Raw genomic sequence first — 57671 nt, forward strand, 5'->3', positions numbered from 1 at the left:
ATTGAATGCAGTCGAAAAATTGCAAAAAGAATTAATGAAGACGCGCGAAGCGATCGATATCGTCAAGATCATCTTAGCGAAGAAAAACGACCCTCATCTCGAAGAACAGTTGAAAAGATTAATCACCGAACACAACGAAATTGTGACACAAATCAAGAGCATCCAGTAAGGATGCTTTTTTATCTTATCGCCCTCTACTCGTAACTACCCGGACGCTATCCATTAGGTCAACCAGTCCATCCATATTTTATGTCATGACTTTTTCATTTTTGAATGGTAACATTTTTACACATTCAACCAAACTAAAATGATATCTTTCCTTTTTTACACAAACCAGAAATGACCGATCGATTATCGTTCGAATCGAATCGAAAGGATGAAGTCAAAATGAATGATGAATCAACGCAAGCTGTTTTGGTGAAAACAGTCTTTTTTAGTACGCAAAAATCAACATTTTAGTTTAACAGAGCCTAAAAGAAAAAAGACAGTTATAACTGTCCTTAAATTTAATAGTAATTTATATAATTTGATATTGATTTTAACTTTTCTTCAAGAGAGGTAATATCTTCTGCTTTCAATTCCTCTAAATAATTTACGTCTCCATCTTCACTATCAAAATGTAATTTATTATCATTTTTATTAAATGTAATAGATTTTCCAATCGGAACCCTATATTCATTTTCATTTTGAATTAACTCAAGAATTTCCGTTTTAGGATACGTTTTAAAATCCTCATTCGTTATTAAAGAATTCATTTGATTAACTACCACAGTGATTATCTCTAATTTTTCATCGTCATGCATCATTAATTCACCTCATTTTATATTTCCCAACTTAAATTTTCTCGATTTCGATGAATCTTCAACTGTTTATTAACTACTCCAAATGGCATTTGTATATTTCACTCCTAAATTATATTATGGAGAAAAACGAATGGATTTAACCAGATTCTATAGTAATAATAACTCGTATATACGATAGGATGTGGCTTAAATGGAAAACTTTATTTATGTTTTAAAACCAGTTCGATCTACTTTTTTACATGATTCAACGGAAGAAGAACAAAATATTGTATCAGAGCATTTTCATTATCTACAGAACTTAAATAAAGAAAAGACAGTATCTTTAGCAGGAAGAACCGAACAAGCTGAGTTTGGTATTGTCATCTTAAAAACAGAAAGCTTACAGCATGCAAAAGAAATTATGCAAAATGATCCGGCTGTTAAAAAAAATGTAATGACTGCTGAACTATATCCATTTTTAATAGCATTAAATTAAATACAAAAGTGCATCGAAAATGACTAATTCAAGCCATTCCCGATGCACATTTTATTGTTAATTACTTAAAATTAAAAAATATATTTTCTAATTCTTGTAACGAAGTAGCTTTCTTAGCTACTTCGGACTTTTCTTGATAGAAATTAATATTACTAAAGCGATGTAGTAATAAATACGTCATTAATTCTTTTTGTAAGCTCTCATTTAATTCATTATTCGTATAACCATAGCTTTCTAGAAAAATTTTATTTAGTCCTTCAAAAGGATAAAACATAAACGCAATTGGGCCAAGTAAATCATATTTTGAGTTTCCTACAAAGCAATCAGCAAAATCAATTAAACCAGTAAATTTCCACATACCATCAACTTTATTCATGATTAAATTAAATGGCGTGTATTCTCCGGTTAATAACACTATCTCCACATTTCCTTGCAATGTTCTATCATCTACATAGCTTGTTAATTGTGTATATAACTCATCATTCATTCTGTTGTTTTTATGATGATTCTTTACTTGCTCCAATTGATTCTTAATAAATTGCTTCCATTGATCATAATCATCTTGTTTTGTTGAGATCGTTGCGTCATGGATTTCTCTTATTATTTTTCCTAAATCAAACGCAATTTGCTTTTTCTCCTCGAAAGTGAGGTCATCAAAGATATCAATTAAAAGAGTCCCTTTTAGTTCACTCATTATTAAATAGCTCCAGCCTTCGAACTGACCAGTTGAAATTAATTTAGGAACATCTACGGACAAAGTTCTCCTGTTTAAAAACTCAAGAACTTGCTTCTCTTTTATGAACTCGTCATTTACATAAGAAGGATATAATTTAATTACAATATCACCATCTATACTAAAAACAATATTTCCACCGTACGAAAATCGAGTAAGCTTCTCATAATCGATTTTTTCTAACTCACAAATTTTACGAATCTTACCTTCCCAAAAACAATTTTTCTTGCGCATTATTTTATATTTTTCTTTTGTTATTTTATAAAGATAGGTCATCTATTCTACCTCAATTATTAAATATTTTGTTTATTAATTTTCCTTCTACGCAGAAAAATTTTGATTTAATACCGCTCTTTTTTTAATATTAAGCACAAATAATGTTGCGACTAAACAAAAGATACCTGCTGCAATAAAAATCGATTGGTAGGCATTTAACCAAGAATAAATTAAACCTCCACCATATGCTGCGGCTCCAGCACCTAATTGATGGGCGGTATAAATCCATCCATAGATTACCCCTACCTTCTCTTTACCAAAATGATCCGTCGCTAGTTTAATAGTTGGAGGAACTGTAGCAATCCAATCCATCCCATAGAAAATGGCAAAAGCACTTAAATAAATGATTGAATTAGTAGATAAAGCAAAAGGTAGAATAAGTAGTGACAATCCTCTTAAACCATAATACCAAAATAATAACCAACGATTATCAAAGCGATCAGAAATATATCCGGATAAAGTCGTACCTATAATATTAAATATTCCCATGAACGCTAAAATACTAGCAGCCGTCACCTCTTTATATCCATAATCGATGCAAAGTGAGATAAAATGAGTACCGATTAAACCACTAGTTGAAAAGCCACAAACGAAGAAACTCCCTGCTAATAACCAAAAAACTTTCGATTTAGCACCTAATTTGAACCCATCAAAAGCTGCCTTAACTGGATTAACATTGTTCGCTTGCTTCTGATTACTTTTTTCAGCCCCTAAAGGTAAAACACCAACATCTGCTGGATCATTCTTCATAAAAATCCAAAGTAAAACATAAATGAAAACACCAAAAGAGAATATTGTTAAAACGGCATTTCTCCATGAATAATTTTCAACGATATAGGCCATAAGCGGCAAGAATACAAGTTGACCGGCTGCTGAACTAGAGGTTAAAAGACCTAGTGCTAAACCACGCTTTTTTTCAAACCAAGTAGTAGCAACATACGCATTTAACACCGTCAAAAATGCCCCCGCACTTAAACCAATAATGATTCCCCAAATGATAAATAAATGCCAAATTTGCGACATAATCGTTGTTAGTAAAATAGCCGTTAATAACGTTCCCATACCTACTAACAATACTTTTCTAACACTAAACTTTTGGTATAATCCAGCTATAAATGGACCAGAGAATCCAACAAGAGTTATACAAATCGCAAACGCACCAGAAATTGATGCTCTACTCCAACCAAATTCCTTTTCAAATGGAATCATCATCACTCCAGACATCGTATTTGTTACTGCGGCAATAATGACGGATAAAAAAGTAACAATTAAAATAATCCAAGCATAATGTATTTTTCCACTCTTCAATCAAACTCCTCCTTCATTATTAGACCATTATCTTACTCTCATTTAATAACATTTTTTTTAGTTGATCTACACTACTAACAATTGCATTCGCTCCTGCATCAGTTAATTCCAATTCACTTCCATAACCATAAGTTACTCCAATTGCATCAATATTAGCGATTTTGGCACCCTTTATATCGTGAAGTCGGTCTCCAACCATTACTGAATCTTCCTTAGAAAGATTATTATTCATTTCAAAAATATGCTCAATGATCTCGCCTTTATCGATTCTTGTGCCATCTAGTTCACTTCCAACAATATCAACAAAAAACTCATCGAGTTGGAAATGACTCAATATTTTCTTTGCGAAAATAGTTGGTTTTGAAGTCGCTACATATAGCCTTTTTTTCTCCTTTTGCAAATCGCTTAGAAGGTCACGTATCCCGTCATATACATTATTTTCAATCATACCACTCTGAGAAAAGTATTCGCGATAAAAACGAACTGCATTTAATATATCTTTTTCATTTAATTGAAAAATTTCAGAAAAAGATTGTTGAATCGGAGGCCCAATAAATTTTAAAAGCTCTGCTTCTAATGGAATAGCTATATTCATTTTCTGTAATGCATACTTTACCGAGTTCAAAATCCCTACTTTTGGATCCGTTAATGTACCATCTAAATCGAACAAGATTGTATTATAAGTCATCTTTTTTTCCTCCATCATTATTACTCCACAAAAAAGCGTTAGCATTTTTAGCTAACGCAAATATATTAATTTACTTTTTCCATTCATTTTTCAACATACTATAAACAGCAATATCATAAAACTTTTCTCTAATTTGTTGTGCTTCTCTTTGGACACCTTCTTGTTTAAAATCTAAACGTTCAGGAATTGCCCTACTCTTCCCATTTTCAACAGCTGCTCTAATCACAACTCGATTAAGATTAAGCTCATCATAACAATATGAAACTAAACCATCTACAGCACGAGTCATTATCCCTTTACCCTGTACATGTTCACTTAACCAGTAGCCTATTTCAGTTGTTTGATTCGACCAGTCTATATAATGTAATCCTAACATACCTACTAGTTCATTTTTATAAAAAATGCCCGCTTCAAAACCATTATTATCTGCAAACTTTTGTAACCACATAGGTATAATCGATTTTTGATAATCCTCGATCAATGGAATATTTTCAGCCCAAATCAACCATTCTTTTAAGGAGTTTTGATTTTCCTTCAGTGCCTCTACTAATGTTGCTGCATATTTGGGTGTTAATAGATTGAATGATAAATCCTCACTTATTTGAACCTTAAACATGTCCATCCTCCTTTTTTTACTAAGACATTATCCCTAATTAACTAATTACATTTCTTTAGATTTAGGAGAAGTGTTTTAACCAAATCTAATTTCTGTTTTTAGATTAATCTACTTTAATTCTCTATAAACGGATCTAAATCCTTTCACTTTCAAAAAAAATATTTTAATTCATTGTTCAACAGACATAAAATCTACACCTTATTAGTTGTTTATTTAATATATTTTGGAACTAGTTTTACAATTACTTGCCTAAATCACTAGTTACATAGTATATTTTTTCACAAGGAATATTAAAAACTTCTAATTATTTCTTGAAAATAAAAATCAAACCTGAGGTAATTTCATGCAAAACTGGATTATTGAAACAATGGATACATTTGGTTATTTAGGTATCTTTTTATTAATTGCATTAGAAAACATATTCCCTCCAATTCCTTCTGAAGTAATTTTAACGTTTGGTGGGTTTATGACCACAGAATCTTCACTTTCTAAACTAGGTGTTATTTTCTTTTCAACTTTAGGATCAGTTATTGGAGCAATCATACTTTTTTGGATTGGTACATTACTAGATATAAAAACGTTAGAAAAAATCGTAGAACGCTGGGGCCATTTTTTACGCTTAACTAAAAAAGATGTACATAAAGCGGACGAATGGTTTTCAAAATACGGTGTTTGGACTGTCTTTTTCTGTAGACTGATTCCATTAATACGCAGTTTAATTTCTATACCAGCTGGAATGGCAAGAATGAATTTTTGGATCTTTTTGTTATTTACAACTTTAGGCTCATTAATATGGAATACAATTTTAGTTTTAGTTGGTGCATCAGTCGGTGCATCCTGGGAAAAGATTGTTGAGTATATGGATTTGTATTCAAGTATTATTTATGGAATATTAGCAATTGGATTGGTCGTTTTGATCTTCCTTTTTATCAAAAAAAGAAAACGCTCTGTTTAAATAAAGCTAAAAAACTCAGACTAATTTCATTTAGTCTGAGTTTTTTAGCTTTATTTATATTTAACTACTCTCATCGAATTCAACACTGCCAAAACAGTAACTCCCACATCTGAAATTACTGCTTCCCACATTGTAGCGATCCCGATTACACCTAGTAATAAGAAAAATCCTTTCACTGCTAAAGCAAAAAAGATGTTTTGCCATACAATTTGTCTTGTACGTTTAGCGATTTTAATTGCATCTACAATTTTTGAAGGTTCATCCGACATTAATACAACATCAGCAGCTTCGATCGCTGCATCGGAACCAATTCCTCCCATTGCAATACCTATTTCTGCTTGTGCTAATACTGGTGCATCATTAATACCGTCCCCAACAAATGCAATTTTTTCTTTTGATGATTTTATTTTTTCAATCATTTCAAGCTTTTCTACTTTTTGATGTGGAAGAAGCTCTGAATATATATCATCTATTGCTAATTCCTTACCAATACTTTTAGCAACTGAGTTAGCATCACCGGTTAACATGACAGTCTTTTTAATTCCTACTTTTTTAAGCTCAAGTATCGCTTTTTTCGCATCATCTTTTAGTTGATCTGCAATAACAATTGATCCTATATAATGATTATTTTTTGCTAAATAAACTGTTGTGCCTACTTCTCTAGTTGGTTCATATAAAATTGAATGACTTTCCATTAGTCTTGAATTCCCTACTAACAGAGCATCTCCATTAATCTTAACGCTAATTCCATGTCCGGCAATTTCTGTATAGTTAGATAGCTTTGCTTCATCTATATCTTTTCCATACTTTTGACGAATTGATAATGCGATTGGGTGAGTAGAATAAAACTCTCCGTAAGCAGCTAATTCCAGTAATTCCTCTTTTGAATGACCGCGAGTAGGTATAATCGAACTTACTTGGAATTGCCCTTTCGTCAACGTTCCAGTTTTATCAAACACAATATATTTCAAATCATTTAATGCTTCTAAATAATTACTTCCCTTTACTAATACACCTGATTTTGATGCTGCTCCGATTCCTCCAAAAAATCCTAAAGGAATTGAAACAACTAGAGCACAAGGACATGAAATAACTAGGAAAATTAATGCTCGATATACCCAATCATAAAGTGTTTCACCTGGAATAAAAATTGGTGGAATGATTGCAATAATAGCTGCTGTGATCACAACTATAGGTGTATAAACTTTTGCAAATTTTGTAATGAAATTTTCAGTAGGAGCCTTTTTATTTGTTGCATTTTGAACAAGTTCTAATATTTTTGATACTGTCGATTCATTAAATTCCTTTGTGACTTCAATTTCGAGTAAACCTTGAACATTTATAAATCCACTTAATACTTCATCACCTTCAAATATTTCTCTTGGTAATGACTCACCTGTTAATGCAGAAGTATCAACACTTGAAAATCCACTTTTTACAATTCCATCTAACGGAACCCTTTCCCCAGGTTTAACGATGATCTTATCACCAATTTGAATCTTTTCAGGAGATACTTGTTCAGTTTTGTCTCCATTTTTTAAATTAGCATAATCGGGACGTATATCCATTAATTTTGAAATCGAATTCCGTGATCGATTTACTGCAATACTTTGGAACAATTCACCTAGCTGATAAAATAGCATTACAGCAACAGCTTCAGGATATTCACCAATAATAAATGCACCAATTGTAGCTACTCCCATTAAGAAATTCTCATCAAATACTTGCCCCCTAAAAATATTTCGGATCGCTTTTAAAACAACATCAGCACCTGCTATTAAATAGGCAGCTATAAAAATAATCAATTGAAAGAGCGTTGGTACATTAAGTAATTGAGCTAAAATTAATAAAGCAGTACCAATTCCTAATTTAACAATAAGTTTTTTTGTTTCAGCATTCATTCCCTGTTTCTTTTCTTGCCCAAGTTTTGTATCCATTTTTGAAACAGGATTAATATGCGGTTCTAATACACGAATTTTATCTTTAGCGCTCTCGATAATTGATTCTTTTTGTTCCTCACTCGTCGTAATTGTCATCGTTAAAGTTGCAAAATTTACTGAACATGCATCAACGCCTTCAAGTGTGGAAACTCCTTTTTCAATCTTCATCGCACAATTAGCACAATCAAGACCTTCTAATTTTAATTCACTATTTACTTGCCTTTGCCCCCTACTCAATAAACTCAACTCCTCTCTTTAAGAAACACCTATATTAATCCTCTAAAATATGTTCTAGTGCTTGATTAAAAATTTGTGTAACATGACTATCTGCTAACGAATAATAAACTACTTTACCTTCTTTACGATTTTTTACTAAATGCGCCTGTTTTAATACACGTAACTGATGTGATATGGATGATTGAGTCATTTCTAATAAATAAGCTAGATCACATACACACATCTCAGATTGACTAAGTGCATGTAATATTCTCGTTCTCGTCTTATCTCCAAGAACTTTAAAAAGTTCTGCTACTTCTGTTAGTGTTTCAATATTTAACATGCTTCCTTTTACTGAAAGAATTATATCCTCATGCATAACCGTTTGTTGACAAGCCTCATCACAAACTTCGTCAACTTTCTTTTTTTCTTCAATCATAAACTGTCCTCCTATGAATACATGAACAATCACTCATATGTTTTCTATATATATATTATATGAATAATTGTTCATATGTGTCAAAATATTATTTGTAAAATTTAAAGGAATATTACATATGATAAAGAAATGATTAGTAATGCATACAAAAGGAGAAAAATTAATGACTCTAATCGGATATCTTTTTTGGGGAATTTGCTTAGTAGCCGTAATATTTATCTTTTTAATCGAAAAAAAATTAGGAACCACTCCTCCTTACAAAACAGAGCATCAAGCATTATTTGAAGAAATTACAAAGATTGATCGATCCATTGTGCAGGAATAAGCGTATAAATAAAAAAGTCAGACAGTTACCGGAATTTCTCAGTAACTGTCTGACTTTTAATTTTGTCTTATATCCTTATCCCTGTTCTTTTGGCATAGGGGTATTTGTTGGCTTGGCATATCCATCTTTATATTTATTATCAATGACTTTTCGAATTTCTAACGGCGTTTTTCCTTCTTGCTGTAATTTCGCTGATTCAACGGCAATTTCCATACAGTTGACACATGAAGTTGCATGGCTATCCCACACGATTGAACCATCATCTTTTACTTCATGAATAAAGCAATCTAAATTACTTTTATGACCTACACTTTCACCACAACCACAATAACACGGAATATTTTTAAGTAAATCAACATGCTGAGCTGCCACCATATAAATTTGTTGAATCTGTTGTTCTTGATCTCCTAAAAACTTCGGCAAAGTTTCTTTATTGATTGTTTGTTCTCTAATATCACTTGTTTGAATATGCTCAGCATGATTTTCGTGATTCTTCGTATTATTCGTTTCAGCTTGTTGGTTACTGCATCCTGTAAATAAAATGGAAATCATAAAAGCTGAAAGTACATTATGATTTGTTTTTTGTTTCATCCTTTTCCTCCAATAAATATACGTTAATCTAATTTTAATAATTATTGGAGTGGAAAACAAATTCTTTTAATTATGAATAAATAACTGAATCGATCATCATTTGCAATAAACTTGTGAATAAAAAGAAAAACCTAATCAAAAAACCGGCCCATGCAAAACGTCTATATTTTTCCCATCGTTCCTGATTATCATTACGTTTACAAATCCACATCAAAATCCAAAATCCAAGTGGTAAAATTGGTATTTCAATTCGGTATTGATTAAAATTCAAATTAATACTAAAGACAAATAAACCGATAAGCATTGCAATAATAGACTTCCATACTTCTGGTTTCAAATCATTTGTTCTATAAATCCGAAATAGTAAAATGCCAAGAGTAATATAATTTACTAGCGTAATTATAATGGTAGAAACAAAATGATCTTGATCAAAATGGATATTAACGTCCATTAGATTCTCCTTTTAGATAATTTGATGGTTTCTAATAATTATGACGGTCTTTACGATAATATTTAGTTAATTCACCATTTTCATCATCAATTGATTCTAAAATTAAATTAAAACCCTTTTTCTCAAGGATCTTTACTGAATAGATGTTTTTTGCTTCAACGGAAGCTACTATAAAATTTAACTTTCTAATTCCAAAACAATAGTCTTCTATTAAACTAGCAATTTCAGAACCAAAACCTTTTCCCCATTCTTCTTCAGCTAATCGATAGCCTATTTCAAACTCATCTGCTTCATTTTTTATGACCGCACATGTTCCAATCAATTGATTAGTCTCATTTTTACAAACAGCCATTACTTCAAAATCAGCGTTTTTTTCCTTATACATTTGAAGAATCCTAAATAATTCATTTTCAGTTTCTTCTAATGTTTTGGGACGATTTGTAATATATCTCATTACATTCACATTAGATTGAAGTTTGTGTAATGAACCTAGGTCGTCCATTTTAAGCTCTCTTAAATATAATCTATTTGATTTCATATTCATGGATATCTCCCATTTCTTTCTAATAAAAAGTCACCTATAAAAATAGGTGACATATCAAATTAACAAATACATGTTTTTTTCTTAACCCCAAGCTTTCCTTTCGCTTCGACCTTTTCAATATAGTCGCTTGCTAGAGGTACTTTACAAGCCGTATCTCCTACGTCCACGTGGACTTTTCCAATCTTTTGACCAACCATCATTGCTTCAACTGTAAGGCTTGGAACAAAACTACCTACTGAAATTACAAACCCATTCATTGTATAACGAACTCTATTTTTTGAAGTATGTATATTATTTTCAACATAATTAAGTAATTCACGAACTTCTTCCTTATCAATCTCTTCATCAGGTGCAATTGATAAATAATGACTATAAGTGCTCCATCCACAATCTTCAATTAATTCATCATCTGACTTCAACCATTCTCTAGCTAATTCGATTGCATACTGGCTTTCTGCTGCAACAGCACCTACAATACTTTCAGCAATCATATACCAGTGAGCTTCTTTCGCCCAACTTTGAAGCTGTTCCTTTGTCATTAATTTTGGATTAATTGATAAACCCGCTAAATACATCGCATCTGAATTTCCTGTATGAAAAAGTGATCGTGCTAATTCCTGATCTTTTTTAACATATTTAACAAGCTTTTTCATATCACCAATTTTAACCCCAAAGAATGGCTCCTTTGCACCATGACGTAAAAAAGTTTTTTTCGTTTGCTCAGTTCCCATTTCCTCTAATGATTTCATAACTTCTTCTAATGTCATCATCTTCTCCCCCTTAATAAAGGTTTGTTCCGTTACATCGTTGTCTAAAATGTATCCTATCATACATATCAAGGAAGGACAGTATATAATGAACTATTTTTTTCTATTCATCATACTATACAGTTTTACACTCTCATCCTTTTCAAATAATCAGATTGCGCATGAGGTTCATCAAAATAAATCAGCAATTGCAACTGCAAGAAATGAAGACTGGTCTTACACTGGAAAAACTGGACCAAATTATTGGAGTTCAATCAATAAAAAATACGCACTTTGTTCAACTGGGAAACAGCAATCTCCAGTAAATATTGATCAAGCTATAAAAAAATCACTACCTTTAGGGATAAACTACCATAATGATCTTTTTAAAATAGAAAAGTCGCAGTACACGGTAAAATTCATTCCGGTTAATCACTCCAACTCAATTAATTTAAATGGATCACACTATACATTACTACAGTTTCATTTCCATACTCCAAGTGAGCACACAATCAATGGGAAACAAAGTGATTTAGAGATACATTTTATAAATGAAAATAATAAAAAATCGATTATTACCATCGGGGTACTTGTTGATAGTGGAAGATTGAATAAAGAATTCCAAAAAATCCTAAATGCAAATCCTGTGGATGAAGATTTCGAGAGAAAGGTTGTAAAAATCAATTTGCAGTCCTTTATTCCATATACTAGTAAAAAATTTTCGTACACTGGCTCTTTTACAACTCCTCCATGTACTGAAGGGATTAAATGGATAGTCTTTAACAAACCTATACAATTTTCCGAAGAACAAATCCATTCTTATCAAAATTATTTCGAACCAAATAGCCGTCCCGTTCAGCCATTAAATGATAGAGACTTATTTGAATCTTGGTAAACATAGTGGCGGCATGAAAAATGACATTAAATGAAATTATCATTTTTTGGATGATCTATTAATGGTTTTAAAGGTTAATATGTTCTAGCAATTTCATGAATCCAATAACACTAGTAATGACTTTTTTCAGAGGTTAAAAATATTATGATCTAATTTTAGAAAAACAAATTCAATTTAATAGTTTAATTAATGTTCGAAATTAATTGACCTACAAGCTAATTAATATGCAACAGCTAGGTTACTCTAAGTAAAAGCTATTTGATTAGAATTTATTGTAAACTTTTTTTAATGAACAAGTTGATTGGAACGGAAGGGTGCTCGACTCCTATGGGATAAGCGGGAAGGCTGAGACCCCACAGGCGTAGCCGAGGAGGCTCAGGTCTCGCCCCATGGAAAGCGAGCATCTTGTAGTGGAAATCAACATCACTACTCCTTTTACGAAAATTTGGTAATTTAATTGACAAGCTTCTTTTTCAACAACACAAAAAAAGTTATCCTACTTAAAGGATAACTTTTTTGTTTATCTTATATCGTTATTCAGCAGTTTTTTCATCTCGATGAACTACTTCTAACTTCCCTGTATGTGGGTCAATTACTAGACCATGAATTTCAACCTCTTTTGGAACAAGTGGATGGTTTTTAATAATTGAAACACTGTGGTTAACACTGTCGTATACATTCGAAAAACCAGTTAACCATTTATCTAAATCTAGACCTGAAAACCCTAAAATTTCAAGGTTTTCTTCTTTAATTCCTCGTTCAACCATTTTTTCTTTTATTCGTGTAGGATTTGTATTCCCCATTCCACACTCATGGTGACCGATTACTAATACTTCTTTAGCCCCAAGTTCATAGATTGAAACTAGAATACTTCTCATAACTGAACCAAACGGATGGGCAATAACTGCACCAGCTGTTTTAATCATTTTCACGTCACCGTTTCTAATATCAAGAGCCTTTGGTAAAAGTTCAACTAGACGTGTATCCATACAAGTAACAACTACTACCTCTTTATTCGGAAACTTTGAAGCTGTGTATTGCTCATATTCCTTATTTTCAACAAACTTCTTATTAAAATCTAAAATCTGATCTAACATCTAAATTTCCCCTCCAAACAAAAATAAAGAGCATTTTTCCTATACTTATATTGAAGGAAAAGCTCAAAATATACAACCATTTTGCACTCATTTATAGTATTATTCTAAAATTATGTTTTCATTTATACCGTTTTATTTTTATTTTTTAATATGGAAAATACACACCTAATCGAATTGCTTTATTATTATTTCCCTATTAATTTAGATCAATTTTTTTTATTTTTAAAGTTTATATTGTACACTAGATTTAGTCTTTAATAAGGAGGGAATTAAAATGAAGTTTGAACATTCTATTGCATTACATAATGGAGTTAAAATGCCTCAATTAGGTTTAGGTGTGTGGCGTGTGTCACCAGAAGATGGTGTAGATGCTGTCCGAACAGCTATCGAAATAGGTTATCGTCATATTGATACTGCAGCTGTCTATCAAAACGAAGAGCAAGTAGGTGAAGCAATTCGCCAATCTGGTGTTGCTCGTGATGAACTTTTTATTACAACAAAAGTTTGGAATGCTGATCAAGGGTATGATTCAACTTTAAAAGCACATGAAGAAAGTCTTAAAAAATTAGGCTTGGACTATGTTGATCTTTATTTAATTCACTGGCCAGTAAAAGAAAAATATTTAGATACATATAAAGCATTAGAAAGACTTTACGATGAAAAGCTTGTGCCAGCAATTGGTGTTTCCAATTTTCATGTCCATCACTTAGAAGATATTGCAGCTCATCGTAATATTAAACCAATGGTCGATCAAGTCGAATTACACCCAATGTTTCAACAAAACGAATTACATGAATATTGTCATAAAAACGGCATTGCATTAGAAGCATGGAGCCCATTAATGCAAGGTGGCGAAGCTTTAACAAATCCTGTTATAAAAGAGATTGCGGATCAATATGGTAAAACAACTGCCCAAGTTATCATCCGTTGGCATTTGCAACGCAATGTAATCGTAATTCCTAAATCAATTACACCTTCACGAATTCAAGAAAACTTTGAAGTATTCAACTTCGAGCTTTCATCAAATGATATGCAACAAATTGCTACACTTGATGCAAATAAACGTGTAGGTCCAGACCCTGATAATTTTGATTTTTAAGAAGCTGGATTAAATAATTAGAAATTCAGATGATTTTTTAAAAATGGCTACCTCATTGAAAGGTAGCCATTTCCATTATTTAAATTCCAAGTTCTCCTTTAATTGTATCTATTGTTTGCGTTTTGTATTTCTTCTTCGGAATTGGTGCATTTTGGTTCGATGGATTTTGTTTTAAGTAATTTTTTTCTACGAATTGGAAATCTGTCGCGTTTACTGTTCCATCATTATTTATATCTGCACTTCTTTTATTTGTTCCCCAATATGTTTGAATATAAAGCGCGTCATAAACATCGATTACGTCATCCCCATTTACGTCTCCTGCAGTTGCTTTGTCGCTAAAGTATTGTAATGTCTGTCCCCAAATCGTACCATTCTTATCTAATCCGATCGGGATTTCACGCTTCACCGTAAAATGACCTGGTACTTTTAATTCCCAAGTAAACGATTTAGTCGTTAATGGTAGATTAGAAATTTTGTAATCGCCATAACTTACTAGAGAAGATGAGCCATCGTATACTTTACCATTTCCATCAATCACTCGAACAGTTGCACCAGAAGTTGTCCAATTCCAATTTCGATTATAAATTGAAGCCTCTGCACCTAATGTACCAAATACTTCAGAGAATGTTGGTTGGATCAACCATTCCATACCAGCTGAAGAAAGTGTAATTCGATTACCTTGATCATTCGTATAAGCAATTATTGGATTTACAGGTGCACTCACCGCAAATGTTGTACTCTTCACCTTTAATTTTAGATTTATAGCAGGTATTTTTCCACTAACTGTTTTCGCTTCATCTAAAGCAAGCTTTACTTTTGAATTATTTCCAGACGTTTCAACAGTTACTGTTGCGCCTAAATCCTTCAATGCTTCATTTGCTTTCGCATCTAAAACCTCGAAGTTTTGACCTATATTATTAAGCGTCCATTCAGCTGATTTCAGATTTTGAACATTATTTAAAACAAACGTAGCATTAACCGTATCTCCCATTTTCACATTTACATTGTCAGTCTTCACATATCCGTAAGGCGACCCAGCTTTAACAAAGTAATAGTTTTTCTTTTGTGTCGTGTTATTTGCTCCATCTAATCCATTTAAAGTATAGGTTAAGAGTGTACTTGATTCGTTTATTGGTACACTTAAGTCGATTTTCCCATCTACTCCTACAGGAAGTACAGGATTGAAGTTACCATTAACTGAATAATTTACTTTGTTAATTGATTGATCAACTTTCATTCCGAATTCAATCATATTTGCAACTTCTTGATCAGTTACATTCACTTGAACAGGAATTGTTTTCTGACCTGGTTGATATTCTATAACAGGTGACTCATTTCCATCAAATGATGTCGACATTGTCGGGATATTATTGTCTATATATAAATCATTATAGTTAACGAATACTTTATCTCTAGCGCTCGTACCAATTATTTTAATTCGATATGGCCCTGGTTTTACATAACTTAATGTCGGCGAAATTGGCTGTGTTGTATTATCAGTATAAGCATGGTAAGTACCATTAAAGAAAGCACTTAGTAAATAATTTGTCCCATCGTATGACGAACTTAGATCAATTGTACCAATAACCCCTAAATCATTTCCTGTCTTTCCATCTTGTAATACGATGTCCATTCGTTTCATAGGTGATTTAAAATTAAAAATCATATCAATAAATTGATTTGCACTAAAGCTACGTTTCACATGTAAAAATGAAGGTGACATTGATTTATAAGATAATGTCGTTGAATTGAATCCTTCCTCTGTCGTGCGAACACTAAAAGGAATTCGATATTGTTCATTCTTGTCATCTTTATTTGTTACAACAATATACCCTTCATAAATTCCTGCCTTAGCGCTTGCTGGAACGGAAATAGATACAGGTATTTTCTTCGTATCTAACGATTGAACTTTAATTTCTGAAGGAATATTTACAATAACTCCGTTTTCGCTAGCACTCAGGGAGCCATTAATACCTGTTTGAAAGTTAACATCTACATTAAATTTCTTTAGTTTATCCTCCACATTTGTAAAGTTTACTTTCTTTTCTACTAAAATATCTTCATCTGCATAGTGACTACCAAAGCTAAGTCCACCTGTTATTTCTTTTACTTTTAAGTTCTCGCCATTGAGTGGAAAAACTGTTTCGTCTTGAACTTGTATTTTCATTCCCGTATGAACAGCACGATAAGGATCTACACGACCTGCACCTACATCAAAGACACTATAGCTATCTGCTAAAGGCTTAGCAGTATTCATTAAAATCGTTTTTATGTCACCAGGTTCAAGCGATGGATTTGCTTGAAGTAATAAAGCAGAAATACCTGTAACATGAGGTGCTGCCATAGATGTACCTGACATACGAGAATAAGCGTACTTATAATTTGTTTGGTCGTTTTTATAAATCGAATAAGCAGGCACGCTTGATAACACACTTACACCAGGAGCTGTAATTTCTGGCTTCATATCGTAATTACTTCTAGAAGGTCCACGTGAACTGAAGCTAGCAAGTTTATCTGCATCTGTATTAACTTCTTCCAAATCTTTAAAAGTCAGTTTAGTATGGCCGGCTGCTAATTGTGCTTTAAAATCTAAACCTTGTTCATAACTCATTGAAAATGCAGGGATAAAGTTTTGCTCCTCTTTTACGAATTGTGATGGGCCAGCATTTGGAATATTACTATAAGCAATGATTGCACGTGCTCCGTGATTTTTTGCATAGACAGTCTTGGATTGCGTACCAATTACACCTGTACTTACAAAAACAACTTTTCCAGCTACGTCTTTATTTAAATAATCAGAGTCATTTCCAACCCCTAAGTCTACTACATCTAAAGTTTGACCGTTAAAAACTTTTAAGTCTGAAACAAAATCATTATAGAGAGTACTTAATTGAAATGGTGTTTCTATTCCGTTAAGAACACCTGTATATTTAGTAACTGGAATAGGTGCACTACTTGCTCCTACCGTTAATGCAAGTGCTGCAGCCCCTGGTGAACCTAGTGTATAAGAGTTCGGTCCGCTATTCCCCGCTGAAACTGATGCCGTCACACCGTTAAGTACAGCATAATTTATCGCTGTGCTAGTCGGATACATTGGATCATTAATGTTTGCTCCTAGAGAAAGATTAATAACATCCATTTTATCTTCAACTGCTTTTTCAATTCCAGCTAAAATATCTTCCAATTCTCCAGTTCCATAAGGTCCTAAAACACGATAAACAAAAAGGTCAGCATCAGGTGCAATTCCCTTAACAGCCACACCACCAGTATTTTTGGCTCTACCTGCAATCGTTCCCGAAACATGCGTACCATGACTTGTATAGTAAGGTGAAAGATTTTGATCAGTCTCAGGACGACCAGATTTTTTCCAATCGTCATATGTAGTTTCCATCGGGTCTGGATCATTATCTACTAAGTCATATCCTCCTTTAAATGCATCCTTCAAATCAGGGTGATTATAATCAACTCCTGTATCAATTACGCCGACTTTTACCCCTTTGCCTGTAATCCCTTCTTCATGTAGCTTATCTACACCTAAAAATGGTATACTCTCTATTCTTTTAATTGAATCTTGTTCTTCTGTAGAATCCGGAGTTTCTGGTGGATCTATAGAAAATTCAACACTTTTATAAACAGCTTGAACTGAATCAGATTTTAATAGTTTTTCAACTTCATTCGCTGGTAGTTTCATAGAAACCCCATTGTAAACAGTATCAAATGAACGAGTAATTTTATATTGATCCCTGCCGCTTTTCTCCTTAGAAGCTGGTAAGATTTTCGCTAAATCTTCTTCAAAGGCAGTATGATCATGTTTAACCCTATTCTTCGCCTCAGTGGAAGTTAAAGATTTCCCTTCTAATGCAGATTCAAGAATAGCAACCTTTTCAGGCTTGGATTTAAATTCAACAATAACAGATATATCAGAACTACTCTTTAAGTCCTTTTTATCAAATCCTTGTAATCCATAGCCCTCAATCGATTTTAGCTTCGTTAAAGCATCCCTTTGTTCTTGGGTCAATGAGGCTAATATTTGTTCAGATGATTTGCCATGTATAGTTGTTGCAGATACATAGTCTTTTTGACTTGTTGGTAATAACATTCCCAAAAATATGGCTGCTGCTGCAGAGCCTTTTAACACTCTACTAAACTTTTCAATTTTTGATTTCTCCACCTAATCCCTCTTTTCTAGTGAATAACGTTTGTTCTCGTCCCTACTAAAACTACATTTACTAAGTAATGGCATACCAGAATATTGATTTACCTTACTCTGACTCATTAAATTTAATTATAATTTTTTCTAATATTCGGTCAATTGGGACATTTTTATCTATATTTTTCAAGGTTTCCGCCGTTTTCAAGTTATTTTCGACATATTTCTACCAAATAATTGTGCTTATTTATTAAATTTCTGGATTTTATAAAAAATTACAAAAAAAAAACGATCCTAACAGTTTTCACACTAGCCTTTAGGTTCGTTTTTTAGATTCAAATATTCTATTTAGATCATCAAATAAATTTCTATCCGTTCTTTCCCACCTCCTATATTGTTTCGTTTTAACTTTATTCCTTTAATTTCTCCTGTTCGCTTAATATGTGTCCCACCACACGGAACTTTACCAAAGTCTTTAATTTCCCAATATCTTCTTTGATTTTCTGGGTCATCAAACTCACTAAATATTTCTAAATCTGCTTCAATGAGCTCCTTTGCTTTTGTCTCTAAAAGTGGGAATGTTTCAGAGATTTTTCCATCCCAATAGAAATCAATTCTAGCTTTATCACTAGTAATATTTGCACCAATTTTTTCAGGATTATGATAGTTTTGATACATTAGCTCCAAGATGATTTCTGCAGCAAAATGTAGCTTCATAATTCGATATCGTTTCTCCCAATCGATTTCAATCACTACTTCTTGTCCTTTTTGAAGGTCATGATTTTCTGGTAAAGTGTAGATAATGTCTAATCCGTCCTTCTTAGCTTCAATCACCTCATAATGACCAATTCTCCCTGAATCCGATTGTTGCCCTCCCGAAAAAGCATAAATAATGGTTTCGTTTAAAGTAACATTCCTGCCATCTACTTCCGTAACAATTGCAGTAGTTTTTGAAAGATAAGGATCTTCCCAAAATAGTTTTTTTACTCCCATTGCTTTACTCCTTTTTCATTTTTGATTATGAATTTTGTTTCCACTAGTTGATCCCTTTTATAGTTAGTAAAAAAGGAACAATTTCTATAAATTGTCCCTCTACTAAATTAATCCATATAATTTACTTTGTTACAGCTTCACTACCTTTTACTAATTCTATACGTATTTTTTTCAGCCCATCTTTTTCATCAACATATGTACTTAAACTCCAGTTTGCTGCAAGTGTATGTTTAATTAGATTAATTGCTTCTTCAGATAAATAAAAGCCTTGAATTGCAGTTCCCATTTCTTCATAATCTTTTTCAACTTCAATGCCAAATTTATATCTTAGTAAAGTCATTAATGATCCTTTTGTTAAAAATTTGATTTGATAGCCATCATTAACAATTTTATTAAAATTTTCTTCATTGTTTTTGTACAGTTTTATTAATGTTTCCCAGTCAGGAAAACCATTACCATATTGATTTAAAAACTCGAAATTCTCTTCTTTCACAGCGTTAATTAACTGAATGTTTTCTACACCAGCACTACGTAAACTTTCAATCATAATTGCATTATTTATAGCAATGCTTACAAAGCTCATCTTTCTTCTCCCTCCGAATTAAAAGAATTTTCATTTTATTCAACTTTACCATAAAATAAGGCACTAAACTATTAAATTGATGAGACACCAAGTTAGAGAATAGGGAATGTTTAGTGAACTTTATTGAAAAAAAAAACCACAAGATTTTGTAACACATCTTGTGATTTTCTTCTTTTGGAGAATTTAGATACACATTTTATCTAAATAGTATTTAATGTGATGAAAGCAGTTGTGCCTTCTCCATTTTTACTTGTAATTTGTAGATTGCCACCATAGTTTTCAATTAGATCTTTTGCGATTGATAAGCCTAAACCATTACCGCCGTTAGCTCGACTTCTCGCTTTATCAGCTCGATAAAATCGGTCAAATATATGATTAATATCTTCTTCTTTAATACCGATTCCGTTATCTATCACTTTGATTTCAATCTTGTTTGCAACTTGTGCTGTAGTTATATCGATAATGGTATGTTCTTTACTGTACTTAACTGCATTATCAAACAAAATAATTAATATTTGCATTAAATGTTCTCTTGCAATATTTGCTTTATCGACAATTTGATTAGGAGTGTGGAAGTGAATTTCCAAATCTTCATGTAAGAGCTGATAATTGTTTATTATCTCATTTAACACTTCATTAATATTTGTTGGAGCATACTGTTCAATCTTTTCGCTATTTTTCTCTAGCTTTGTTAACTGTAGAAGCTCATTCGTTAAAATAATCATTCTGTTTGTTTCATTAATACATGTATTTAATGAGTTTTCTAAAACAGTTTCGTCTTTTTTCCCCCAGCGATTAACAAGTGATAAGTGACCATGAATGATTGCTAAAGGTGTCCTTAATTCATGAGAAGCATCTTCAACAAAACGCTTTTGTCTTGTAATTGAAGCCTCTAACTCATCCATCATTTTATTAAAAAGAAGACCGAGTTCAGATAGCTCATCTTTTGTTTCTCCTACAAAAACTCGCTCTTTTAATTGATTATTTTTTATTTTAATCATTGTTTGATTTAAATTTTTAATAGGATTTAATATTTTTTTAGATAAGAAATAACCGCTTAAAATACTTAAAATTAACGAAATGGTTGTTCCTAGAATGAGAATCATGAATGATTCTTTAATTAATTTCGAAAAGATTTCTACATTCATTGCAACTTCTAAAACACCATCAAAATTCTTATAATGTAACAGCTTACTATTAATTAAAATTTCTTGATTGTGTAGTCTATATTTTTGGATTTTACCGAAGTCTTTTTTATTAATATGAATTTTAGGCATCGTTCTTGAAACTGTAAATATTTCTTTTCCATCTTTATCGATTAATCGAATCATCTCATTATTTTGTATAATTTTTTCAAAATATGATTTGTTTTCTGCAAAAGAAGCCGCAGTAGGTCGTTTCGTTTTATATTCTTCATCTAAATAAGCTGACGTATCATATAATCTCTTTTCAATACGATGTTGCTGCTGATTCATGACTGACATTTGAATCAAAGCACTTTGAATAAGATTACATAATGTAAATATGACAAACATAAGCACAGCGATTGTAATTGTTATTTTCCATCTAATCGAAAGCTTATTTAACAAGGTAAGATCCACCTCTACATCCTCATTACATACCCAGTACCCCTTACAGTGTGAATATAGGTATTATTTTTATCATCTAGTTTTGTTCTTAAGTAGCTAATATAAACATCCACTACGTTTGTTTCAATTGTAGAGCCATAGCCCCATACAGTTTCTAATAAAATTTCTCTAGTTAATACACGATTTACATTGCTCATTAATAAATACAATAAATCGAATTCTTTTTTCGTTAAATCAATGATCGCTTCATCTTTTTTAACAACTCGAGCTGCAGAATCTAATGACAAATCTTTAAATTTTAAGCAGTGTAAATTTGTTGAACGATCGATGCGTCTAAAGATTGCTCGCATATGAGCTAAAAGTTCTTCAATAACAAATGGTTTTGAAATATAATCATCTGCACCACTATCTAATCCAGAAATTCGATCAAAAACACTATCTCTAGCTGTAATCATAATAATTGGTGTATCTTTATGCGCTCTAATTCGTCTACAAACTTCAATACCACTTAAATTAGGAAGCATTAAATCAAGCAAGATTAAGTCAAATTCTTGGTCGATTGCTAGGTTTAAACCGTCTCTTCCATCATTTGAAATATGAACTTCATTTCCTTCATACTCTAACTCTAATCGTATAAAATTTGCTAATTCTTTCTCATCTTCTATAATTAATATTTTTTTCATATATTTTATCCCTCATTTTTTTTTATAATAACATCTATAAAATTATTATTTGTATTGTATAAGGATATCTGTTTAAGATGAAAATGGCTTTATGAATATTTTAAAATTTAATTAGAGTTTTATTAGAAATTTTTAATAGTTTATCTTAATAATCTTGATATTACTACCTATTGTGTACATTTTCTAATAATTTCACTTAAAAACGATTAAAATTTATTTAAGAAAAGTCCAAAAGCTTTCCAAAAAATATTGTATAAGCTTTTTTATTTTAGGCTATTTTATGTAATTTTTGAAGTTATTTTCTCAATGTTAAAAAAAAATGACTTTAGTATTTACTAAAGTCATTTCACACTGTTGAAAAACTTCCTTGTCAATTAATTTACCAAATTTTCGTAAAAGGAGTAGAGTGATGTTGATTTCCACTACAGGATGCTCGCTTTCCATGGGGCGAGATTCTTTAGCCTCCTCGGCAAGCCTGCGGGGTCTCAGCCTTCCCGCTTATCCCATAGGAGTCGAGCACCCCTTTAGTTCCAATCAACTTATTCATCAAAAAAAGTCTGTAATAAACCCTAATCAAAAAGCCTTTACTTAGAGTAACCTAACCGTGGTGTATTAATAAGCTATAGGTCAACTAATATTGAACTTTAATTAAACCAATCAACTGAATTTGTTTTCTAATAATTTGATCATAATATTTTTAACTTCAGAAAAAAATCATTACTAGTGATTTTGAATCATAAAATTGCTTAAAATATTAACAGTTAAAACCAATGATATATCATCCAAAAAATGATTATATATAAATAAGTTCAATTTAATGTCATATTCCCTATTGACTATTTTATATTCGACTTTATGTTAAACAATTTGCAAGCTAAAATTGGTTGGACCAACGGCTTCGTGCATCTTAAAAATCTTCATTAAATACTTATTTATAATTTGGAAACTGAATCGGTATATTTAATATATGTTCTGGTTGGCCGTCTTTTGCACTTGCTACATATAGTGTAAGTACTCCATTTGGACTTGTTGGTTGATTATAATTAATTACTAGTTTAAAGTTCCCCCATTCGGGAGCACCCATATCAGCCATTGTGTGACCTTCGGCCAATACATTATGACCATCTTCTATTCGATAAAGAAATGTTGCTTCAAAAACACTAGCTTTCCCTTCAACAATTAACACATTCTTACCTGTTGTGTCATTTACGACTGAAGTGACTTTAAATGCATCGTTTTCAACTGGTGTAAAGGCTTTAACTGGTGGCTTAGTTTCATCCTTTTTTGGCGGATTATTATTTCCCTTATCTGGTGTATTTCCTTTATCAGTATTTTTGTCTTTATCTGGTGTATTGCCCTTATCAGTGGTTTTCCCCTTATCAACTTGTGATGACTGATCATCCTTTTTGCCATTACCGTAGTCACTTGACTGACAGCTTGTTAAACAGAATATGCTTAAAATGATAAGTCCAATAAATAAAAGTCTTCTCATTCTATTAATCACCTCTAAAATAATTTATTGATGTAAATTAAATATTGTTCTGAATCAAACTATTTATTTTTTACAAAAGATGAAAGGCATTTTTACCGAGTGGACTTCTAAGAAAAGGAATGAATTTTTAAACACATTAAAAGAACGTACTAGCAAGTTGTATTACGATTGGTAAAGTTAGACTACTTAATATAGTTGAAGTAACGACAGTTTGTGCTGCAAAATTTGCATGTGGACCTTTGAATGATAGTAATGCACTATTTCTTGAACTTGGGAAGGCACTACCAATAAAAAGGGCTTTTGCAACTACACCTTCAAAACCGAAAATTTTTATAAGGGCAAATGCAATAATTGGACCACCAATCAATCTTAAGAAGTTACTAATCGCTAAATTGTTCCAGCTAATTTCTTTCCCCGATTCAGCTAATTGAGCTCCAAGTGTAATTAACGCAAATGGGGCAAATGATTCAGTAATAGGATTTAAAATGGTAACCAATTCATGATTTAATTTCACATGAGATAGTTGAAGAATAAAGCCAAGTACTACACTATATATGATTGGTAGCTTTAGCATTTTCATAATTGCTTCTTTCATTTGAACTGAAGCCTCTGCATTATATACCCCAACAGTAAATGTCATGATATTTTGAAACAAAACAATTAAAACTCCAATACTCAATGCAAAAGGATCATTTTTAAAAACTAACGCATTTACTGGCAATCCAAGATTTCCTGAATTATTTAACGCGATGCTATTCGCAAATGTACCTTGCATAGATTTTTCAATTCCTCGCCATCTACATATTAATGTTGAAATTAGCGACATAAAGACAAATTGAATAACCAAGTAAAATAAAACAATACCTGCAACTTTACCAGATAACGGACTATCATATATTTTCATAAATACTGCGACTGGAAGAAATAAATAAACTAAGAGGGTTGTTAAAGTACGTAAGTGAAGTTTAAAAAGGCGATTAAATAAATAACCTAATAATACATAAAAAAATAGAGGAAGCATAACTTCTAGTAGTAATTTTATTACCATTTCTTTTCCTTCTTTCAGATGATTAACCGCTTTTTATTATCTCTACATATCTCCGTTAAAAATTTTTTCCTTTTGTTTCTGAAACTCATTTTCTGTGATTTTCCCGTCATTTTTTAATTTACTTAATTTACGAAGTTTCACTTCAAAGTCCTCTTTCTCTCTTGTAATATACTCTTCAACATTTGCTTCATAATTGGATATACCACGATTACTAAAAACGTTGTATCCATTGATTATCGTAATCATTAACGCAATTCCGATCCATATCAATCCGATCAAACCAGCTTTTGGTATTACAATTGTAAAACCGAGTACAATAAAAATAATGCCAATCATTAAACCAAAAAATGACTGCCCTTTACTTGGTTTAACTCGAATCTTTCTCAAGTTTCCACCTCTTTTCATTTTAAAGTTAAATTCTGAATGAAATAGAAGCTTTGATCTTAAAATTAAATAAAATATTATTTTGCTTTCGAAATAACTATATTCGACAAATTATGTTTAAATACCTATTGCAAAAATAAAAAACCACCTATTTAGGTGGATTTTTTATTTTTTTATCACGTTATTTAAAATGATTTAACAACATTTTTTCAAACTTCTATCAAAGAGTTATTTTGAAAATTTTTCTTTCCATTCACTTAAATACAAAACCTCATTTGTTTTTACTGATTCTCCATCAAGTAGCGAAATAAACTCTAAACTATTTCCATCAGGATCTCGGAAATAAACACTTGCTGCTGGCATCCAAGTATGTACTACAGGTTCAATTGGATTTAATCCAAAAAAGTTTTCAGATGGTTTTATCCCTCTCACTTTAAGCCATTCAATACTATTCTCTAGTTCATAAAGACTTACGCCAAAAGCAAAGTGGCCTTTGTGAAATTCCTTACCTTTCTCTACCTCCCAAAGTCCGAGCATTTGTTTGTCTTCACCAATAAAAAAGAAAGCAACTCTTCTTCCTTCAATTTTATGAGCGAGCTTAATACCTAGTTTTTCGTAAAACATAATGGATTCATCTAAATTTCTCACTTCTAAATGAGTTTCATATATACTTTTAATCATCGCTTTTTCTCCTCTCATCAGAATAAAGTAATTTCGTAAGTTATTTATATTTTAGCATTAGTCTATTTATTATGAAAAATTCTGAATTTACAACTCCTCGAGAATATCTCCAAGATGATATGATTTAATTAACTTTAATTCCAAATGTAAGGAGGTTTGTAAGTGATCTTCCAATCAAATAAGCTTACTATTCGTCAATTAAAAGAAAGTGATGTTCCCCTTCTAGCAAAATGGCTTTCGAATCCAAAAGTTCTTCAATATTATGAAGGTCGTGATCATCCGTTCGACGATGAAAAAGTAAAAAATATATTTTTTACGAAAGATCCCTCTATTCAAATGTGTATTGTAGTTTATGAAAATATTGAGATAGGCTATATACAATTTTATAAATTAGACAATGAATCAAAAATTGAATATGGCTATGAAAATACAAGTGAAGTTATTTACGGAATGGATCAATTTATTGGTGAAATTGATTTTTGGAATCGTGGAATTGGAAGTTTACTTGTCTCATCGATGGTGAAATACTTAGTGAATAAACAAAACGCAAAAAAAGTAGTAGTAGATCCACAAACATGGAATATACGTGCGATTAAGTGCTATGAAAAATGTGGATTTAAAAAAATTCGATTACTTCCGAAACATGAGTTACATGAAGGCGAATATAGAGATTGTTATGTAATGGAGTATGTTTCAGACTAAATTTTCATCACAAATTGCTAAGACATTTTTGAATAGATTATCATTGGAGATATAATGTTTAACTAATGGCAATTAATAAGGGATCTCTCACTATTTGAGAAATCCCTCATAATCTAATATTTTTAGTTATTGAACAAAAACTTGTTTTAAAGGTTGATCAGCTGGTCCTTCTAATACTTCGCCATAAATTGAAAACCTTGAGCCATGGCAAGGACAATCCCATGATTTTTCACCATTATTCCACTCGACCTCACAACCTAAATGAGTACAAGTTGTATCTACACAATGAACTTTACCATTTACATCTTTATATGCTCCAACTCTTTTACCATCTAGTGTTACAACTGAGCCCTCATCATTGTATAACTCTTCTATTTTTCTAGAAACAGGCTCTAATTTTCCTTCAATTAAATGTTTAGCTACATCTAGGTTTTGCATTAAGAAATGCTTGATACTAGGGTCTGCTTGAAATCTCGATGGAGTGAACACATCAGCATCTACAGCTTCTTTTCCTAAAATTAAATTACTTATTAACTGGGCAGATACTGTTCCACTTGTCATACCCCATTTACGGAAACCAGTGGCTACGTAAATATTTTGATGTTTTGACGATAGTCTACCAATATAAGGCATTTTATCTAAAGTAATTAAATCCTGGGTAGACCATCTGAATAATACATCTTCAATTCCAAAGGTTTCTTCCCCAAAAAGTTTTAAATTTTCATAAAAACTCATAGTACGAGTTTCTACTCCAGTTTTATGACTTTCTCCACCTATTAGTACTAGTTCTTCATTATTATATCTAAATGATCTTAGAGATCTTTTCGGATTTTCAGCACTTATGTACATGCCTCCCGGATATGCTGTTTTTACTTTTGCAGCTAAGGCATATGAACGATCTGCATGTAATTTCGTAAAAAAGAATTGATTACCATCGTAAAAAGGAAAATGGGATGCACTAACAACATGCTTACATTTTATTTTTCTTCCACTTTGAGTGACTACGACTGGGGTGTTACCTGTTTCAACGTCAATAACGACAGTTTCTTCATAAACCTTTAATCCGTTTTCAATTGAAGCTTTTAATAAATGAATCAAGTATTTTAGTGGGTGAAACTGAGCTTGATCCCTCATTGTAATCGAATATTTTGTATCAAAGGGTAATAATGTTTTTACTGCTCCAAATGAGTCGATTTCTAATTTTTCATAAGCTTTCAATTCATTTTCTAGATTCCTTACATAATCATCTGAAGTCGTATAAATGGTTGCATCTTGTGTCTCATAATTACATTCTATTTGATTATCACTCGTATATTTTTTTATAAAATCCATTGCATTTTTAGTAGAATGATAAAAGATTTTTGTCTTTTCTAATCCAAAATGTTGGATTAGCTCATCATATATTAAATCATGCTGTGCTGTTACTTTTGCAGTCGTATGGCCCGTTGTTCCATTAATTATTTTATTCGCCTCAATTAAAGCGACCTTCATACCCGCTTGTGTTAAAAAATATGCGGTTGAAATTCCCGTAATTCCGGCACCAACGATTACAGCATCAAACTCTTCGTCATCGTTAAACGGATCAAAAGTAGGAATATTTAGTCCACTTCTCCAAATTGGCTTTGAGTGCTTCGGCAAGCCATTATAATCAATCTTTTCATTCATCTTTGAATACCTCCATTTATGTTATGTGGTTATTATTACCAAATTGATGGATGTTCATTAAACTAACTTTTCAATACTACTATTTAGTAAATATTGTTAAAATGGAGATAATGATGAATGCTTATCTAACAAAGTAAAAAATTAAGTAAAGAAGGTAATTTACATGGCTTATAGAATAAAAGACACTTTAATTTCTGAAACTGATTTAAAAAATAGAGTAAAAGCACTTGCCGAACAAATTGAACATGACTTTAATAACGAACCACTAATCCTTGTAGTTGTTTTAAAAGGATCATTTGTATTTGCAGCAGATCTAGTTCGTGAAATGAAAAGTAATATTAATGTAGACTTTATTTCTGTTTCTAGCTATAGTAATCAAACTGAATCAACTGGAAAAGTAAGATTGTTAAAAGATTTAGATGAGAATATCACAGATAAAAACGTGGTAGTAATTGAAGATATTATTGATAGTGGCTTAACATTGCACTTTTTACGTGACCATCTTCAAATGCATAAGCCAAAATCGATTAAGATTTGTACTTTATTAGATAAACCTGAAAGAAGAAAAATCGATCTACCAGTTGATTATGTAGGTTTTGTCATTCCAGATGAGTTTATCGTTGGCTATGGAATTGATTATGCACAGCAGTATCGAAATCTACCGTATATCGCAACAGTAGAAGAATATTAATTTAATTTTAAAAATGCCGTTTGATTTTTTATCAAACGGCTTTTTTTATTTCTTGTTAACTTTTTTATTAATTAAGTCGATTAGTAAGTTTCGATCCTCTGGAAAACTAAGCTCTAACTCAATAATTTCATCTGCTGATTTCCAAGCAATATCATATATTAATTGATCAGGGTCTTGAATTTTAGCATAGCCACCAATAATTCTAACTTCAAAATAATGTACTTCTACTTGAAAACCATACGAGATTCCATCTTTAATAAACAATTGCTTAATTATTTCAACTTCATATCCTGTTTCTTCGAGTAACTCTCTTTTACAACACTCTTCAATCGATTCATTTTGTTCTAAACCGCCTGATGGAGTAGCCCAAAGCTTATGTTCGTCAGGCTTGCCTTGAAGTACCATTAATATCTGCCCTTTATGATTAATACAAATACCAGTTGCCCCAATCCATTTCTCCATGAATAGCCACCTCTTTTAGTTACTTTATATAATCTAGCTATTCGATCATTTAATATTTTTTCCTGTTGAATACGGTCCCTTTGATATTTATATAATTTCTTGGGAAAAATAACTCAAAATTAGTAAACGGGGTGAATTTATGAGTCGCAAATTACTACTCATTTTCTTGATCGTTGTTTGTTTAATTATTCCGAACTATAGTTACGCGGAAACTACAGCTAACCCATTAAAAATTGCGTTTATTCGCGATGGATTTGTTTGGATAAAAATAAATAATAAAGAGGAAAAAATAACAAAAGCAAAAGGGGTTTATACGAATCAACCCGAGTGGTCATTTGATGGAAATTATTTAATGTACCAAAAAGAAATACCTATTGGTCCTACAGCATCATATCCTACTCGCTCAGAAATATGGATTTATAATATGAAAACAAAAAAAGAGCAAAGGATCATTTCCGATGGTGAGAATCCAAAATGGTCCCCTACTAAAAATATTTTTGCATTTCTAGATAGTGGTGTGTTGAACGTTTCTGATTTTAAAAATTTTTATAATATTGCACTAGGTGTGGATGATTATAATTGGATTCCAAACGGTAAAGGCTTTATAGCTTCATCAGCCGCAGCACTAAATCCGGACGGTTGGACAAACCCAGTTTTATATAAAATCACTATACCAAATGATTTAAAAAATATTTCTAGCGCAACAAACACTGTAAAACAATTTTTTGTTGTTCCTAAAACCTTAACAAAAGGCAATACTTCCATTCCGTCCATAAATGCGTCAACATTTCAATTTTCGCCTGATCAAAAATGGATCTCTTTTATCGTTAACCCAACAGCTTCTTGGTCTATGGATAGCGACATGCTTTGTATCATTTCTTCAGATGGAAAAGTTTTTGAAGTTCAAGATGAAATTATTTTACATTTAGATAATCCAAAATGGGCTCAAACTAAAAATATATTAGGATACATTGCAGGTGGAGGCAGATTAGTTTTCGGCTACAAAAATAAGAAGATGAATATTACTGAAATGCCTGCATTTACATCAACAAATTTAACACCGCCACATTACGCTGAATTAGGATTTACATGGTGTGATGATACATCGATTGTTGTTTCAAGAGTAAAAGAAAGTGAGTGGTCAAATGATGAAAAGAAACGACCAAAACCATCATTAAATGTGATTAATCTTTCTACTCATAAACAATTAAAAATAACGAATCCACCAACTGGAAAAGGCGATTATAATCCAGTCTACTCTAAGATTACCAATAAAATAACGTGGACTAGAAAAGGCGAATTAGATGTTGTCGGTAATGTATGGATCGCCAATTTGGATGGTAGTAAACCTGAAATTTTATTAAAAAATGTTAGTTCATATTCTATTTTTGAGAGGTAAAAAGGATGAGGATGAAATTTTTCATCCTTTTTCTATTTCAAGACCATTAACGAAGCAATCAATTTGTAAAACTGGTACTACTTTAAAATAGTTTAATTGACTACAATGCCTAACATCTTCTTCAAAGCCCTTCATTCTCAGTTCTCTTCCACTTCCGCATTCCCAAATCAATTCTTTAATTTTATGTTTTGAGTGAAGAAACGCGCCAATACAAACTTCCGCTTCTGGTGATTTTGTTCCTTCTAACTCTGACAAAATTGCTCCTGCTCCTAAATAGTCTTCAATAGAAGGTCTTAGTGCATCCTCATTTTCATGTAAATCATTCCAAACTTCACCGCACGGAATAACTGTTATATTGACATTTTTTTCGTTTTTTAGGCGATTAGCCAAACTTGCAACCGCAGAAGCATTAAGTAAAGAACCAATCAATAACGCTGGCACCTTTGAAGCGATCCATGAACAAAATGCCCCATTTAGAGAACATAAAACAAATTTATGATTGGCATGACGTTCATTAAATGAGACCGGCGAAAGTGTTGCCTTCCCTAAAACTGCCGCTTCATTTCTTCCTAAAATATACTCCGCTCCAATCTTTTTAGCATAAGCTTTCCCATCTAAATTTGGTGGATATGGATAGACGATTGCGTTTTGAAATACTGCTGAAACAACAGTCGATGAAAAACTAAGAACATCAACAATAATCGTAATATCCCCGCGTTCCGCGGCTTCCCTAGCTCCCCTTTTTCCCCACTCTACACGGCATTCATAATTTGATTGATCGAACATGTTCTCATCCCCCTTTATTAATCTTTTAAAATCGTCATACATAAAAAAAGCAATACTCTTTTAAAGTATTGCACTAGTGTGGTGACAAAGTATTAGATTTTCAGACTGATTGCAAATGTTTGACTAGGAGTCTGAAACGGTTAACGATATGTAACTTCTGTATACCCTAAGCTATTTTTAGTTGTCTTCATTGGTTTATTAGGATAATAGAAGACTAAATCTTTATAATTCATCTTATATTTACTTGTTTTAAAGTACTTGTTCAAAAACACAGTTCTCATCTTTTCACCATCTACATAAATTGCTTTTCCTTGAGGGCGATCCTTATCAAATCCATAAATTAGATAATCATTTAAAAAATGCATTCCCTTCCCATCTCCGGCATACAAATGCTCTGCACCTGAAATCGAAGCAAAATTCATATTTAAAAACGATGATGTCTTAAATATATATATACTATGCGGTATATTAGTAATACAAAGAATGTATGGACTATTGGGAATTTTAACCAATTCATAGTCCACTTTTTTAAGTTCTGGTAAATCCTTATGAATAGCGAAACTAACAGCCTTTTCTTTTGAATTAAAATTTATTGATATGTAAGTAAATATGCTCACTAACGCTATAAAAATTAGCACATATGTAATAACTTTTTTATTCATATAAAACTTCCTTATTTAGAAATTAATTTTATTCAGGAAAAGAGCATACACCTAAACGATTTCCTTCTAAATCTTTGAATTCAAACCATTTAAATGTTCCATCTTCATTTAATTTCTCTACTTCTACATCATGTTCTTTTAAGTGATTATAAGCTTGTTCGATATTTGGAGTATAAAAATTAAAACTCATATGCTTATTTGGATTTTCTAGTTGATTAGTTTTTCTAACTAAAGTTAATGGTGTTTCGCCAATATTTAATGCTGCATATCCATTTATCGGATCATTCCATCTAACCGTAAAACCCAATACCGAGCAATACCAATCTACTGCTTTCTCAAAATCAATTACTTGCAGAAAAACTGTATCAATTCTTTTAAAATGCTCTGACATAGCTAAGTCCTCCTTTTTACTACACACTATTTATTCAACACTTATAAACTATTTCCTTTTATATTTCATGCTAAAAATAAAGGGATTTTACTGTAATTAGTCAATTATTTATAAATATTGAAACTAGAAATTGGAGGGGAAATTTTTGATAAAGATTGTTAAAGTAAAAAAAGCCGAAGAATCAAAATTACATAATTTGATGCAATTTTATATTTATGAATTTACTAAATATCTTCCTGAAATTAAACTCGGAGAAAATGGATCTTTTCATAAGTTTAACTTAGAAAAATACTGGCAGGAACAAGATTATCACGCTTTTTTTGTGTTGAATAAAGAAGAATTAATCGGTTTCGCTTTGATTGAAACTTTATCAGAATCCACTTCAAATTGTATAGAAGAGTTTTTTATTATTGAAAAATATAAAGGGCATGGTTTTGGTAAAAAGGTAGCAATAGAACTTTTCAATCTGTTTCCTGGAAAATGGAGTATCTCACAAATTGAAAAAAATGAACCTGCAAAGGCTTTTTGGAGAAATGTAATTAACTATTATACAAAAGGTAACTTTACTGAAAAAGTTGATGAGAATAAAAAGACAATTCAAGAGTTTGATACGAATGAAATTATGGAAAATTAATTTAAAACAAAGCCACCATATTAGTGGCTTTGTTTTGTAATATAGATAGATTTAATTTGCTTTGAAATTATAAAGTGGTTTAATAACTTTAATAACTTCGATTGAATCCTTAGTATTTTCAATGATTTCTTTCATTTCCTTATAAGCCATCGGACTTTCATCTAATGTACTCTCTAAAACTGATGTACTCCAAACATCCTTCATTGTTTCTTTAAACTCATCAAGTGAAAGAGTTGCCTTTGCCTTTGTACGACTGAGAATTCGACCTGCACCATGAGGGGCCGAGTAATTCCAATCTGGATTTCCTTTTCCAATTGCAATCAAACTACCATCTCGCATGTTGATCGGAATCAATACTTTCTCACCTTTTTGAGCGGAAATTGCCCCTTTACGAAGAATCATATTTTCGATATCAATATAATTATGGACAGTCGTAAATTGTTCAACAACTGTTAAATCCATATTCTTTACGATTTCATCCATCATTGCCTTCCGGTTCCATAAAGCATATTCTTGGGCAATTGCCATATCATGCATATATCGATCAAACCAAACTCCTTCTAAATAAGCTAAATCCTTTGGAATATATTGCGACGGAAGACTTTTTAAAGCAGTCTCAATTTCTTTTTCACGGCCTTCATCCCTTAATTGCTGAATGACTTTAGAACGATTTTCTGACTGGCTTTTTAATAATTCATACGCTTTTTTCTGATAAAATTCCGCTACAACTTTACCTAAATTTCGGCTTCCAGAGTGAATAACAAAATAAATATTTCCGTCTTCGTCAACATTGCACTCAATAAAATGATTTCCGCCACCAAGTGAACCTAAGCTAAGCTTTGTTCTTGTTTCATTTAATTCTTTAAAGCAGTGCAGCTTTGAAAAATCAATTTTCTTCACAAACTCATGCTTATTATTTCGAATTGAAAACCCTGATGGAACATGTTTACGAATGACTGCATCTAGTTTTTGAAAATCGATTTCTGTTTGTGAAACTCTTATTGTTTCCATTCCGCAACCTATATCGTACTTTAACCTCTAATTTCTTAGAGAGTGGACTATACCTTCTCTACAATCATCGGAGTATGCAGCTCCTTTTGTAGGCTCGCCGTGTTAATTATTCTATCCGACATTAGAAGGAGAATAATTCTGCACAGGTCGTCTGCTAACAACGTGCAAGTCTCTGAACCATTTGATTATGTCACCATAACCTCTGGCTGCTGATTGCCCTCGACTATATTTTACGTTAGGGTTTCCAGCAATTGAGCGAGTTTTTTTACGTTGGAGCCGTTTTAGTTAACCCCAACGAGATTTGGAACGATTTTATCTTGAATCGTCATTGTCGTTCCAATCGTGCATCCCTTACCTGCATGAGTATCTGGCATAATTCTAATTTTAGAACTTTTCACGAACTCTTGATTACATAGTTCAATAATTTGCCCAATTGCTCCTTGTTCCACATTATCTGTAAATATTTTAGCTTCATTAAATGAGCCTTTAACTGTAAGCATTGTCTTCTCCTTCAAGTTAGTTTTATTTTAAGGCATGACTTTATTAAACTATTTCAAAGCGCTTTATAATAGTTCTTTTTTGACGATTTACTCTAAAGATTTCATCTATTTTATTGATTTTCTAAATTTAATGAATACGAAAGAAATTCTTTATCAACTTGATAGCCATTTTTTTCATACAATGCTTGTGCCGATTTATTATCAATAGCAGTTTGTAAATCCAATGCTTTTGCTTTCGATACGATTGCAAATTTCTTTGCTGCATCTAACAACAATTGAGCTACTCCTTTTTTCCTTGCCGTTTCAGTTACATATAAGTCATTTAATATCCATAGCTTTTTCATTGATACAGAAGAAAATGAAGGATATAACTGAGTAAATCCCATAGATTGATCTTCTTCCTTCACAAGAAAAATAACAGAATCTTGTGTTTTGATTCGTTCCGTTATAAAATCAATCGCTCCGTTTAAATTACTTTCTTGTTTATAAAACATTCTGTACTGATCAAATAAATTTGCTACATCTGTAATATGTTCTGATTTTGCACGAACTACTTCCATCATGTCACCTCTTCTAACTAATAATTAATCTATTAGTTAGTTCGGTATATTTCATTAATTTCCTCTAATCGCTACACAGGGTACAAAACGTACGAAAAATAGTAATTTTTAATTGTAAAGTTAATAATATAAAAATGATCTAATAAATTTCCAAAATTTAGGTTTTCATATGAATTAACTTATAATAAGATTGAAGATGAAAAACTAATTTAATTTTTTCTATTATGTGAAGAAATTAACATGCTTACACTTGGGGTGACAATAAATGGATAAAAAAGCGCTCATTATTATTGATTATACGAATGACTTTGTAGCAGATGCTGGTTCATTAACTTGTGGTAAACCGGCACAGGAAATAGAACAAAGTATTCTTCAATTAACAAAAAATTTCATTAAAAATCAAGATTACGTTGTATTTGCAGTAGACGTCCATGATGAGAATGATCCGTTTCATCCCGAAACAAAATTATTTCCACCTCATAATATTAGACATACTAAAGGAAGAGATTTATATGGTGGATTAATGGATTTATACAATTCATCGAAAGGCAATTCAACTATTCAATGGATCGATAAAACTCGTTACTCTGCTTTTGCAGGAACAGAACTTGAGATAAAACTAAATGAAAGAGGCATTAATGAACTTCATTTAATAGGAGTTTGCACTGATATTTGTGTATTACATACAGCGGTCGATGCTTATAATAAGGGTTATAAAATAGTCGTTCACGAGCAGGCTGTTGCAAGCTTTAATGCAGCTGGACATGAATGGGCATTAAGTCATTTCAAAAATACTTTAGGGGCGGAAATAAGATGAATTACAACTTTCAAGATGATAGCCTTGCACTTCATACAGACCTATATCAAATTAATATGGCGGAAACTTATTGGGGTGACAATATTCACAATAAAAACGCTATTTTTGAACTTTATTTTCGTAAACTCCCATTTGGAAATGGATATGCAATCTTTGCGGGTTTAGAAAAAATAATCAGTTATCTACAGAACTTTAAATTTAGTAGTTCAGATCTTGACTATTTAAAAGAAGAACTCGGATATAAAGATGAATTCATTCAATTTCTGTCTAATGTAAAATTCACAGGTTCAGTTAGAGCAATTCAAGAAGGTGAATTAGTATTTGGCAATGAGCCAATCTTAAGAATTGAGGCACCGCTATTAGAGGCACAATTAATTGAAACTGCGTTATTAAACATTGTCAATTACCAAACATTAATTGCTACTAAAGCTTCACGAATTAAACATATCGTTGGTAATGATACGTTAATGGAATTTGGAACAAGACGAGCCCAAGAATTTGATGCTGCCATTTGGGGAGCAAGAGCCGCTTATATTGGTGGATTCCATGCAACTAGTAACGTTCGTGCTGGTAAATTATTTAATATTCCTGTTTCAGGTACACACGCTCATGCGCTCGTGCAAGCATATCGAGATGAATACATAGCTTTCAAAAAATATGCAGATCGTCATTACAATTGTACATTCCTAGTTGATACATACGATACACTAAAAAGTGGAGTGCCTAATGCGATTAAAGTCGCAAAAGAACTAGGTGATAAAATTAACTTTGCAGCTATCCGACTAGATAGTGGAGACTTAGCCTATTTATCGAAAGAAGCTAGAAAAATGCTCGATCAAGCTGGTTTCGTAAATACTAAAATTGTTGCTTCGAATGATTTAGATGAATATACAATTTTAAATTTAAAATCACAAGGAGCAAAAATTGATTCTTGGGGAATCGGAACAAAGCTTATTACAGCATATGATCAACCGGCTCTAGGAGCTGTTTATAAGTTAGTAAGTATTGAAGATGAAAATGGTAAAATGATTGATACAATAAAAATTTCTCAAAACCCTGAAAAAGTAACAACTCCTGGACTTAAGAAATTGTATCGAATTATTAATACTGTTAACCATCACGCTGAGGCTGATTATATTGCCCTAGAAGATGAAGATCCAGGGTCTGAGGAAAAAATAAAGTTATTCCATCCGATCCATCCATATATCAGCAAGTTTGTAACTAATTTTGAAGCTAAAGAACTTCATCATCAAATCTTTACTAAAGGTGAATTAGTCTACAAAGTGCCAGCCATTAAAAACATTCAGGATTTTGCTGAAAACAACTTAAGTCTACTTTGGGAAGAATACAAGCGTGCATTAAACCCTGAAGAATATCCTGTAGACTTAAGTCAAAAATGTTGGGATAACAAAATGGAAAAAATAGCAGAAGCTAGAAAGAAAACAGAGGAAATGAAAAATGGCTAAAATTGGGATTTATGGCAGTTCGTTTGATCCGATTACAAACGTTCATTTATGGACTGCAAGTACGATTGCTCATCGTTGTCAATTAGACAAAGTTATCTTTTTACCCTGCTCTTCAAAAAGAAGAGATAAACAATTACATAATACTGATGAACATCGTTGGAATATGTTAAAATTAGCGATTCAAAACAACTCAAAGTTTATTGCAGACGATTATGAAATGAGTAAAGAGGCTTGGGAAGTATTCACTTACTATACAATGAACCATTTTAAAGCTAAATATAATGAAGATGAAGTTTATTTCATAATGGGAGCTGATCTCCTAGAAGATATAGCAGAAGGAAAATGGAAATACGGAGATCAATTAGTTTCCGAAAATAAATTCATTGTAATGGCCCGTGATGGAATTGATATGCTAAAGACCATCTCTCGTTCTCCCTTATTAAGAAACAATGATAACGGTTCAAGATTTCATCTAATTGATAAAGGATTAGCGATGGAAATTAGTTCAACATATATTCGAGAAGAGTTTGCTAAAGGCGGCGAGCCAAGATATTTATTACCTGAGGATTGCTATGCTTATATAAAAAAATACAATCTGTATCAAAAGGAGAATGAAGATTGAACAGTTTACAAAAAGAAATTGTCGAAGAAATGAAAGTAAAGCCAGTTATCGATCCTAAAGAGGAAGTAAGAATAAGTGTTGATTTCCTAAAAAGCTATCTTAAAAAACATCCTTTTTTAAATGGTTTTGTATTAGGTATTTCAGGTGGTCAAGATTCAACTTTAACAGGAAAACTTGCACAAATAGCAATAGATGAATTAAATAGTGAGCAATCAGAAAAAAATTATCAATTTATCGCAATTCGATTACCATATGGCGTTCAAATGGACGAAGAAGATTGCCAGGAAGCGTTAAAGTTTATTCAACCAACTAAGACATACACAGTGAATATTAAAGCTGCTGTAGATGCTAGTGTAAAAACTTTAAAAGATATTGGCGTTGCCCTTACTGATTTTGCAAAAGGGAATGAAAAAGCACGTGAAAGAATGAAAGCTCAATATAGCATTGCTGCTATGAATGGGTGTGTTGTCCTAGGCACTGACCATTCCGCTGAGGCGATTACTGGTTTTTATACTAAATATGGCGATGGTGGTTCGGACCTTTGTCCGATATTCCGTCTAAATAAGCGTCAAGGAAAGATGCTACTAAAAGAATTAAATTGCCCACCAAAGCTATATGAAAAAGTTCCAACAGCTGACCTTGAAGAAGATCGCCCACAATTAGCAGATGAAGTCGCTCTTGGAGTTACATATGATGACATCGATGATTACTTAGAAGGTAAAGAAATTAATAGTGACTCTCAAGCAAAAATCGAATCATGGTTTAATAAATCTAGACATAAGAGACAAATGCCATACACTGTTTTTGATAAATTTTAATTCATTAAAGCTACCTATTTAGGTAGCTTTTTCACTTTTGTGCTCAATAAATGGATATGAAAGTTAAAATTGGACAACGTAATAATACAGTCATTAAGAAAGGAATGTTCATATTATGTGGATTTTATTTTTTATTCTTTTGATCTTATGGGTATTAGGTTATTTTACTTTCCATATCGCAGGCGGACTAATTCATATTCTATTAATTATCGCAATTATAGTCTTTATCGTTAACTTATTTAGACGTAAAAAGTAGCAAATCTTTAGGACTTTTTCTACAAACTAAAGAGCTTGATTTTTCAAGCTCTTTTTCTTATGCCATTTCGATTCCTAATCCTGTTTTTTACCCTCTTCTATATTCCTCTATTTTTGAATAAACTTCTATGAATGTCATAAATAAAAGAGGAGCGATATTATGCCTGTTAGTATGGAGCCTCCTATATCAATGGAACAAATGCTTCAAACAATTCGTACAGGACTTCCAAAAACACTTGAACCTAAAAATATAATAATTGTTGGTGCTGGTATATCTGGTTTGGTAGCTGCTTCACTATTAAAAGGAGCAGGACATGAAGTCACAATTCTAGAAGGAAATAATCGAATTGGTGGTCGTATTTTTACTAATCGTAATTTTTATGCAGGACAGTATATGGAAAATGGTGCTATGAGATTACCTTCCATTCATTTACTTGTTTTAGAATATATTAAGAAATTTAACCTTCCTGTAGAAGAATTCATTAATAGCACTCCAAACGATATTATATTCGTAAACAATGTAAGGACCATTCAAAAACTTTATGAAGAAAATCCAGACATTCTAAACTTCCCTACTTCACCACCTGAAAGAGGTAAAACAGCAGAATATTTAGCTCAATACGCCATGCAACCTGTAACTGACTTCATTAAAAAGAATCCAAAAAAGAATTGGGAAATCGTTATTAAATTACTTGATCGGTATTCGATGGAATATTATTTGAAATATAATCCTTATGGCAGAACATTATCAGTTGGAGCTATTGATATGATTAAGGTTATGCTTGGGATGGAAGGCTTTCCTGAGCTATCATTCACTGCCTTACTTCGAGAAGTAATGATTCTATTTACTCCTGGACTAAAGTTTTATGAAATAAAAGGTGGAAACGATCACTTACCGTATTCATTCCTACCTGAATTACAAGAAAATATTATTTACCATCAAAAAATGAAAAAAATTGAACAACACGACTCCTCTTCTGTAACTATTCATACAGAGGATACACAAACCTCTCAGGCATATACGGTAACCGGAGACTTAGCCATCATTACCATACCTTTTTCATTACTAAACTTCGTTGAAATCATTCCACGCGATTTATTTTCTTATAACAAATATAAAGCAATTCGACAATTACATTATGTTCCTTCGACTAAAATTGGTCTACAATTTAAAACTAGATTTTGGGAAAAAGCGGGTTTTATTGGGGGAAAAATGATTTCTGATCTACCTGTTCGTTATTCCTATTTCCCAAGTCAATCAGTTGGTTCAGAAGGTCCAGGTGTCATATTAGCAAGCTATACATGGGAAGATAACGCTTCAATTTGGGATAGCTTAACTGAAAAAGAACAAATAGAGAATGCGCTAGAAGATTTATCTAAGATTTACGGTAAAGAAATATATAACGAGTTTATTACCGGTAATACATTTAGTTGGTCAGAAAATCCTTTCTCAGGTGGAGCTTTTGCTATTTACAAACCTGACCAGCAAACAGAGATTGCCCCATATATATCAACTCCAGAAGGACTGATCCATTTTGCTGGTGATCACACTTCTACAGCCCCAGGTTGGATTCAAGGTGCAATCGAATCTGGAATAAGGGTGGCTTATGAAGTTAACGATTTACCTAAAACAACGGCTAATGAGAATTTTGAAACACATGGTCAAGGTTAAGCAATAGAGTTTTTTAAGTTATAACCTTAACAGCAATAGTTCACAAAATGCTTTGATTCAATTAATTAAACCCCTATGCCACGGAATTCAAGAAAAACATAAAACCCACAAGTACATAACCTTGTGGGTTTCCATCATGATTTTATCCAATTTTCAAATAACCTACAGAAGGAACAAAAGAGTATCCTTGATTAATAACCATATCTGTTATTTCTGTCGTTTCACTATCTTTGACTTGATGAAACAATTTATATTTTATTGATTTTACTTTCTTTCCTCTTAATACATTATTTAAATAAATTAACTCAATGTCTAAAAAAGGTATTCTGTACTTTAAATTATTCGTGATTCTATTTGTGATTAGTTCATTAAACTCAATATCGGCATTATTAACTGAATTTTTTTTCATATCATCTACTAATTTATTCTGTTTATCAGTAAACTCACTAATAATATATTCGATTTCCACTTTTGATAGGGAACGAGTTTCTTTTAATGGCAATGTAACTTGATTTGTTTTTTCTTTACTAAATAGTCGTTTAAAAAATTTAATCATAGTCCCGTCCTCTTCAATTTTTCTTATTTATATTTTGTCATGATTAAACAAGATTGTAAAAATAATTTTTTAGGCACTAATACTATTCTATTATTAAACCGAAATTCCTTTGTAGAATTGCCTCTCTTTTAAAATTTTTAGACCATAAATTTAATAATTCCAAGAGTCAGGGATTGAATTCGAAAATAAAAGACTGAATCAGATAAAAAACACCTAGAAATAGGTGTTTTTACTCTGTTTCACATGCGTAATTATCATGATCATGATCCATTTGTGCTTGGTAGGCTTTATTCCCTTTTGGTACTCCGTTTGGATAGACTTTTCTTAAGTCCGTGCAATTTTTAAAATACGGTTTATTATTGTTTGACGAATTATTCGTTTTTGTATGATTGGTTCTATTTTTGCTCCATAAACCAACACCTTGCTGCTGGGCAGTTGCTTGTAAGCTTCTTAGCTCTGATTCATAAGAATAATTACCATAATCATAAAATTTTTCTACATAACCTTTTTTTATGATTTCTTTTTGAATTAGTCTGCCATCAATCCATACCCATGCAAGTGTTCGATTATATTTATCCTTTTTGGGACCATCATATTCAAGCTGAATTGTTTTTGCATTTTTTAATAGATTACATGTATATGCTGAAGCTTCTTTTCCATATGGCTCAATCGTTTTTGTACTTTCTGGCGTATCAATATATAAGAATCTTGTTGTACCAACTTCAGTAAATTTGGCAGTATCACCATCAATACATTTTATAAGCTCGACTGTAAATTTTGAATCAGTTTTCGTATTAACTGATGCTGTTGACTGTGAACATCCACTAAGTCCAAGAATAGCCATTACAGTTAATAAAATAAGTCTTTTCATGTTGCTCCCCCAATTATACCTGTTACTACACATTATTTTAACAATAAAAACCAATTATGTATCGAAATATAGGGGGATATTTCAATCTTAATAGACTTTGCTTTGTATTACTTATTTAGGAATATAATGATCGCCATAAATAAAATGTTACGTAAGCTTCCCAGCCCTTCCATTTTGTAGCCATTTTTTTAATTTCTTCGATTGAAGGTTTTTTCTCTAATGATAGTTGATTTTTTAATGCATTATGAATTCCTACATCGGCAATTGGAAACGCAGATTTCTCTTGTAAACATTTCATCAAAACGTAATCAGCAGTCCAGTTCCCAACTCCTCGAATTTCTAATAGCTTATTTAACTTATTCTCGTAAGAATCTAAACGATTTAGAGCTTCTTTTGAAATGCATCCTTCTGCCATTAATTTTGCGATCCCAATCACGTATTCAGCTTTTCGTTTAGTAAATTTCATAGTGGTTAAATCGGAAACTTCAATTTTGGATATGACATCTGGAGTTGGAAATAACCAATATATTTCATCCTTCCACTTAAAGCTTTCTCCATATTTTTCAACAAAGCTTCTTTTTAAAGAAAAAGCAAATGACAGATTGATTTGTTGCCCCATAATTGCCCATGTAAATGCTTCAAATAAATCCGGAATTCCAATTACGCGAAGTCCAAAATGCTGTTCAATAAGTAATTGTAGCATTTGATTATCTTTACTTAACTCATAGAACTCGGTTAAGTCTCTGCCTAAATCAAATAAATCCCATATAAATCCTGCTGCAGCTACTTTTATTTCTTCACTTGGATTTTGGTCTGGAAATTCAATTAATAATTGGTCAAAATCACTACTTACTTTTAGTAAAATTATTTTATTTTCTATTTTAATAAGTTTAAAAAAATATTCCCCATTCACTTGATGGAGTACCTCATTTTTAGATCGTGCCAAAAATACTAAGCATTCTTTAAACCTAAAATCTTTTGGTGTTAAGATGGATATCGAATTCTTATTTTTATCTAATACGAGTGATGTATTAAATTCTTTATACACATTAATCACCTCTTTCCACAAGATTAGCATTCAAAAAGTATAATTATTGCCTCTTTTTCGTTATTTGAATTTCACTTAATAAACTTTCATAAATTAACAGTTTCCTTATCTTGCTGTACGGACTTTCCCTTTTGTGATAGATAGCTATGTAAGATCATACCGATCATGATAATAATCATTCCAATCCAAGAAATAATTGATGGAGATGCCGCTGATAAGAAGATCATTTCACCTATTACTGTGAATAATACTTCCATGGATTGGGTTGCTTCTACTGCTCCTAATTTTTGCATATTTCCCCTTACTAAATCAGTAGCCTGAAAAAATAATACAGTAGCAATTACACCTGATGAGATCGCTACAATTAAAGATTGTGATACTTGGTTTTGACTTGGTAGTCCTTCAGTATATAAACCATAGATTGATAGAATAATCCAAAATGGTAAGCTTGCTAAGGTCATTCCTAAAACACGTTGATATACATCAAGTTTTCCATCACATAATTCCATCATTTTCCGATTGCCAAGTGGGTATGCAAATGAAGCAATTATAACTGGTAAAATACCTGTTAAAACCGTTGAAATAGCTATTTTTGTAGCTAACTCAACTTGCATTAATAAAATACCAAATATGATTAATAAAGACATTCCTAATCCTTTAAAAGGAATTTTTCCACGTACCTTTCGAATTCCACTTGATGTTTCAATTGAAATGAAGAAAAATGGTGCTAATAGTGACCCAGATAATATTGTGATCTGCCATGAACTAGCTATTAACCATCCTGGAGAATAAACCGCTGCTAGACATATTGGTGCATAAAATAAACCGAATCCAATTGTTGACCATATAACCCAACTTTTTAGTTTGCCTTTCATTTCTTGCAATAGATCATAAAAATTTCTTCTAGAGATAACGATGATCAATAAAAAAGGTACCATAAAAAAGTACCTTAAGGATGCGCTCCAAATCCAACTTCCACCAGATAATTCCATCGAGCGGTTTAAAATAAATGTGATTGAAAAGAAAAATGCCGCTAATATTCCTAATAATATCGGGCGCATATTACCACCTCTATAATGTTCAAATATCTTTTACGATTAAATTAAATACTTTGTTCTCTGACTTAAATACAACATCCATTATTAAGACCTGACCTTACATGTTATTATTAGAGGCTTTTTCAACTAAATGAACTCCTCCAACCCACCAGTCTATTCCAATTAAATTCATTCGATTTGATTTTCCCGTTAGTACGTCTAATCCCCATTTAGTTAATGCAATTCTTGCTTTTGGGTTATGTTGTTTATAACTTGGTAATTCACTGTCACTACTTATTAAAGGGTGATCACCTTCCATTAATTCATTTAAAATTGCTGCGAAATATAAATCGCTTAATCCATCATTTGTTCTTTGTCTGACGAGTTTATTAAATAGTTCTGCAAAGGAATTAATACCTTCATTGATCATTGATAATGCTAAAAATTCTACTTCATTTAATCCATTCTGTTGAGAAGGAAAATATGTCATATGACTTAATAAAGCTTGTTTTAAAAACGGAAGCGCATGACATTTTTGAATAAAATTATCCAGTTCATCTACATTATTTGAACAATAAGCTTCCCATCCAGCACATGCTTCTTTTATTTGTTCTTCTGTAACTTCTTGTTTAGTTGGAAGTAATTCAATTAATTGTTGAGAAGATAATTGACCTAATCCGTGAAATGGTTTAATTCCTTCATATTCATTTATGCTAACCATCGAAATTTTTTGAAATCCAAGTGCTGATAATTCCGATAATAAATAGAGTATCGTCACCTGATCGTATCGATCATATTCGAACCATAGAACAACTTCCTCAGAACGAGATAGTTCATTTAATAATTGATATTGGCTACGGCAATTTTCAATAAAAAAACTCAAAGGAATTTGTAGCTTTTGTTCAAAAAATTCTGCTCTTCTATTATAAGTTTCTTCTAAAGGCCAATCTTGACTAAGTGGACCAAAATCATACATTTCTCTCCATACAACAATATTACCTTTTAAAGACTTTATTTTTCCTCCAACTACATCACCATTTACAATATGATTCATCTATTCATCTACTTTCTCCATTGGTTTAATAAAAAAAAAGAAAATACAGTTCTTAATTCTTCTTACCAATCGGAGATTCCTCTTACATATATTATTATTTTCAAAATAAAAACCACCTATATGATAGGTGGCGAGACATTTCCTTTTAATAAGGCTTTAATAAGATTAATTTGAATGTCACTTGAATATTGACCAATAGTCTTTATTTAATTTCTCTTTTTTGTTTTTTTCTACTAGAAGACATCTCAACACCAGTTTCCGATGTTGTAGTCCCTTGACCTTGTACATTTGGTGAACCTAAGCCAACTCTAGATGGATCTTTTTTAGTTTTTCCCATTTTAAACACCTCCATCTTTACTTTTTCTAAACTTAAACTTCTTTATTCAAAGAATATTTTTCCTGTAAATTGCAAATCTTATATTTCTGAGGAGGTGTTTTTTATGGCTAGAATCGGAGTAGAACAATCTTTAACAAATGTTCAAGAAGCATTACGTTCAGCGGGACATGATGTTGTTGAATTAAAACAGGAATCAGATGCAAATGGTTGCGATTGCTGCGTAGTAACAGGACTTGATTCAAATGTAATGGGAATGCAAAATGTAGCTACACAAGGATCAGTTATCGAGGCAAGTGGCTTAACAGCTGATCAAGTTTGTCAACAAGTTGAAAGTAAATTACAATAACAAATTACAAACTAAAGTTATATTAAACATTCTAAAGAAAACGCGCCGATTGGCGAACTTTAAAGCGAAGAAAGATGCGCAGTTGCACTTTTACCTTCTTCCTAAAATATGCGACTACGTCGATTCCCCTTCGTCGCTAGAAAATTTATACTTTCTAATGTGCAAAAAAGGGTAAGCAAAATTCATTGAAATTTGCTTACCCTTTTTTCAAATTATAAATTTAATCCACCATATAGCAAAGCTCCCATTACTATAAAAGCCGGATGTAGTTTTACTTTCTCCATTAATATGTAACTAATTACTCCTAAAAATAAAAACTGTCCAATACCAATTTGAAAATATGAATCATGAAATGAATTATAAGCCATAACACCAAGTAAAACTGCGATTGTTGGCTTGACGTAAAGAGTCATTCGCTTAACTTGAATCGAATGACGATATTTATACAAAATTCCCATTAAGGTCAGCATGAGGATTAATGATGGTGCAACAGTAGCGAATACAGCCAAAAATGAACCTAGTATACCACCTTCATGGAATCCGATATACCCTGCCATTTTCGTAGCAATCGGTCCAGGCAGGGAGTTTCCCATAGCAAGAGCCTCATTAAATTCTTGATGTGTAAGCCAACCTCTTGTGACGACTTCTTTTTGAATTAGAGGAATGGTCGCAGGGCCTCCTCCATACCCTAAAATATTAGCAACAAAAAACGCCCAGAAAATATTCCAATATACCATTATGCAGACAGTCCTTTTGATTTTTTACCTTCAACTGATTTGGTTGGCTTAACGACCGCATATAACAGTAGCCCACCAATTATAAATCCAGGATGTATATGAAAATATTGCATTAAAACAATCCCAACTAAAATATGTCCGATTGTAAAGGGCCATTTTAGCCCCTTAACGGAAGCTTCTATAAATTGCCAAGTTAGCACACCAAGCATGACTCCAACTACTGGAACAATTGCTTTAGTCATTCCTTGCACCCATTTTAGATCTTTGAATGTTACTAGAGTGGTCAATAAAACAACCATTAAAATAATCGTCGGCAGGATCGTTGCAATTGTTGCATTGATCATTCCAATTTTACCGCCAACTTTGAACCCAATGTATCCAGCCATTTTTGTATTAATCGGTCCTGGCAGTGTGTTTCCAATAGCGAGCACATCTCCGAATTCTTCATCAGTCATCCATTTAAAGCGTTCAACCACTTCTTTATGAACTAAAGGAATAGTCGATGGTCCACCTCCGTATCCAAGCATACTGCTCCTAAATAAGGCGATAAAAATATTTAACTGTTTCATAAAATCCATCCCTTTAGATTAACTTTCTTTTAGTTTGCAATAAGACAAGAGCACTTCACACATTTGCCGCATGGTTTTTTCTTAACTGGATTAGGTTGATTGACCATGTTCATTAAAAGCGAGGTCTCCACATTACAAAACGAGCATGTCTGACCAGTTTGAACTTTTTGAATTTGAGGCATTTCTACTAACTTTAAGGCTTCTTTCATATGTTTGTCGCATACTAACAACATATCATTCACTCCCGCTCTTAAAATTGGATTTTATGGTGTAGATGTCACTTTCTTTTTCGGATGATCTAATTTTCGTTTTTTTACTTCATCTGTTACTTCTTCGTTCCAAGAAATCGTTACATCTTCGTCAGTGATGAATGCTTGACAACCTAAACGGAAGCCTTTGCTTAACCATTCTTCACCAAGTTTTCGACGCTCCTGTACTTTTATATGATCAACAGTACCCTCTTCAATTTTACAAACGCAGGATCCACAAACGCCTCCACCACATCGATTTGGTAGTTCTCCATCAAATCGAAGAGACATACGTAAAATATTAGAGTTTTCCGGTACTTCTAATACTTTTCCACTAGTAGCAAAATTCAGTTTCGGCATAATTCAAATCCTCCTCTTTATCTCTTTGGTATACAATATACCATATTTATAATTTTCTGACAATATAAATATTACATATATTAAGCTATTTTTCTTAATTTATATTACTCTATTTGTTTTTATATACCGGTCTGATATAATATTTTGTATACCAAATACGTCTTAATATTCAAAAAAAAGAGGTGATGAATGTGCTTAATATTGGATTAATTGGATTTGGAGCAATCGGACAAGATATCGCCAAATATATAAACGAAGGCAAGGCTGGTAATGTATTATTAAAGGCGGTTCTCGTACGGAGAAAGGATCAATACGAATCGCATATAAGTGATTTATTTTACGACAATGAAGAGGCTTTTTTCGGATTAGGATTGGATATCATTATTGAAGCCGCAGGTCATGAAGCTGTTTATAAGTTTGGGAAAAGGACGCTGTCTACTAGTAGTGACTTTATCATCGCATCTGTAGGTGCACTAGCAGATGATGAATTATTAGCAGAACTTGAAACTGCTGCAAAGCTTACTAACAGCAAGATCATCATCCCTTCTGCTGCGATTGCCGGATTAGATCGTGTTGCTGCATCTATGCTTCAAGGTGTTGATGAAGTAAAGCTTGTAACGAGAAAACCACCGAGTGCTTGGCGAGGAACAATTGCAGAGGAAAAGGTAGATTTAGATACCGTTAAAGAGCCAATTTGCATTTATAATGGCGTTGCTAGAGAATCTTCAAAGCTTTTTCCGGAAAGCACAAATGTTTCAGCAACCTTGAGCCTTGCTGGAATAGGATTTGATAAAACAAAAGTTCAAGTTTATGTAGATCCAAGCATAACGAGTAATACACACCAAATTTTCGTAAAAGGATTTTTTGGTGAAATGGAAGTAAAGGTAAAAAATATTCCTTCTTCTACTAATCCAAAGACGGGGTATATTGTAGCAATGAGTATTTGTAATACTTTAAAAAATAGAACTTCCTCTATCGTTATTGGGATCTAGTATCTTTACTATTTATGAAATACAAAACTAAAATAAAAAGCCCTCTTAGTCTAGACGTTCTAACAGTCTAACTAAAGGGGCTTTCATTATTTTTAGATTCCATAAAAGAAAAGAGACGAAAACATCCACAAACTATTTTTATGTCGTCTTTTCTTTTCTTTTTTCTATGTAGTTCATATACGCACGTCGAGAATTTTCGATATGAATTTTCGTTAAATACTCCGACATTTCTATTTCTTTATTTCGTACTGCTTTCATGATTTCAATATGTTCCCTCAATGATTCCTTGCGTCTTCCAGGCGTTTCATACCCCATATTAGCGGACATATGGATATAATCTGTTAAGCCGGATAAAATTTCAAATAGCTTCGGACTTCTCGCTGCCTTATACAGTAGGAGATTCATTTCGATATGCTCGTTCTCAAATGTTTCGTCTGAGTGTTCCTCAATATAAAGAAGCTCCTCGATTTTCTCATCAAACTCTTTTTGAATTTCGTCCGTCATTTTTTTAGCAGCCAATTTTGCTGCTAACACTTCTAGTGATGATAAAATCGTAAACACTTCCATAATGTCTTCATCAGAAATATTCGAAACGATGACTCCTTTACGAGGAACCGTTTTTACAAACCCTTGTGATTCCAAGCGGAATAAAGCTTCTCTAATAGGTGTACGACTAATGTTTAGCTTAACAGCAAGCTCCCGTTCAATTAATCGATCGCCTGGCTTATAATGCCCCTCTAAAATCAATTCTTTTAAATATCTATACGCATGTTCTCGGATTGAAAGAAAATTAGTTTCCATCTCCAATTAATTCACCTGCCTCCCATTTCTTGCTTATTTTAAAATAGTGTATCATCATTTTGTTAAAAGTAAATCGATATTTCTATTATAGTATCTTTTAAATAAGTAATCGAGTAGATAGATGGAAATTCATACCATTCATGTTCATACAAGCACGTTTGCTATTTAGTTCTTTTATCTCTCAAACCATTTTGATAAGTAAATCTTCTTAAAACTAAAGTTAACTACTTTTATTACCTACAAATACGAACTTTAATCCCAGTTTATTTTCTATACGAATGTTCGTACACCAAAAAAGGCGATGTAGGAATAACACCTAACCGCCTCTAAAATATTACTTTTTAATGTCTGCATCCGTAACAACTTCATAACCATCATTTGAAAGGAACTCTTGCAATGCTTGCAGGGCAGCTGTTCCTACAGCTGTATCCTGCTCTCCATTTCCACCGCTGATCCCCACGCCACCAATGACTTCTCCATTTACTACAATTGGAAAACCGCCTACAAAGATTGCGAATTTCCCATTTAGCATATGTTGTATTCCAAATGCTTCATTGCCCGGTAGAGCTGGTCCGTTTGGTTCTGTATTAAATAAATGAGTCGAGCGTTTATGGCCCGCTGCCGTATATGCTTTAGAAATAGCAATTTCAGGACCTGTAATACGAGCACCATTCATTCGTTCAAGTGCAATGACATATCCCCCGTCATCTACGATTGCAATTGTCTCTGGAACATTAATAGCCTCTGATTTTTTCTTAGCAGCTTCAATCATTACTTTTGCTTCATCTAGTTCTAGTTTTAATATTTTTTTCATTTAAAATCCTCCTTTAGTAACCGATATAGACTGTTTTTATTTGTGTAAAGAATTCAAGTCCAACTCTACCTGACTCACGGAATGTGGAAGTACTAGAGCGTTTTACTCCACCAAATGGTGCATTCATCAAATTACCTGTCGTTGTTCGATTTACTTTAACTGTCCCTGCTTGAACATCTTTAGTAAATTGATGAGCGAGTTTCAAATTATTCGTAACAATCGATGCTGATAATCCATATTCAACATCGTTAGCAATTAAAAGGGCTTCTTCATAGCTTTCTACTTCAATTACAGCAACTACTGGGCCGAAAATCTCTTCTTTAGCAATGCGCATTTCGGGTTTTACATTTGTAAAGATCGCCGGTTCAATATAGTAGCCGTTTTCGTATTTTCCATAAGTAAGTTGTTGACCTCCGTATTCAAGAGTAGCCCCTTCTTCTTTACCTATTCCTATATACTTCAGCACATTTATTAACTGCTTTTCATTTGCTAGAGGTCCAATAATGACATTATCGTCAAAGCCGTCGCCAATTTTTAAATCGCTTGTTTTTTCTACTAATTTTTGCACAAATTGTTCCTTTACTTCCTTCATAACAATTACACGACTAGTGCCTGTACATGCTTGACCAGTAAGATGAAAGCCTCCATTCACGGTTAGATTAACTGCCAAATCAACATCTGCGTCATCCATTACAATTAGAGGATTTTTACCACCAAGCTCCATTTGTGTTCTTGTAATAAAGGATGTGTTTTTATGAATATGTTCCCCGGCGCTAGTAGACCCAGTGAAAGTAACTCCTCGTATAGCAGGATGTTTCACTAAGATATCCCCTATATCGGACGAACTTCCTGTTACAAAATTGATGACTCCTTTTGGTATGCCAGCTTCATGAAGCGCCTCAACAAGTCGAAATGCAATTAAAGGTGTATCAGATGAAGGTTTGAAAACAACTGTATTTCCAGTAATTAATGCCGGAGCAATTTTTCTAGATGGTATGGATAATGGGAAATTCCATGGTGTAATGACTGAAATAACACCAAGAGGCTCCCTTTCTGTTGTGACTCTCATATTTGGATCATCATTTGGGAACGTTTCCCCCGTAAAGCTTTGTCCCTCTATCGCATAATAACGAAGCGTTTCCGCTGAGCGAAGCACTTCCTGTTTGGCCGCGCTCATTACTTTTCCTTCTTCTCGTGTTAATTCTTCAGCTAGTTGTTCCACTCTCTGTTCAAGTATTGCTGCCGCCTTATTTAAAATAGCTGCACGTTTAGATGGTGGAGTTTGTGCCCAGGCAGGAAAAGCCTCGCTTGCTGCATCAATTGCTTGAATCACGTCTTGTTCTGTAGATGCCTGAAATGTACCGACAATATCTTCCTTATTAGAAGGGTTTACGCTTTGGAACGTTTTATTATCTACTGACTCGACCCAACTTCCAGATATGTAATTTTTATAAGTTTCTAGTTTAGTAGTTAGCAAATTTATCATCCTTTCTGAACAAGATGGCAGTTCCCTAGTCGGAAACTGCCATTTTATTTTCTAATTATTATGCTTGTACTAGAGCACCTAAATCCTTTTCAAGATATTCTCTCCATAAGCCATCCATATACATTCGACGCATTTTTGCACCAGTACGAACTACTTCTAAGCAACGTTGTTGTAACTCTGGAGTATCAGCATGATCAAGTACAATTTTGTATCCACGCTCTCCGTGAATTTCATCTGATACGATGTGTAAGTCGAAGAATTCAATCTCCTCATCTGTAAAGTTGTACTTCTCACGTAATGCTGGAGTTTGCTTACGATAAATGTCTGGAACTTGAGATTCAAGTCCTACAACTAATGCTGCAGTTGCTACTACGAAGTTTTCTCGTGCTGCGACAGCAAAACACCAACTCTGTAATCCTAACGTTGTAGGAGCCATATTGTTAGGATCTAATACGCGCTCACGAGTAGTTCCACAAGCTTCAGCAAATCGGATTAATAAGTCTGTATGGCGATCGCCAGCGATTTCTTCTTCGTACATATTTTGTAATGTGAAATCTTTTGCATCTTCATATTTTGGTAAATTTGGAGTGTTATGGTAGATATAAGCTAAGTAATCTGCAAAAGGTCCAACATAATGGTAATGATTTTCAGCCCAGCAAGCGAAGTGACTACGCTCTAATTTCCCTTCAGCCCATGCTACAGTAAAAGGTGCTTTTTGGCTGTGATTCCCTTTAATTGCTTCTTCTAACTCCTTACGAAACTCATCTTTAGATAATAATCTAGTCATCCAAACTCCTCCTCCAATATGTTTATGTAGTTTAATAGTTTAGTTAAACAATCGAAGTATACCAAATAACTTAAAACACCTATAAAAACTACTTTAATCGAGTGATTTATTTATATTTTGTATTTGGTATACCAACTAACCTTATAGTAACCCATTGTTTTTTGTTTGTAAATATATTTTTATTAAATTTTCTAATTTTTCTAAATTTTAAAAGGATGCTCTACCATATAACGAGAGCGACAATGGTAGAGACTATTAAGCCTGTAGCAACAGGAAGTAAGTTTTTCCTAGCTAACTCTAAAACATTCACACCACAAAAACTAGCAACCGCTACCAATGATGACCACGCAATTAACGTTCCACCACCTGTCCACACAGATCCCATTTGACCGATAGCTCCTAGCGTTCCAGGCTCCATACCAACTCCCGGTGCTAATGCGCCTGATAAAGCTCCCACTAGCGGTAATCCAGAAAAACCTGAACCTTCTAACCCAGTAATCGCTCCAGTAATTAATAGACCAAACGCCGTTAAAACCGAATTATGTGGAATGATCGATTGACCAGCCTGAACTAAATCAACTAAGAAAGCTGGCTTTGCTACATTTTCTCCTAAGGAAAAAATGGTACCGCTAAAGTCCGAACTGCCTAAGAAGAAGAATGCTGCAATTGGAATAACTGGTCCCATTGCACGAAATGCAAATACGAATCCTTCTGTAATATGTTCACTAATTTTATCAAGAGCTTGTAAACGACGGAATGCTACACATGTTACTACTAACAACATAGTTGCAACACCACCGATAAATGCTGCACCGTCTCCTCCTTCAAATCCACTCATTTTACCATTACCAATTTTCGTTGAAAACATGAATATAATAACTGCTAGTAGTGATAGAGGGACTAATACAGCAAAGATTTTCCCCCATTTTTCACGCTCTCTATCATCCACAGTAGCTTCTGTTGCAGCAGCTATTTCATTTGCGGAAGAGTTTTTGTTTACAAGTGATTGTAAATGTTGCAATGAAGCTTCACTTTCTGATTTACCGATTGATTTGCGTTCAGTAAAGTACGTAATCGCGATTGCAACTCCCCCTGTAATTAACGAGAGAAGCATGACCTTACCTGACACAGCTGATGTTTGAATACCTGCTGATTTTGCAGTAAGCATTGGAGCAATCTGCATAATATAGTCGGAAGATAATGCCATACCTTGTCCTGCAATAGAAACAACCATGGCACAAGCTATTGGCGATAAACCAGCACGAATAGCCGCAGGTACTAATAACGTACAAATAAGCGGAACGGCAGGAGTAGGCCAGAAGAATAAAGAAATGACGTATGTGACAACTAATAAAACAGCAAAAGCAATATGTCCGTTTTTCATCACCTTCTGCATCGGAGCAATCATTCTTTCATCTGCACCAGTATCTTTTAAGGAATGTAATAATGCCACCATAAAAGTGATGATTAAAAAGATGGTAAATAGCTCTTTTGCTGCTACAAGATTTGCGTTGAATAACGCTTGAAATCCACCAACAATTGATCCTTTATAAGCAACAGAAACAAGAAAGGTCCCAATGATGGTAGGCAATACAACCCCTTTTCGAAACAACATAGTCACAATTACAACAAGTGTCATGATACCATAAAGCCAGTGAGCAACAGTTAAATCCATAAACCCCACCCTCTCATTTATAGGTACTTACAACTTACATTCTTCTTCTAGATGTAATAGCTTTTGGAGTTCGTTTGAAAGGTTTTCGAGTGCTTCACCTACAATCTTTTCCCCTATTTCATAACTTGCTTTCGTTGCATCCCCAATGCAACCATTAGTCGTCATCTCTTCGTATCGATAAAACCCTTGAATAGCTTTACCAGGTCGTAGTTGTTTCCATCTACCTTCGTTTTGGATGCTTCCCTTAGTAATTTTATTTGGTCTAATTAAGTGAGGAGCCAAGTAAAGTGCTTCTGACACTTCACGTTCACAGCTGTGACCGAACAATGGCGAGTGAATAGATTCTGAGATTGAAAGTTTGGCAGATGCAGTCGTTTTAGCATAATAGATTTCCAAACCTAGCTCTTCTGACAACATGGTGCAAGCAACATTTAAAGTTGACTGATTGCCACCGTGAGAGTTTAATAATAAAAATTTTTGAATACCATGATGTTTAAGAGATACGATCATATCTTTTAAAATTGCGATAAGCGTAGTCGGTTGCAATGAAATGGTTCCTGGAAAGTTTAAATGATGGTGTGAAACTCCCATATTGACAGTAGGCGTTACAATTACATGAGGATACATTTTTTCAGCTAATTTCTCAGCCATTTTCTCAGCTAGAACTGCATCACAGCTTTCAACCATGTGAGGTCCATGCTGTTCGTGTGCACCGATTGGGATTATTGCTAGTTTTACAGTATGTAGTGCATCCATTACTTCTTCCCAAGTCATCTCAGTTAACAAATATGATTTCATATTTTCACCCCCTTTCATAGTTGTATCCGCTTACAAAACCTTCAACTTTCGTCCTATGAATTCAACCTTTAAATTAAAGAGGTATTTTGTATACCTAAATTATGCAAAAAAATTACTGTGCATTTACTGACTTTGCAACTTTCGGTATTGGGGCGTTTATATTTTCTTGTGAAATGACAATATCATCTTTGATTGTTAACTGACAGCATAAACGAATGCCTTCTTCAACCTTTTCGCCTAGCATTTTCTGCTCTTTCCAATTTGGCGGATCAAGCTTTTCTGCTCCTTCTAGCACTCTACATGCACATTTTGTACATTTTCCCATCCCGCACCCGTATTTCAGTTTTGGGAATTGACGGATGCCTGCCAACACAACTAAATTCGCGTGATCACGCACTTCTTGCTCAATAATTTCTCCTTCTACATGCAAGCGTACTTTTGGCATATGTATCCCTCCAACTTCTTAATTTTCTTAAAATTTCAAAAATTTAATCTGATTATAATTCGAATTTTTTAGAAAGTAAATACTATTATTTATTTGGAAATCTTTAACATTAAATGTTTTGTTAATTCAAAAAAACTTATTATTATAGCCTTCTATTATTTTTATTAAAAATTCAGAAAATTATATTGATTAATATTTTTTTCTGTATTACACTATGAATAGAATTTTGGTATACAAAATACCTTAGCTCAATACTACATAATTAGATGAGGAGTGTGCAAAGATGGGTAAGTATATTGTTTTGACGAATAAAGACACGTTTCAAACTATTGTAGATAACGAGGGATTAAAGGCAATCGAAACATACCACTTCTACTTTTTTAACGAACTAAAAGCTAAATATACAATTGCCGAAGTGTTAGATGACAATATTAAAATTAAACTTTACGAAAAGTATGAAGGAAAAGAATACGTGAATGACATTCGTGTAAAGTTCTTTGAGACATTTGAAACGATTGAAGCAGCACTAGAAGAGTTATACGAAATAGTAAAAGCCCAAGGTAACAGCGAGGACTCTCAGCATTCCAAATTAGTGAAGTCAGACGTACTAACTGTATAGATTACATAGAAATAGCACTGATCCAGTGCTATTTCTTAATTTTACAATAAAAAAAGACAACTATCATACTGTTGTCCTTTCGATTCTTCTAAATAAGCCACTCTAAACCAATCAAATAAAACATTACAATGAGTAAATAACTTATTGTATATGGTATATTCCAATTCGATACTTTAAAGGAGCTCTCTTTAACGATGCTCGACATTAATCCAATCGTCGCATTGTATGGCCCTACTAAAAACGCAGAAATGGCTCCGGCAAGTAATGACACAGTTAAAATATACGGTGATATACCTAAGCTTTGTGGATCTAGCGCTTCAGCCATTAACGTTAAGGTTACTGCAGGGTGTAGCCCTGTAAACGCAAATGCTAACGGAATTAGTGGTAATAGAATTAAAAATACCTCTGGTCCTACAATATCTTTAAAATGAGTGACTGCTATATTTACTGTTACATTTATATTCGTACCTTTTACAACGGAAATAAAAAAACCAGCTGACAAAAAAATAAAAAATTGGTCTTTCATTTTAAAAGAATATGAATGAAAATATTCCTTTAAACTATGTAAAAATGCTTTTTGCTGCTTAATGAAAAGAGACCAACCAAGCGCAAACGGTATTACTAGAATTGATACGATAATAACAAAAGAATACGAAAAAAGATGTTCTGCAAATGAAATAATGAGATTGAATAGAATAATAGCTATGAAAATATGAAAAACTTTTCCTTGAGTTACCACACCTTCTAGTGAAGCAGCTGTTTCATCTTTTACTAAATCATTTCTATGTCCTCTCAAAACATTTTGCCTTGAATTCCTTGTTGCTAATACCCAATCCAAAACAATCCCCAATATACTTAACGGTAATACATATGGTAAAATAGCTCCCCATCTAACCCCAGTTACGCCAATTACAATACCTACGATTGGTGTAATAGGAGCCCATAGTAGAGGCATCGCAAATCCATGGGTAATGGCTCGACTCATAAATCGATCTTCTTTTTTTATCGAAAAAAGACTTAAGGATGGTTGAATAGAATAGTAAGTCATTGGGAGAGTTGCCAAATTCATAAACATGCTTAAAAAGTATGATATTCCCGATGTCATAATGTACAATTGACCGGATGTTTTTACTTTTTTCTGTATGATCGTTTGAATGCCCTTTGCATACCCTCCCAAT

At 32.7% G+C, this 57671-nt stretch carries 62 protein-coding genes and 2 pseudogenes (1 of these 64 running past the window's edge); 18 read left to right on the forward strand and 46 right to left on the reverse strand.

Annotated features, from left to right (window positions below; all coding sequences use genetic code 11):
- Positions 1-506: 506 nt before the first annotated feature.
- Complete coding sequence (locus BED47_RS08185) at positions 507-806, reverse strand: hypothetical protein (protein ID WP_139116351.1); 300 nt, start codon at positions 804-806, stop codon at positions 507-509.
- Between the two features lie 187 nt (positions 807-993).
- Between BED47_RS08185 and BED47_RS08190 the strand changes: the two genes are divergently transcribed.
- A complete protein-coding gene (locus tag BED47_RS08190; protein WP_069033251.1) occupies positions 994-1278 on the forward strand; it encodes a YciI family protein in 285 nt (94 codons plus the stop codon).
- 61 nt (positions 1279-1339) lie between these two features.
- Here BED47_RS08190 and BED47_RS08195 read toward each other — a convergent pair whose 3' ends face one another.
- The 4 genes from BED47_RS08195 to BED47_RS08210 form a co-directional block, all read right to left on the reverse strand.
- Positions 1340-2287 carry an aminoglycoside phosphotransferase family protein gene (locus tag BED47_RS08195; protein ID WP_069033252.1) on the reverse strand — a complete coding sequence of 316 codons (948 nt, stop codon included), beginning with the start codon at positions 2285-2287 and terminating at the stop codon, positions 1340-1342.
- Positions 2288-2332: 45 nt separating this feature from the next.
- Complete coding sequence (locus BED47_RS08200) at positions 2333-3595, reverse strand: MFS transporter (RefSeq protein WP_069033253.1); 1263 nt, start codon at positions 3593-3595, stop codon at positions 2333-2335.
- Positions 3596-3614: 19 nt separating this feature from the next.
- Positions 3615-4283 carry an HAD family hydrolase gene (locus BED47_RS08205; protein WP_254664568.1) on the reverse strand — a complete coding sequence of 223 codons (669 nt, stop codon included), beginning with the start codon at positions 4281-4283 and terminating at the stop codon, positions 3615-3617.
- A 70-nt stretch (positions 4284-4353) separates the two neighbouring features.
- The gene (locus tag BED47_RS08210) at positions 4354-4899 is read right to left on the reverse strand and encodes a GNAT family N-acetyltransferase (protein ID WP_069033255.1); all 546 of its coding nucleotides are present in this window, start codon (positions 4897-4899) and stop codon (positions 4354-4356) included.
- A 343-nt stretch (positions 4900-5242) separates the two neighbouring features.
- Between BED47_RS08210 and BED47_RS08215 the strand changes: the two genes are divergently transcribed.
- Positions 5243-5854 (forward strand): DedA family protein, encoded by a 612-nt coding sequence (locus BED47_RS08215; RefSeq protein ID WP_069033256.1) that lies wholly within the window; start codon positions 5243-5245, stop codon positions 5852-5854.
- 50 nt (positions 5855-5904) lie between these two features.
- On the opposite strand, the gene BED47_RS08220 is transcribed toward BED47_RS08215, so the two are convergent.
- A complete protein-coding gene (locus tag BED47_RS08220) occupies positions 5905-8040 on the reverse strand; it encodes a heavy metal translocating P-type ATPase (RefSeq protein ID WP_439097774.1) in 2136 nt (711 codons plus the stop codon).
- 25 nt (positions 8041-8065) lie between these two features.
- Positions 8066-8449 (reverse strand): ArsR/SmtB family transcription factor, encoded by a 384-nt coding sequence (locus BED47_RS08225; RefSeq protein WP_025568928.1) that lies wholly within the window; start codon positions 8447-8449, stop codon positions 8066-8068.
- Between the two features lie 163 nt (positions 8450-8612).
- Between BED47_RS08225 and BED47_RS23670 the strand changes: the two genes are divergently transcribed.
- Positions 8613-8774 (forward strand): hypothetical protein, encoded by a 162-nt coding sequence (locus BED47_RS23670; RefSeq protein WP_175403471.1) that lies wholly within the window; start codon positions 8613-8615, stop codon positions 8772-8774.
- Positions 8775-8849: 75 nt separating this feature from the next.
- Here BED47_RS23670 and BED47_RS08230 read toward each other — a convergent pair whose 3' ends face one another.
- The 4 genes from BED47_RS08230 to BED47_RS08245 all read right to left on the reverse strand — a co-directional run bounded on the left by BED47_RS08230 (position 8850) and on the right by BED47_RS08245 (position 11127).
- Positions 8850-9365, reverse strand: a complete 516-nt coding sequence (locus tag BED47_RS08230; protein WP_069033258.1) for a PCYCGC motif-containing (lipo)protein — start codon at positions 9363-9365, stop codon at positions 8850-8852.
- A gap of 70 nt (positions 9366-9435) precedes the next feature.
- On the reverse strand, positions 9436-9816 hold the full coding sequence (locus tag BED47_RS08235) for a hypothetical protein (RefSeq protein ID WP_069033259.1): 381 nt from the start codon (positions 9814-9816) through the stop codon (positions 9436-9438).
- A 31-nt stretch (positions 9817-9847) separates the two neighbouring features.
- Positions 9848-10360 carry a GNAT family N-acetyltransferase gene (locus BED47_RS08240; RefSeq protein ID WP_069033260.1) on the reverse strand — a complete coding sequence of 171 codons (513 nt, stop codon included), beginning with the start codon at positions 10358-10360 and terminating at the stop codon, positions 9848-9850.
- A gap of 59 nt (positions 10361-10419) precedes the next feature.
- Complete coding sequence (locus BED47_RS08245; protein ID WP_069033261.1) at positions 10420-11127, reverse strand: DNA alkylation repair protein; 708 nt, start codon at positions 11125-11127, stop codon at positions 10420-10422.
- Positions 11128-11215: 88 nt separating this feature from the next.
- On the opposite strand from BED47_RS08245, the gene BED47_RS08250 reads away from it, so the two are divergent.
- A complete protein-coding gene (locus BED47_RS08250) occupies positions 11216-12001 on the forward strand; it encodes a carbonic anhydrase (protein ID WP_175403472.1) in 786 nt (261 codons plus the stop codon).
- A 533-nt stretch (positions 12002-12534) separates the two neighbouring features.
- On the opposite strand, the gene BED47_RS08255 is transcribed toward BED47_RS08250, so the two are convergent.
- Positions 12535-13098 (reverse strand): beta-class carbonic anhydrase, encoded by a 564-nt coding sequence (locus BED47_RS08255; RefSeq protein ID WP_025568922.1) that lies wholly within the window; start codon positions 13096-13098, stop codon positions 12535-12537.
- 274 nt (positions 13099-13372) lie between these two features.
- Here BED47_RS08255 and BED47_RS08260 point away from each other — a divergent pair, with 274 nt between their 5' ends.
- Positions 13373-14197, forward strand: a complete 825-nt coding sequence (locus tag BED47_RS08260) for an aldo/keto reductase (RefSeq protein ID WP_069033262.1) — start codon at positions 13373-13375, stop codon at positions 14195-14197.
- A 79-nt stretch (positions 14198-14276) separates the two neighbouring features.
- Here the strand turns inward: BED47_RS08260 and BED47_RS08265 are convergent, their stop codons facing one another.
- The 9 genes from BED47_RS08265 to BED47_RS08305 all read right to left on the reverse strand — a co-directional run bounded on the left by BED47_RS08265 (position 14277) and on the right by BED47_RS08305 (position 25800).
- The gene (locus tag BED47_RS08265) at positions 14277-18368 is read right to left on the reverse strand and encodes a S8 family serine peptidase (protein ID WP_084006831.1); all 4092 of its coding nucleotides are present in this window, start codon (positions 18366-18368) and stop codon (positions 14277-14279) included.
- A 327-nt stretch (positions 18369-18695) separates the two neighbouring features.
- Positions 18696-19340 carry an alanyl-tRNA editing protein gene (locus BED47_RS08270; protein ID WP_069033263.1) on the reverse strand — a complete coding sequence of 215 codons (645 nt, stop codon included), beginning with the start codon at positions 19338-19340 and terminating at the stop codon, positions 18696-18698.
- 121 nt (positions 19341-19461) lie between these two features.
- Positions 19462-19923, reverse strand: coding sequence for a hypothetical protein (locus tag BED47_RS08275; RefSeq protein WP_069033264.1), 462 nt, complete (start codon positions 19921-19923; stop codon positions 19462-19464).
- 200 nt (positions 19924-20123) lie between these two features.
- Positions 20124-21512: a HAMP domain-containing sensor histidine kinase gene (locus tag BED47_RS08280; protein WP_084006832.1), complete on the reverse strand. Its 1389-nt coding sequence runs from the start codon at positions 21510-21512 to the stop codon at positions 20124-20126.
- A 14-nt stretch (positions 21513-21526) separates the two neighbouring features.
- Complete coding sequence (locus tag BED47_RS08285; protein WP_056471929.1) at positions 21527-22195, reverse strand: response regulator transcription factor; 669 nt, start codon at positions 22193-22195, stop codon at positions 21527-21529.
- A 928-nt stretch (positions 22196-23123) separates the two neighbouring features.
- Positions 23124-23687 carry a Gmad2 immunoglobulin-like domain-containing protein gene (locus BED47_RS08290; protein ID WP_069033265.1) on the reverse strand — a complete coding sequence of 188 codons (564 nt, stop codon included), beginning with the start codon at positions 23685-23687 and terminating at the stop codon, positions 23124-23126.
- 136 nt (positions 23688-23823) lie between these two features.
- Positions 23824-24735 carry an AEC family transporter gene (locus BED47_RS08295; protein ID WP_069033266.1) on the reverse strand — a complete coding sequence of 304 codons (912 nt, stop codon included), beginning with the start codon at positions 24733-24735 and terminating at the stop codon, positions 23824-23826.
- Between the two features lie 42 nt (positions 24736-24777).
- Entirely contained in the window at positions 24778-25122 is a 345-nt protein-coding gene (locus BED47_RS08300; RefSeq protein ID WP_069033267.1) for an SHOCT domain-containing protein, read from the reverse strand.
- A 225-nt stretch (positions 25123-25347) separates the two neighbouring features.
- Positions 25348-25800: a VOC family protein gene (locus BED47_RS08305; protein WP_069033268.1), complete on the reverse strand. Its 453-nt coding sequence runs from the start codon at positions 25798-25800 to the stop codon at positions 25348-25350.
- Positions 25801-25962: 162 nt separating this feature from the next.
- Between BED47_RS08305 and BED47_RS08310 the strand changes: the two genes are divergently transcribed.
- Entirely contained in the window at positions 25963-26502 is a 540-nt protein-coding gene (locus tag BED47_RS08310) for a GNAT family N-acetyltransferase (RefSeq protein ID WP_069033269.1), read from the forward strand.
- Between the two features lie 126 nt (positions 26503-26628).
- Here BED47_RS08310 and BED47_RS08315 read toward each other — a convergent pair whose 3' ends face one another.
- A complete protein-coding gene (locus BED47_RS08315) occupies positions 26629-28167 on the reverse strand; it encodes an FAD-dependent oxidoreductase (RefSeq protein WP_084006833.1) in 1539 nt (512 codons plus the stop codon).
- Between the two features lie 163 nt (positions 28168-28330).
- On the opposite strand from BED47_RS08315, the gene hpt reads away from it, so the two are divergent.
- A complete protein-coding gene (gene hpt, locus BED47_RS08320; protein WP_069033270.1) occupies positions 28331-28858 on the forward strand; it encodes a hypoxanthine phosphoribosyltransferase in 528 nt (175 codons plus the stop codon).
- Positions 28859-28903: 45 nt separating this feature from the next.
- On the opposite strand, the gene BED47_RS08325 is transcribed toward hpt, so the two are convergent.
- Positions 28904-29320 carry an NUDIX hydrolase gene (locus tag BED47_RS08325; protein WP_069033271.1) on the reverse strand — a complete coding sequence of 139 codons (417 nt, stop codon included), beginning with the start codon at positions 29318-29320 and terminating at the stop codon, positions 28904-28906.
- Positions 29321-29459: 139 nt separating this feature from the next.
- Between BED47_RS08325 and BED47_RS08330 the strand changes: the two genes are divergently transcribed.
- On the forward strand, positions 29460-30719 hold the full coding sequence (locus BED47_RS08330; protein WP_069033272.1) for a TolB family protein: 1260 nt from the start codon (positions 29460-29462) through the stop codon (positions 30717-30719).
- 21 nt (positions 30720-30740) lie between these two features.
- On the opposite strand, the gene BED47_RS08335 is transcribed toward BED47_RS08330, so the two are convergent.
- The 3 genes from BED47_RS08335 to BED47_RS08345 all read right to left on the reverse strand — a co-directional run bounded on the left by BED47_RS08335 (position 30741) and on the right by BED47_RS08345 (position 32558).
- Positions 30741-31505, reverse strand: a complete 765-nt coding sequence (locus tag BED47_RS08335; protein ID WP_069033273.1) for a 2-phosphosulfolactate phosphatase — start codon at positions 31503-31505, stop codon at positions 30741-30743.
- A 140-nt stretch (positions 31506-31645) separates the two neighbouring features.
- Complete coding sequence (locus tag BED47_RS08340) at positions 31646-32167, reverse strand: hypothetical protein (protein ID WP_069033274.1); 522 nt, start codon at positions 32165-32167, stop codon at positions 31646-31648.
- Between the two features lie 28 nt (positions 32168-32195).
- Positions 32196-32558, reverse strand: coding sequence for a VOC family protein (locus tag BED47_RS08345; RefSeq protein WP_069033275.1), 363 nt, complete (start codon positions 32556-32558; stop codon positions 32196-32198).
- Positions 32559-32703: 145 nt separating this feature from the next.
- On the opposite strand from BED47_RS08345, the gene BED47_RS08350 reads away from it, so the two are divergent.
- On the forward strand, positions 32704-33192 hold the full coding sequence (locus tag BED47_RS08350) for a GNAT family N-acetyltransferase (protein ID WP_084006834.1): 489 nt from the start codon (positions 32704-32706) through the stop codon (positions 33190-33192).
- A gap of 51 nt (positions 33193-33243) precedes the next feature.
- On the opposite strand, the pseudogene BED47_RS08355 reads toward BED47_RS08350, so the two are convergent.
- The 3 genes and pseudogenes from BED47_RS08355 to BED47_RS08365 all read right to left on the reverse strand — a co-directional run.
- Positions 33244-34218 (reverse strand): annotated as a pseudogene (locus tag BED47_RS08355) (RtcB family protein); the annotation flags it as partial.
- Positions 34219-34487: 269 nt separating this feature from the next.
- Positions 34488-34703 (reverse strand): annotated as a pseudogene (locus tag BED47_RS08360) (RtcB family protein); the annotation flags it as partial.
- 110 nt (positions 34704-34813) lie between these two features.
- Positions 34814-35263, reverse strand: coding sequence for a GNAT family N-acetyltransferase (locus BED47_RS08365; RefSeq protein ID WP_069033277.1), 450 nt, complete (start codon positions 35261-35263; stop codon positions 34814-34816).
- A gap of 265 nt (positions 35264-35528) precedes the next feature.
- On the opposite strand from BED47_RS08365, the gene BED47_RS08370 reads away from it, so the two are divergent.
- The 6 genes from BED47_RS08370 to BED47_RS08390 all read left to right on the forward strand — a co-directional run bounded on the left by BED47_RS08370 (position 35529) and on the right by BED47_RS08390 (position 40913).
- Complete coding sequence (locus BED47_RS08370; RefSeq protein ID WP_069033278.1) at positions 35529-36080, forward strand: cysteine hydrolase family protein; 552 nt, start codon at positions 35529-35531, stop codon at positions 36078-36080.
- Positions 36077-37546, forward strand: a complete 1470-nt coding sequence (locus BED47_RS08375) for a nicotinate phosphoribosyltransferase (RefSeq protein WP_069033279.1) — start codon at positions 36077-36079, stop codon at positions 37544-37546. Before BED47_RS08370 ends, BED47_RS08375 begins: the two co-directional genes overlap by 4 nt.
- A complete protein-coding gene (nadD, locus tag BED47_RS08380; RefSeq protein ID WP_069033280.1) occupies positions 37539-38168 on the forward strand; it encodes a nicotinate (nicotinamide) nucleotide adenylyltransferase in 630 nt (209 codons plus the stop codon). The genes BED47_RS08375 and nadD overlap by 8 nt, the downstream gene beginning before the upstream one ends.
- A complete protein-coding gene (gene nadE, locus BED47_RS08385) occupies positions 38165-38986 on the forward strand; it encodes an ammonia-dependent NAD(+) synthetase (RefSeq protein ID WP_069033281.1) in 822 nt (273 codons plus the stop codon). The genes nadD and nadE overlap by 4 nt, the downstream gene beginning before the upstream one ends.
- Before the next feature lie 115 nt (positions 38987-39101).
- Positions 39102-39242, forward strand: coding sequence for a lmo0937 family membrane protein (locus tag BED47_RS23430; RefSeq protein WP_170927396.1), 141 nt, complete (start codon positions 39102-39104; stop codon positions 39240-39242).
- 159 nt (positions 39243-39401) lie between these two features.
- Positions 39402-40913, forward strand: a complete 1512-nt coding sequence (locus BED47_RS08390) for a flavin monoamine oxidase family protein (protein WP_069033282.1) — start codon at positions 39402-39404, stop codon at positions 40911-40913.
- A gap of 142 nt (positions 40914-41055) precedes the next feature.
- Here the strand turns inward: BED47_RS08390 and BED47_RS08395 are convergent, their stop codons facing one another.
- The 6 genes from BED47_RS08395 to BED47_RS23180 all read right to left on the reverse strand — a co-directional run bounded on the left by BED47_RS08395 (position 41056) and on the right by BED47_RS23180 (position 45816).
- Positions 41056-41469, reverse strand: a complete 414-nt coding sequence (locus BED47_RS08395; protein WP_069033283.1) for a hypothetical protein — start codon at positions 41467-41469, stop codon at positions 41056-41058.
- A gap of 229 nt (positions 41470-41698) precedes the next feature.
- Positions 41699-42340, reverse strand: a complete 642-nt coding sequence (locus BED47_RS08400; RefSeq protein ID WP_069033284.1) for a thermonuclease family protein — start codon at positions 42338-42340, stop codon at positions 41699-41701.
- Positions 42341-42455: 115 nt separating this feature from the next.
- Positions 42456-43388 (reverse strand): DNA-3-methyladenine glycosylase family protein, encoded by a 933-nt coding sequence (locus BED47_RS08405; RefSeq protein ID WP_254664569.1) that lies wholly within the window; start codon positions 43386-43388, stop codon positions 42456-42458.
- An 86-nt stretch (positions 43389-43474) separates the two neighbouring features.
- Complete coding sequence (locus BED47_RS08410; protein WP_069033285.1) at positions 43475-44449, reverse strand: DMT family transporter; 975 nt, start codon at positions 44447-44449, stop codon at positions 43475-43477.
- A gap of 94 nt (positions 44450-44543) precedes the next feature.
- A complete protein-coding gene (locus BED47_RS08415; protein WP_069033286.1) occupies positions 44544-45479 on the reverse strand; it encodes a DUF1835 domain-containing protein in 936 nt (311 codons plus the stop codon).
- 202 nt (positions 45480-45681) lie between these two features.
- Positions 45682-45816 (reverse strand): YuzL family protein, encoded by a 135-nt coding sequence (locus BED47_RS23180; protein WP_082459488.1) that lies wholly within the window; start codon positions 45814-45816, stop codon positions 45682-45684.
- Positions 45817-45919: 103 nt separating this feature from the next.
- Here BED47_RS23180 and BED47_RS08420 point away from each other — a divergent pair, with 103 nt between their 5' ends.
- Positions 45920-46162 (forward strand): YkuS family protein, encoded by a 243-nt coding sequence (locus BED47_RS08420; RefSeq protein ID WP_069033287.1) that lies wholly within the window; start codon positions 45920-45922, stop codon positions 46160-46162.
- 212 nt (positions 46163-46374) lie between these two features.
- Here the strand turns inward: BED47_RS08420 and BED47_RS08425 are convergent, their stop codons facing one another.
- The 3 genes from BED47_RS08425 to BED47_RS08440 form a co-directional block, all read right to left on the reverse strand.
- Positions 46375-46899 (reverse strand): chromate transporter, encoded by a 525-nt coding sequence (locus BED47_RS08425; protein ID WP_069033288.1) that lies wholly within the window; start codon positions 46897-46899, stop codon positions 46375-46377.
- Positions 46899-47468: a chromate transporter gene (locus BED47_RS08430; RefSeq protein WP_069033289.1), complete on the reverse strand. Its 570-nt coding sequence runs from the start codon at positions 47466-47468 to the stop codon at positions 46899-46901. The genes BED47_RS08425 and BED47_RS08430 overlap by 1 nt, the downstream gene beginning before the upstream one ends.
- 263 nt (positions 47469-47731) lie before the next feature.
- Positions 47732-48076: a 2Fe-2S iron-sulfur cluster-binding protein gene (locus tag BED47_RS08440; protein WP_056471833.1), complete on the reverse strand. Its 345-nt coding sequence runs from the start codon at positions 48074-48076 to the stop codon at positions 47732-47734.
- Positions 48077-48261: 185 nt separating this feature from the next.
- Between BED47_RS08440 and BED47_RS08445 the strand changes: the two genes are divergently transcribed.
- On the forward strand, positions 48262-49068 hold the full coding sequence (locus BED47_RS08445) for an aspartate dehydrogenase (RefSeq protein WP_254664570.1): 807 nt from the start codon (positions 48262-48264) through the stop codon (positions 49066-49068).
- 138 nt (positions 49069-49206) lie between these two features.
- Here the strand turns inward: BED47_RS08445 and BED47_RS08450 are convergent, their stop codons facing one another.
- The 7 genes from BED47_RS08450 to BED47_RS08480 all read right to left on the reverse strand — a co-directional run bounded on the left by BED47_RS08450 (position 49207) and on the right by BED47_RS08480 (position 55874).
- Positions 49207-49869 (reverse strand): GntR family transcriptional regulator, encoded by a 663-nt coding sequence (locus BED47_RS08450; RefSeq protein ID WP_069033356.1) that lies wholly within the window; start codon positions 49867-49869, stop codon positions 49207-49209.
- A gap of 334 nt (positions 49870-50203) precedes the next feature.
- Entirely contained in the window at positions 50204-50683 is a 480-nt protein-coding gene (locus tag BED47_RS08455; RefSeq protein WP_069033292.1) for a GlcG/HbpS family heme-binding protein, read from the reverse strand.
- Between the two features lie 13 nt (positions 50684-50696).
- Positions 50697-52169: an aldehyde dehydrogenase family protein gene (locus tag BED47_RS08460; protein ID WP_069033293.1), complete on the reverse strand. Its 1473-nt coding sequence runs from the start codon at positions 52167-52169 to the stop codon at positions 50697-50699.
- A gap of 58 nt (positions 52170-52227) precedes the next feature.
- Positions 52228-52956, reverse strand: a complete 729-nt coding sequence (locus tag BED47_RS08465) for a TenA family transcriptional regulator (protein WP_069033294.1) — start codon at positions 52954-52956, stop codon at positions 52228-52230.
- Positions 52957-53176: 220 nt separating this feature from the next.
- A complete protein-coding gene (locus tag BED47_RS08470) occupies positions 53177-54631 on the reverse strand; it encodes a hypothetical protein (protein WP_069033295.1) in 1455 nt (484 codons plus the stop codon).
- A 27-nt stretch (positions 54632-54658) separates the two neighbouring features.
- Positions 54659-55429: a creatininase family protein gene (locus tag BED47_RS08475; RefSeq protein ID WP_069033296.1), complete on the reverse strand. Its 771-nt coding sequence runs from the start codon at positions 55427-55429 to the stop codon at positions 54659-54661.
- A gap of 112 nt (positions 55430-55541) precedes the next feature.
- Positions 55542-55874 carry a 2Fe-2S iron-sulfur cluster-binding protein gene (locus BED47_RS08480; protein WP_069033297.1) on the reverse strand — a complete coding sequence of 111 codons (333 nt, stop codon included), beginning with the start codon at positions 55872-55874 and terminating at the stop codon, positions 55542-55544.
- 283 nt (positions 55875-56157) lie between these two features.
- Here BED47_RS08480 and BED47_RS08485 point away from each other — a divergent pair, with 283 nt between their 5' ends.
- Positions 56158-56493 (forward strand): hypothetical protein, encoded by a 336-nt coding sequence (locus BED47_RS08485; protein ID WP_069033298.1) that lies wholly within the window; start codon positions 56158-56160, stop codon positions 56491-56493.
- 88 nt (positions 56494-56581) lie between these two features.
- On the opposite strand, the gene BED47_RS08490 is transcribed toward BED47_RS08485, so the two are convergent.
- A protein-coding gene (locus BED47_RS08490; protein ID WP_069033299.1) for a hypothetical protein crosses the window boundary here: on the reverse strand, positions 56582-57671 show its 3' portion. It continues 287 nt past the right edge of the window; 1090 of the gene's 1377 nt are visible here — the last part of the coding sequence; its start codon lies beyond the right edge, outside the window; the stop codon is at positions 56582-56584.

The sequence above is a fragment of the Gottfriedia luciferensis genome (genome assembly GCF_001712755.1).
GTDB classification, from domain to species: domain Bacteria; phylum Bacillota; class Bacilli; order Bacillales; family Bacillaceae_G; genus Gottfriedia; species Gottfriedia luciferensis_B.

What these genes read in the sequence shown, in the direction of transcription:
- BED47_RS08205 (WP_254664568.1), bottom strand. Translation starts at nt 4,283, where the DNA reads ATGACTTATAATACAATCTTGTTCGATTTAGATGGTACATTAACGGAT.
- BED47_RS08465 (WP_069033294.1), bottom strand. Translation starts at nt 52,956, where the DNA reads ATGACTAGATTATTATCTAAAGATGAGTTTCGTAAGGAGTTAGAAGAA.
- BED47_RS08425 (WP_069033288.1), bottom strand. Translation starts at nt 46,899, where the DNA reads ATGGTATATTGGAATATTTTCTGGGCGTTTTTTGTTGCTAATATTTTA.
- BED47_RS08270 (WP_069033263.1), bottom strand. Translation starts at nt 19,340, where the DNA reads ATGGGAGTAAAAAAACTATTTTGGGAAGATCCTTATCTTTCAAAAACT.
- BED47_RS08330 (WP_069033272.1), top strand. Translation starts at nt 29,460, where the DNA reads ATGAGTCGCAAATTACTACTCATTTTCTTGATCGTTGTTTGTTTAATT.
- BED47_RS23430 (WP_170927396.1), top strand. Translation starts at nt 39,102, where the DNA reads ATGTGGATTTTATTTTTTATTCTTTTGATCTTATGGGTATTAGGTTAT.
- BED47_RS08275 (WP_069033264.1), bottom strand. Translation starts at nt 19,923, where the DNA reads ATGAGCTTTGTAAGCATTGCTATAAATAATGCAATTATGATTGAAAGT.
- BED47_RS08370 (WP_069033278.1), top strand. Translation starts at nt 35,529, where the DNA reads ATGGATAAAAAAGCGCTCATTATTATTGATTATACGAATGACTTTGTA.
- BED47_RS08215 (WP_069033256.1), top strand. Translation starts at nt 5,243, where the DNA reads ATGCAAAACTGGATTATTGAAACAATGGATACATTTGGTTATTTAGGT.
- BED47_RS08240 (WP_069033260.1), bottom strand. Translation starts at nt 10,360, where the DNA reads ATGAATATGAAATCAAATAGATTATATTTAAGAGAGCTTAAAATGGAC.
- BED47_RS08235 (WP_069033259.1), bottom strand. Translation starts at nt 9,816, where the DNA reads ATGGACGTTAATATCCATTTTGATCAAGATCATTTTGTTTCTACCATT.
- hpt (WP_069033270.1), top strand. Translation starts at nt 28,331, where the DNA reads ATGGCTTATAGAATAAAAGACACTTTAATTTCTGAAACTGATTTAAAA.
- BED47_RS08470 (WP_069033295.1), bottom strand. Translation starts at nt 54,631, where the DNA reads ATGGATTTAACTGTTGCTCACTGGCTTTATGGTATCATGACACTTGTT.
- BED47_RS08210 (WP_069033255.1), bottom strand. Translation starts at nt 4,899, where the DNA reads ATGTTTAAGGTTCAAATAAGTGAGGATTTATCATTCAATCTATTAACA.
- BED47_RS08190 (WP_069033251.1), top strand. Translation starts at nt 994, where the DNA reads ATGGAAAACTTTATTTATGTTTTAAAACCAGTTCGATCTACTTTTTTA.
- BED47_RS08395 (WP_069033283.1), bottom strand. Translation starts at nt 41,469, where the DNA reads ATGATTAAATTTTTTAAACGACTATTTAGTAAAGAAAAAACAAATCAA.
- BED47_RS08400 (WP_069033284.1), bottom strand. Translation starts at nt 42,340, where the DNA reads ATGAAAAGACTTATTTTATTAACTGTAATGGCTATTCTTGGACTTAGT.
- BED47_RS08485 (WP_069033298.1), top strand. Translation starts at nt 56,158, where the DNA reads ATGGGTAAGTATATTGTTTTGACGAATAAAGACACGTTTCAAACTATT.
- BED47_RS08390 (WP_069033282.1), top strand. Translation starts at nt 39,402, where the DNA reads ATGCCTGTTAGTATGGAGCCTCCTATATCAATGGAACAAATGCTTCAA.
- BED47_RS08255 (WP_025568922.1), bottom strand. Translation starts at nt 13,098, where the DNA reads ATGTTAGATCAGATTTTAGATTTTAATAAGAAGTTTGTTGAAAATAAG.
- BED47_RS08185 (WP_139116351.1), bottom strand. Translation starts at nt 806, where the DNA reads ATGATGCATGACGATGAAAAATTAGAGATAATCACTGTGGTAGTTAAT.
- BED47_RS08315 (WP_084006833.1), bottom strand. Translation starts at nt 28,167, where the DNA reads ATGAATGAAAAGATTGATTATAATGGCTTGCCGAAGCACTCAAAGCCA.
- BED47_RS08410 (WP_069033285.1), bottom strand. Translation starts at nt 44,449, where the DNA reads ATGCGCCCGATATTATTAGGAATATTAGCGGCATTTTTCTTTTCAATC.
- BED47_RS08305 (WP_069033268.1), bottom strand. Translation starts at nt 25,800, where the DNA reads ATGATTAAAAGTATATATGAAACTCATTTAGAAGTGAGAAATTTAGAT.
- BED47_RS08325 (WP_069033271.1), bottom strand. Translation starts at nt 29,320, where the DNA reads ATGGAGAAATGGATTGGGGCAACTGGTATTTGTATTAATCATAAAGGG.
- BED47_RS23180 (WP_082459488.1), bottom strand. Translation starts at nt 45,816, where the DNA reads ATGGGAAAAACTAAAAAAGATCCATCTAGAGTTGGCTTAGGTTCACCA.
- BED47_RS08285 (WP_056471929.1), bottom strand. Translation starts at nt 22,195, where the DNA reads ATGAAAAAAATATTAATTATAGAAGATGAGAAAGAATTAGCAAATTTT.
- BED47_RS08455 (WP_069033292.1), bottom strand. Translation starts at nt 50,683, where the DNA reads ATGAAAAAAATATTAAAACTAGAACTAGATGAAGCAAAAGTAATGATT.
- BED47_RS08480 (WP_069033297.1), bottom strand. Translation starts at nt 55,874, where the DNA reads ATGCCAAAAGTACGCTTGCATGTAGAAGGAGAAATTATTGAGCAAGAA.
- BED47_RS08340 (WP_069033274.1), bottom strand. Translation starts at nt 32,167, where the DNA reads ATGAATAAAAAAGTTATTACATATGTGCTAATTTTTATAGCGTTAGTG.
- BED47_RS08375 (WP_069033279.1), top strand. Translation starts at nt 36,077, where the DNA reads ATGAATTACAACTTTCAAGATGATAGCCTTGCACTTCATACAGACCTA.
- BED47_RS08475 (WP_069033296.1), bottom strand. Translation starts at nt 55,429, where the DNA reads ATGAAATCATATTTGTTAACTGAGATGACTTGGGAAGAAGTAATGGAT.
- BED47_RS08430 (WP_069033289.1), bottom strand. Translation starts at nt 47,468, where the DNA reads ATGAAACAGTTAAATATTTTTATCGCCTTATTTAGGAGCAGTATGCTT.
- BED47_RS08195 (WP_069033252.1), bottom strand. Translation starts at nt 2,287, where the DNA reads ATGACCTATCTTTATAAAATAACAAAAGAAAAATATAAAATAATGCGC.
- BED47_RS08345 (WP_069033275.1), bottom strand. Translation starts at nt 32,558, where the DNA reads ATGTCAGAGCATTTTAAAAGAATTGATACAGTTTTTCTGCAAGTAATT.
- nadD (WP_069033280.1), top strand. Translation starts at nt 37,539, where the DNA reads ATGGCTAAAATTGGGATTTATGGCAGTTCGTTTGATCCGATTACAAAC.
- BED47_RS23670 (WP_175403471.1), top strand. Translation starts at nt 8,613, where the DNA reads ATGACTCTAATCGGATATCTTTTTTGGGGAATTTGCTTAGTAGCCGTA.
- BED47_RS08290 (WP_069033265.1), bottom strand. Translation starts at nt 23,687, where the DNA reads ATGAGAAGACTTTTATTTATTGGACTTATCATTTTAAGCATATTCTGT.
- BED47_RS08260 (WP_069033262.1), top strand. Translation starts at nt 13,373, where the DNA reads ATGAAGTTTGAACATTCTATTGCATTACATAATGGAGTTAAAATGCCT.
- BED47_RS08230 (WP_069033258.1), bottom strand. Translation starts at nt 9,365, where the DNA reads ATGAAACAAAAAACAAATCATAATGTACTTTCAGCTTTTATGATTTCC.
- BED47_RS08450 (WP_069033356.1), bottom strand. Translation starts at nt 49,869, where the DNA reads ATGGAAACTAATTTTCTTTCAATCCGAGAACATGCGTATAGATATTTA.
- BED47_RS08460 (WP_069033293.1), bottom strand. Translation starts at nt 52,169, where the DNA reads ATGATAAATTTGCTAACTACTAAACTAGAAACTTATAAAAATTACATA.
- BED47_RS08335 (WP_069033273.1), bottom strand. Translation starts at nt 31,505, where the DNA reads ATGTTCGATCAATCAAATTATGAATGCCGTGTAGAGTGGGGAAAAAGG.
- BED47_RS08445 (WP_254664570.1), top strand. Translation starts at nt 48,262, where the DNA reads ATGAATGTGCTTAATATTGGATTAATTGGATTTGGAGCAATCGGACAA.
- BED47_RS08415 (WP_069033286.1), bottom strand. Translation starts at nt 45,479, where the DNA reads ATGAATCATATTGTAAATGGTGATGTAGTTGGAGGAAAAATAAAGTCT.
- BED47_RS08440 (WP_056471833.1), bottom strand. Translation starts at nt 48,076, where the DNA reads ATGCCGAAACTGAATTTTGCTACTAGTGGAAAAGTATTAGAAGTACCG.
- BED47_RS08365 (WP_069033277.1), bottom strand. Translation starts at nt 35,263, where the DNA reads ATGGAAGTAGTTCGTGCAAAATCAGAACATATTACAGATGTAGCAAAT.
- BED47_RS08295 (WP_069033266.1), bottom strand. Translation starts at nt 24,735, where the DNA reads ATGGTAATAAAATTACTACTAGAAGTTATGCTTCCTCTATTTTTTTAT.
- BED47_RS08420 (WP_069033287.1), top strand. Translation starts at nt 45,920, where the DNA reads ATGGCTAGAATCGGAGTAGAACAATCTTTAACAAATGTTCAAGAAGCA.
- BED47_RS08245 (WP_069033261.1), bottom strand. Translation starts at nt 11,127, where the DNA reads ATGACATTAGAAGAAGTTATGAAATCATTAGAGGAAATGGGAACTGAG.
- BED47_RS08225 (WP_025568928.1), bottom strand. Translation starts at nt 8,449, where the DNA reads ATGATTGAAGAAAAAAAGAAAGTTGACGAAGTTTGTGATGAGGCTTGT.
- BED47_RS08250 (WP_175403472.1), top strand. Translation starts at nt 11,216, where the DNA reads ATGAACTATTTTTTTCTATTCATCATACTATACAGTTTTACACTCTCA.